Genomic DNA, 57,671 nt, shown 5'->3' with positions numbered 1-57,671 from the left:
CGGGTGAGCAGCAGTTTCCGGATGAGCAGCAGTATCGAGGTGAACAGCAGGGGCCGCAGGCGGGAGCGGCTCAACCGGGGTTTCGGAAGCAACCGGGCCCGGGACAACCGGCGTCCGGGAAGCAACCGGGGATGCCACGTGCTGCACCGGGGGCAGGTCCAGGGGTGCGAAGCTGTACGGGCCTTCGATGCCGCCGGTGGCCACGGGATTGCGGCCGTTCACGACGTCGAACACAAGGGTCTTGGCCGCACGGTCGTGCCATCCGCGGAGCTTGCCGTTCCGGTCCCAGTCGCTGGATACCACAACGGCGGCGGCCCAGGCCGTACCGAGAAGCAGCAGCGGACCGAGGATCAGCGGGGCGGCATCGAACCACTTGAAGACGGCCACCAGTACCGAGGCAAGGACGGCCAGCAGGATGCCGGCGCCGGTCACGATGCCCCGCAGGAACACAGCCCCGAGTCCCGGCGCGTAGCCGTCCTTGTCGGCGCTGCGGATGCCCATCAGCCGGTTGCCGATGGTGTTGCCTGAGCGGCCCTCGACAGTTGCGACGGCGAACGCGTAGACAAGCGCCAGTCCGGCTCCGATGCTTCCAAGGAGCGCCAGCAGGCTTGTGTCGTAGATGATGAGTCCGGCGCTCCGCGTGCTGGTGATGCCTGCGAACCCGAACGACAGCAGAACCGTCAGGATAGCCACGGGCGCAAGCCAGTCGAGGACGGCTGCGCCGAGGCGTTTGCCCGGCGCCGCTGGAACCAGCGCAAGAGTGCCTGACATGTCCGATCCTTCCCCCAGCCCTACCGGGATGCTACCGGGAATCGGAGCGGCTTGCCTCCCGCCCCGGCTGGGCATGGCTCCCCTGTTGGGCAGCGGGGAGCCGCACGCACCGCAAAAGCTCGCCCCGGCCAGGACAGGCTGCCCACAGCGCAGGCACCGGTCTGTTCCCCCGGCAGCTCCGGGCCCCTCGCCGTTCACCGCCGGAACCCCCGCGCGGCCAGGGCCGCCCGGGCCTCAGCCAGCAGCGACCGTGGCGAGAACCGCGCCTGCTGGCGCCGCCAGAAGCCAACGGTTCCGGTCATCTCCCTGAGCGAGCCGTCCACGACGTCCCAGTACTCCCGCACCTCGTCCTCGCTCGGCTGGCCCGCCCCGAAGATGGAGGCGTCAGCCCGGTGCGCGAGCAGGGTTGTGGTGGTGCCGGTGGCGGGGAACGCCTCAGCGACTGCCGCCGCCGTTTCCCGCCTGGTTGCACGCTTGTCCACATTGGCACCCATGTCCGTTGCCAGGCTGAGGACCTCGTTCCAGCCGCCTCCGACCCGCTGGGCAGGATCGCCGCCGGTGAAGCGGGCCTTCCGGCGCCGGGACTTGAGCAGGGCGATGAGCAGCAGCGGCAGTGCGAGGATGCCTGCGGGAATCATGGCGATGCCGATGGCGGTGAGGATGGGACCCCAGATAAGCCAGGGGTTGTTTTTCTTCTCGTCGGCGTCGAGGGCGTCGGGAGAGGAGTCCGGCGGCAGGTCGGCCGGTTCCTGCGGCGGTGGCGGCGGCTGCAGGACCTGGGGCTTGGGCTTGGACTTGTTTTCCGGATCGGGCGGGATGGGAACGTTGTCCTTGGGCGGGGTGGGGTCGAAGGCCACCCAGCCCACGCGGTCGAAGGCCACCTCCACCCAGGCATGGACGTCCTTGCCCAGGATCCTGATTTCGCCGGCACCGTTCTCCGGGCTCTTCGGGTCGGGATAGAAGCCCATCACCACACGCGAGGGGATGCCCAAATGGCGAAGCATCAGGGACATCGCCACGGCATACTGCTCATCGTCGCCCAGCATCTGCTTGGCGGTCAGCAGGTCGCGGATGCGCGCCGCGCCGTGCCCCGAGACACTCGGGAGCTGCCCGTCGGCGATGAGCCCGTTGCTGAAGGCGCCCTTCATCTGGAAGTGGGCCTCGATCTGCCGGACCTGGTCCGCGGCGGTCGGGGCGTCCGCAGCGAGGTCGTTTGCCTGGGCGCCCACCACCGGCGGCACGTGGGTGGTGTCGGGCAGGCTGACCCTGGCGAAGTCGTATTGCGTCAGTTGCCCATGCTCGAGCTTCACCGGGTCCGAGACCTGGACGGTGTAGGAATCGCCCCGGGACAGGCCCTGGGTGGTCACCGCGGTGTCGGTTCCGGAGTTGAAGTACAGCCCCGAGGCGGCGCCGGATGAGCCCGGGCCAAAGCTCAGCCCGGTGGTCTTCCGGCCGCCCGGGACGAAGTAGCCCTGGTAGTCATCAATGGTGATGTCCAGGCTGTAGTCGTTCGTCGGCACCGCGTCCGTGGAACCGGCGAGCGTGTTGATCGACTTCGCATCGCCCACCTTGCTAAAGCTGCCGGAGCCGTTCGGATCCATGCTGTAGTTGGTGCCGTTGAAGGAATCGAGTGCCCCGAGCCGGACCCGCGCGTCTTTCGGCAGCCCCTTGACGGTGAACAGGGCGTCGTCCTTCTTGTCCTTGACGAAGTTGCGGAAGCTCGCCAGCGGCGTGACGTAGGCCTTGGGGTCAAAGGGCGGTACGACGACGTTGCGGAGGACTCGCCGCTCGCCACCGGCGGCGATCAGCGGCGATACTGCCGCGGTGATGCCCACCGTCGCCGCCAGGACGGCGGCTCCGGCCGCCAAGCGGCGCATGCGCGCCTTCCCGGCAGTGCCGGCGTCGTGCTGGGGACGGTTCACCGAGACCTTGTGGGTGTCGTGCCGGCGAAGGGCGTCGCGCCGGAAGGTGGCCCAGGCGATGCCCACCACCGTCAGCGCGATGCCCCGTTCCACGGTCAGGAACCCGGCGTTGGTGCTGAAGGCGATGCCCGTGACGAACAGGACCAGGACCGGCAGCAGCGGCCAGTAGGGGCTCCGGATCCGCCACGTGAGGACGCCGGCGGCGGCTGCCGTGATGAGTGAGCTCAGGAAGGGGACGATCAGCACGCCGCCCGCGGTGCCCACGGGCACTCCGACGGTGAGCATGTCCTTCCAAGCGAACACCACGCCGAGCAGCAGCGTCCGCAGGGATTCCAGGCTGGGCAGGAATCCGGCCACCGCGGCGTCGGGCACGGCGAGGGCCGTCCCCAGTACCAGGTAACCGCCGAAGGCCAGGGCCGTGGTGATCAGCAGGCCCAGCCGGAAATGGGCGTTGCCGGCAGCGATGGCCAGGCCCAGGATGATCCCGCCAAAACCGGCAACCAGGTAATGGGGGTCGCCGCCGAAGCTGAGGCTGAACCCGAGGATACCCAGCCCGAGCAGCATGGTGAGGGCACCGCCGTCGAGCACAAAATGCCACCGCGGCCGGCCGTCCGCGAACGCGGACGCGGCAGCGGGCCGGGCCGAACGGCGGGCGCTGTCTGAACGGCGGGGGCTGTCTGAGCGGCCTGGACGCTCCGGACGGCGGGGGCGGAGACCGGGGGCCTCACTCATGCTGCAGCCTTTCGCAGGACGGAGGGAAGGTCGGAGAGGTCACCGACCGTGAGGACGGTCAGGTCGCCAATGTTGGCGCGGGCCGGCGCAGCGCCAAGGTCAACGAGCACGGCGAGGCTGCGGACGCCGGGCGGCACCGAGGCGGTGGCCGAGCGCAGCTGGGTGGGCGTCACCTGGCTGCCCGCGACGAAGAAGACCACCGAGGCGTTGGGCACCGTGTCGGCCAGTGTGCGGGCGAGGTCTACGGCGGTCTTCCGGAGCGGAGTGCCGACGATCCGGGTCATGTCGTCCAGCATGTTGCGGCCGGTCTCGCAGCGCAGCGGACCGGCCTGCGTCAGGACGTCCAGCTCGCGCTGTTCGCGGATGGCCTGGCGGCCGATCGACGCGGCTGCCGATATGGCCAGCTCGAATTCCTCGTCCGACGCGTATTCATCCGTGTTGATGGACAGCGAGATGGCCAGATGCGCGCGGCGGGTTTCTTCAAACTGGCGGACCATGAGCTTGTTGGTCCGGGCTGTGGTTTTCCAGTGGATGTGCCGCCGGTCGTCCCCCGGGACGTAGTCGCGCAGCGCGTGGAAGGAAACGTCCGCGCTGGACAGCTCCGTGGTGGGCATGCCCTCCAGGTCGCGGATGAACCCGGCGGCGGAACCGGCCAGCGCAACAGTCCGGGGGTGCACGTAGAGGTCCTCCGGTTCCGTCCAGAGCACCTGCCGGCGGAGCAGGTGCAGCGGATCGGCCCGGACGGAGCGCACCGGACCCACCACGATGACGGCCCTGCGCGCCGTGGGGATGGTGAAGAGGTCCTCATGCACCTGCTGCGGCTTCATCCGCGGGAGGTGGAAGACGGCGGTGGCTGCCCCTACGGGCAGTTCGAGGTCGGCGGGCAGGAGCGGCCGGGCAGAGGTGTTGGACACTGCGATGCTTCCGACGGCGCTGTCCCCCACGGCCACCCTGGTCCGGGCGAGGTCGAGCACCACACCGTAGGAGGACCGTCCCAGGATGAAGCCGACGGCGATGACGAAAAGCACCAGCGCCGCAATGGCCGCCGCCTTGGCTTCCTGCCAGCCGTAGGCGCTTCCGGCCGCCCACAGGAGAACCGCGGCGGCCAGCACCGACCAGCCCAGGACGCTGACCACGGACAGGACGGGCCGGACGTGGCGGCCCCATACACCGCCGGCTATCCGCCAGGCGGGACCCAGCGCCAGGCGCGCGGTGCCGGCGGCATCCGACCACACCCTGGACGGGCGGCCCTGGGGCCGCAGCCCGGGCGGCCGCATCCGGGGCAGCCCTGTCCTGGGCAGCCGAACTTTGGATGCCTGCACCCTAAACCGCTGCACTTTAGACGGCGGCGCGCTGCTGCGGCGCTGCGACATCGGCCAGGACGCGTCCCAGAACGGCTTCGGCCGTTGCCCCGGAGAACTCGGCTTCGGGGTCCATCACGAGACGGTGGGTCCAGACGACGCCGGCGAGGTCCTTGATGTCGTCCGGCAGGACGAAGTTGCGCCCCTGGCCCGCGGCCCAGACCTTGGCCGCCCGGACCATGGCGAGGGCGCCGCGCACCGACACGCCCAGGCGGGTCTCCGGCGCGTTGCGGGTCTCCTCGCAGAGCCGGGAGATGTACTCCAGCACGGCGGTGTCGACGTGCGTGGTGGCGGCGAGGTCCGCCATGTCGGCCACGGCCTGTGTGGTGATGACCGGCTGCAGGTCCCGGGAGCGGTCCTTTAGGTTGGTTCCGCCCAAGAGCTGGACGGTGGAGGCGTGGTCCGGGTATCCGATGGAGGTCTTGATCAGGAAGCGGTCCAGCTGGGCCTCGGGCAGCCGGTAGGTGCCGGCCTGCTCGATCGGGTTCTGCGTGGCCAGCACCATGAACGGCCGGCCGGCTTCATAGGTGGTGCCGTCCACGGTGACGCGGGACTCCTCCATGACTTCCAGCAGCGCCGACTGCGTCTTGGGCGAGGCCCGGTTGATTTCGTCGGCAAGCACGATGTTGCTGAAGATCGGACCCTTGTGGAATTCGAACTTCTGGGTCTTCTGGTCGTAGATGGTCACACCGGTGACGTCAGAGGGCAGCAGGTCCGGCGTGAACTGGATGCGGCTGTTGGACCCCTGGACGGTGGCCGCCAGCGCACGGGCCAACGAGGTCTTTCCAGTGCCAGGGGCATCTTCGAAGAGGACGTGGCCCTCCGCCAGCATCGCGGTGAAGGTCAGACGGATGACGTGCGCCTTGCCCAGGACAGCCTGGCCCACGTTGGCGACGAGCTTCTCGAACGTCCCAGCAAACCAGGCGGCCTGCTCGCTAGTCATTGTCATGGTTTGGTCCTCTTCTGTGTCATTCCAGGCGTATTCGTTCTCAGCAGGCGGTGGTCCGGCACGGTCAGCACTGGCCCACGCCAGGGCCACGGAGGTCCACGGTGATGCCCTTGACGTACCAGCCGGAGTGCGGCCCACCGTTCATCAGGTACCAGCGGCTTCCGTTGTTGTAGATATCGGACCAGCAGGGGGTGGCGATCCAGCCGTCCGAATATGACACCCAGTTGGCGTCGCTGCCGCCGCAGCTGCGGGTGGCGGCGTCGTACCGGTCGGGGACACCGGGCTTGCCGGGGCAGCTGTTGTTGTCCGACCGCTTGACCCTGACCTCGGTGAGCGGGGGCGTCGGATCCGCTCCGCTGGTAGCACTGTCACTGCCGGCCTGTCCGTAGACCACAGTGAACGCCCTGACGCGCAGCGAGTGGGTGCTGTCCCAGCCTCCCGCCGGGCGGTCGTAGCGGTTGCTGAGTCCGACGCTGATCCAGCCGCCGCCATCGAAGCTCACCTCGAACCGCTTGATGGCGCGCCCGTTGCTCGCCGGGTTGTTCCAGGTCCAGTGCACGTCACCATCGCCCTTGGCGGACCTTTGGCCGGTGACGTCCGGCGCGTTCGGCGGCGCGTACGGGTTGCCTGAGCCTATGGCCTTGCCGTCGCCGGACACGTTGTTCTTAGTGGAGGCGGCGATGATGTTAACCGTCACGTCCCGGCCATTCGGCTGGCCGGTGATAGTCCCCCCGCCAGTGCTGATCGGGCCGGATCCGTACGCCGTGGACCAGCGGTAACTGATCTCTGACGCCTGGGAACCGTTCCGCTGCGCTTCCGTGAGCGGCGTGAACGTAACGTCCAGCTGGCCGTCCTTACCGTTCGCCCGCACAGTGCCGCCGTCCACCGTCCCCGGCTTGCCGGCGGCGCGGACCGGTGCCGACTGTGCACTGGTCCCGGACGTACCGGCCTTGTTCGTGGCGGAAACCGTGAACGCGTAGTCAGCTTCGGAGTTGTCCACCGTGACGTTCAGCGACGTTCCGGAAGCCACCTTCTGGCTCTTGACCACGGACCCGCCCCGCAGGGTGGTCAGCGTGTACGCGGAGACGGCGTCGCCATTGTTGTTTGGGGCCGTCCAGCTGACGTTCAGCTGGGACTGTGGACCCACGGAACCGGCCCCCGCCGCGGTGGGGGCCGCCGGCGTCACAGGCACGCCGGCCGGCACCTCGGCCGCGGAGTAGGTGCTCCATTCCGACGGGTCCTTGGCATCATTCCTGGCGAGGACACGCACCTTGTAGGCCACGCCGTTGGTGAGACCCTTCCAGACGTAACTGGTGGATGTCAGGTTCTGGATCTGCGGACTCTGGCCACTGGGTGCCGGCGAGATTTCAAGGTCGTAGGACTTGACCGGCGACCCCTTGCTGGCCGGCGCCTTCCAGGCGATGGAGAGCTGCTTGTCGCCGAACTTCAGCGACGGAGCCAGCGGCATCTCCGGCTTTACGTCGGGCCGGACCTCAGCCGAAGCCGGTGAACGGTCGGACTCGCCGAATTCGTTCGTCGCGGTCACCTGGAAGTGGTATTTCGTGTTGTTCACGAGGTTGTCCAGGGTGCACGAGTTGGCCGGGCAGTCCTGTTTGTAGCCGCCTTCGCCGTACACCGTGTACTTGGTGATCGGCGATCCCCGGTCGGCCGGCGCCGTCCAGTTCAGCAGCGCAGTCCGGTCACCAACGCTCTGCGCCTGGGGCGTGGTGGGGGCGAGCGGCTTGTCCTTGACCGTGAGCCGGATCCGGGCGGTCGCGTACCGGGACGAGTCCTCGGTCTTGTCCCCCACGGTGTAGGACACAATCAGGGTGCCGGAGAACCCGGCGGACGGCGTGACCGTCACCGAGTCGCCGCTGATGGCTGCCGTGCCCTGGCCCGTTTCGGTGGCGACGCCGATGATTTTCAGCGGGGTATCGGGGAAGGGGTTGGCATCGTTCGCCAGCACCTTGACTGTCACCGGCTTGCCCGCCGCGGCGTTTTCCTCGACGTCGTCGTTGGCGACGGGCTTGGCCCGGTTGGTTGCCGTGACGGCGAGCCGGAACGTGGCGGTGGATTCAAGGCCGCGCGGGTCCTTCGCCGTCACCTGCACGGCACCCCCGTCTCCTGTCCTTGTGCCGTCCTTCGCCGAAACTTTGAGGGACGCGCCGTCAATGGCCACGTTGAAGCCCTGGGGAACCGCGCCGGCGATCTCGTACTTCATGTTCACGGCGTCGTCGCCATCGGGGTCGGTGGTCAGTTTGGCCAGGTCAGCGGCGGCGGAGTCACCCAGCGGAACATCCACCGAGCCGCCGAGCAGCACCGGCGGGTTGTTGCGGTTGGGGTCCGGCAGCACCTTGGTGCGGATGCTCAGGGTGGACTTGAGTCCGGCGGGGTCGTCCGGGCCGGAGCCGTCCGTCACTTCGAAGGTGATGGACCCCGGGCCCACGTAGTCCCTGTCCGCGGTGTATTTGACGGCGGTGCCGTTGCCGGCCACCGGGTTGCTCCCGTCCGCACCGATGAGTTTGATCCGGTCGGTCTGGGTCAGGCGGGGCGAACGGCCGTCCCGCACCTTGACCCATTCGGCGAGGTCTGCGGTCACGGACTGGCCCGCGACGACTTCGAGGACCTCGTCCTTGGCAAGGGTGGGAACCTGCTGGCCCAGGCCCGGCACCCAGATGATCGCCGTCGACTTCTGGCCGTCGACGTCCTCAACCGTGTAGGGCACCAGTTGTGGCTGCTCGGTCAGCCCGACGATCATGTTGCCGTCCGGCCCCGGGCGCGCCGTCTCGGCCGCGCTGCTGATCTTGAGGTTCTCACCCACGCCGTCAGGGTCCTCGTCGTTCTTGAGGACGGGGACGTCGACGGCGGTCTTACCGAGCGTCTGCGCGGACGTCACCCGGTCATCCCGGGCGATCGGTGCCTGCAGCGGGACGTTGCTGTCCACCACCATCCTGATGGCTGCCTGCGCGGAGGCTCCGCGTTCGTCGGCCACGGTGTAGCGGACGTTGACGGTACCTTCGGCGGCCGGTGCCTGCAGCAGGATACGGCCGCTTTGCTTGCTGACCGTGGCCTTGAGCGCGGCATCGGCTTCGATGCCGTCGGTGAGGATCCGGATCAGGTCCCCGTCCGGATCGGTGTCGTTGCCGGCAGCGTCGACGGCGATCTGCCGCCCGGGCCGGACCTTGACCTGGTCGTCCACCGGTGTGGGCTTCTGGTTGGTGTCGCTGCGGGGCGCGATGCCCACGGTGACGGTGCCGGTGTTCACGGCTCCCTGCCGGTCCACGACCTTGTAGCGGAACGTATCGGTTCCGGCGCCGTTTCCGGCCGCCACGAAGTCGATGAAGTTGCTGCCGGCCGTTGCGGTGCCCATACCGGGCGTGCTGTCGATGCCGGTCAGCTGGACGGAGTCGCCGTCGGGGTCAATGCCGTCCAGCGGCACCGGAATGCGCACCGTGCCCGCGGCCACCACCCGGGCCGTCAGGTTCTTGGGTTGCGGGCGGGAGTTTTCGGCGCCTTCCAGCGGCAGGATGTGGATGGTGACGGCGGCGGCGCTCTTCTGGCCCTGCGGATCCACCGCGTTGTAGATGGCGCGCACGGTCTTGGGCTGGCTCCCGGCGATGAAGCGGAGGGTGTTCTCCGAGACGAAGCTCTTCCCGTCCTCCGCCGGGACGGCCTGCGGCAGGACCGGGTCAACAGTCAGCTTTTCGCCCTGCGGGTGGGTGTCATTGTCCAGGACCGGGATGGTCACGACGTCGTTGACGCGGACGTTGACCTCATCGGGCTTGGGCTGCGGGGCCTCCACCACAGCAGGGGCGGGAACAGGCACCACCGAGACGCTTCCGGTGGCGGAAGACTTGCCGTTGGACATCGTGTAGCGGAACAGGAACGGGTCCTTGGTGCCGGCGATGTCGGTGATCCGCAGGACGCTGTGGTCGATCACGCTCACCGACGCCGTGGCGTTCTCCGGCACCGCGACCGACTGCAGGACCAGGACGCCCCCGGACGGGTCCGAGTCGTTGGCCAGCGGGTCCAGCAGCACGCTGCCGCCCACCGGCAGGAGTGCCACGTCATGGACCGCGACGGGGTTTCCGGAGTCCTTGCCGGATTCCACATCCACACGGATGAGGCCCTGGCTGCTTCGCGGTCCGTTGCTGGCCAGGTAAGTCAGGTAGATCGGGCCCGGGGTCCGGCTGCGGAAGGTGAAGGTGCCGCCGTCGGTGACCGGGCCCAGTTCCGCAGCTCCGCTGGCTTCCACCTGGGCGAGGCGCAAGGCGCCGCCGTTGGGATCGACGTCGTTCTTCAACGGCGCGATGACCAGGTCCTGGCCTACCACTGCCGTGACGTGGTCGGCGTTGACCACGGGAGCGAGTGCTCCCGGCGGCTGGACGTTGACCACCACCTTTCCCGTGGTGGTGGCACGGCCGTCCCAGACGGTTACGGTGACGCTTTTCTTCCCGGCCGAGGCGCCGGAATCCTGGAAGGTAAGCAGACCGTCGCGGCGGACCTTGACCTGGTCCTGTTCGTTGTCGGCGGTGGCTGACATCAGGACGAGGTCGTCGCCGTCGGGATCGGCCCAGTCGGTGAGGATGTTCTGGCTGACGGTCTTGCCCTGCTCCACCAGGAGTGTGGTGGGGTCGCCGCGCTTGAAGGCCGGGGGCCTGTTCTCGTCCGGCCCGACGACGCTCAGGCTTACTTTGCCGCCGGCGGACAGGCCGCGGCCGTCCGCCGCGGTGTAGTCGAAGGTCTCGGTCCCCGGCGTCGCATCGGCCGGCACCGTGATCTGGAAGGCGGACCCGCCGTAGATGCTCTCGATGCTCCCGGCGTGCGGGCCTTCGGCACCGAGTGATGCGGTCAGTACGTCGCCGTCGGGGTCGGAGTCGTTGTCGAGAACGCTCAGGACAGTGGTCCGTCCCGGCCGGACGCCGACGACGTCGGGTTTCGTTTCGGGGGGACGGTTCGGTTTGGTGCGGTCCGGCAGAACGTTGACGGTGTTGTCGTCGGCCGACTCCTCATCCGGGTCGTCAGCCTGGTTCTTGGGCGGGACAACGTCGTCCCAGTTGTTGACCAGCTGCATGTTCTGGTTGACCAGCCACACGTTTCCCGAGTTCACGTCGTTCAAAACCACGACATCCCGGTTAACGCGGAACACGTAGCTGGGCGACGCGCTGGCTTTGGGCACTGCCACGTTCTTGTTGTCGGACGCATTGGCGCAGTCCCGGACATACTTGTTCGCCCCGGACCATGCGGCGTGGACGCAGCCGCCCAGCTGCACCGGCGCTGCCGGCACGCCCTGGCCGCCGAACGTCACGGTCTTCGCGGCGGAGCCGTTCAGCGGCTGTTTGAGGAGCGCCTTGCCGGTGGCCACGGCCACGGAGTCTGACGCCGGCCCTGACTGCTGGAGCTTTGCCTCCCTCGCGTCGGCCAGCGGCACTTCGCGCCCGCCGGGCAGGAACAGTTTTCCTGCGGCTGCGTCCAGGACCACAGGCTGGTCCCCCACGACGGCGAGCTGGAGGTCCCCGGCGCCCTTCAGCCCGTCCCACGTGCTGTGCTCTGTATCGGCGGCTGCCCCCGCGGCGTCCACAGTGGTCACAGTCACCTGCCCCGTCTTCGGATCCGCCGAATAGACCCGGTCATCCGGGCCGACGGCGGACACCAGGCCCTGGGAACCGGCCACGGCGGGCTCGCTGGACTCCTCGTCGAAAGCGTTGACGGTTGACGGGGACATGGCCCACGTCTTGCCGGAGGAAGGGTCGGTGACCGAGATGACGTCGGCGCCGACGCTCACCTGTGCCGAGCCGGGAAGCTTCTTGTCACCGCCCAGCCTCATGTTGGCGGCGGACACCTGGTTCAGGGTGGAACCCGATTCGTCGTCGACGAACACCTTGCCCGCATTCTGCAGGACATCGAACGTGGTGCTGGCCGGGGTCACGGCACCGTCAAGGACCCGCGAGGGGTAGTTGAGCCGGCCGACGGCGTTGCGGGCCTTGCTGACCACCCAGACGCCGCCGTCGTTAAGGTCAACCTCGGTTGTCTTGAACCCCGGGTGGATCACGGCACCGGCCACCAGCGCTGCGGCGGCAGCGGAAAAGACGGTTCCGGTGACGATCCTGTTGCGGCGTTTCCTCAGCCCCAGCTTGCCGAACAAAGTTGACACAGCGTTACTATTCCCCTGAAATCACGGCCGCCTGAGCGCGGCTTACTGGCCCCTGATGTTCATCACGGGCCGGTGACATTCCGCCACTCCCCCATAGAGACGTCGGAACAATTTTGAGTCTCGACTATTACATGGGCGCTGGCGGCTTGTCCAAGAACAGCCCTGTGGCCGTCCGTTACCCGGCCAGCCTACCTGCGCAGCCCGGCCCGGGCGATGGGGAGGACTACCCTAGTCCAGGACCAGGCCCTTGCCGCGTCCCCGGGCCAGGGTGACCGGCTGGATCTCCCCGAATCCCCGGACGTTTTCCACGTCCTGGGGAATGAGCACGAACCGCTCGTCCTGGTCCAGCGCGGCAGCCGTCATCGAGTCGACCAGCACGGTGCCCGGATCGGCGAGCGTGGTGAGGCGGGCGGCAAGGTTGACGGTGGGCCCGTAAATGTCGCCCAGACGGGAGAGGATGCGGCCCCAGACCATGGCAACCCGTGCCTCGGGCAGGATCTCGTCCCGGGTGAACGCTTCGGCCAGGGCAAGGGAGATCTCGGCGCCCGCTGCCGGCGTCTCGGCGATGTAGAGGACTTCGTCGCCCACGGTTTTCACCAGCCGGCCGCCGCCCACGGAAATGATTTCCGCGCACTTGTTCTCGAACCGCTGCACCAGTTTGGCGAGGGTCTTTTCGTTCATCCGGCGGGACAGGCTCGTGTAGGACACCAGGTCGGCGAAGCCCACGGCACGCGCCAGCGGAAGCGGCGCGTCGTCCTCGTCACCCTCGCGGCCTTCCTCGCTGGCCTGCAGGCCGGCTTCCGCCCGGACGGCCAGCCGCTGCACGCCGGCATTGAGCTGGCGCCGCCAGGAGTAGACGAGCATCTCCTCGAGGGGATCCACCAGGGCCGGCAGTTCATGGACCAGCCGCTTGCGGGCCTGGGCGTCCGTGAGCCCCTGCTCGTGGACCATGTCCTCAACCAGCGCCTCGATCTGCCACACCACCATGCGGTCCGTCATCTGCCCGATGGCACGGGTCACCGAGATGGCGGCTTCCTCGGTGAGCATTCCGGCCCTGACCATGCCCACGGCCGTGGACAGGGCGGCCTGGTCGCGTTCGGTGAAGGCGACGTCGTCGTCACCGAAGTTGGGGAAACCCAGTGCACGCCACAGCTTGCGAGCCGAGAGCAGCGACAGGCCAACACCGCCCGCCACCTCGCGCCGGCGCAGCTTGCGTTCCCCGCCCAGAAGCCTTGCTTCGAGGGCTTTTGCCGCGATTCGCTCCGCGGACAGGGTACCGGTGGGCGGATTTTCGACGACGGCGTCAGCCACCTCCCGGTGACCGGTGCCGTGCGCGCCGGCCCAGTCGGTGCCGGCCTCATGCGTGCCTGCCTCCTGGCCGCCGCGCTGATCCTCATCGTTCATCTCTTCCACCTTCTCTCACATCCCGCGGAAACCGGGCACCGGGCTCATCCGGCGCCTGACCCAATCCAAATGGTTCGTCGTCCGGAAGCTCATCAAGGGCATCCAGCAAGAACCTGTGGAAGGTGGCAACTTCCGGCACGTCCTTCAGCACTGCGCCGAAATGGTGCCCGGCATCCAAGGATATATTCCCCGAACGCAACATCCGCTGGAGCATCGACTGGCTGATTGTGACATTACGCACTGAGGCCAGGAAAACCTGCCGGTCCCGGCGGCGGAGCATGCCGTGGCGTGCCAGGACCCGCTGGCTGGTCAGGTAATACCGTGTGGCCTGCCACCGCAGCAGCCGGGGCAGGCAGTATCCCAGGAGGATCCACAGGCCAATAAGCACGCAGCCGGCCACCGCCCAAAACGTCCATTCCGCGGTGATGGCCGGGGCCAGCGCGGACAGGCCGCCGCGGATAATCCACGCGCTCGCAAATGCCGCAAGGGCGGGCACCACAATGAAAACCGCCGCCGGGAGGAACAGCACCCTGGGCTGCGGGCGGGTCACCACGATGACCTGCTCGCCCGGAAGGAGTTCCTTACGCATAACCGCTTTCGCCGGACCCCTGCTTGTCAGAGCCATGCGTGGAGGTGCGCCCATCGGCGCTGTCCTTGTCGGCGCCGTGCTTGTCGGCGCCGTGCTTGGCAGACCTCTCCGGCGACCACGGCCGCAGGTGGACCACGTCTCCCGCAGTCACCACGTGCTCATGGGCAGAGGCGTCCACCACCAGCAAGGAGCCCGAGTCATCAAGCCGGGAAGCGTGGCCGATGATTTCGTGGTCGCCCGGCAGCTGGGCGCGGACCTGCTGGCCCAGGGTGACCATGGCCGTTTCGACGCGCTTGTGCAGCGACGGGCCGCCGGCCAGGCCGGCCGTGGCGTCGCCGTCGGCATTGCAGAAGCTGCGGTACAGCGTGCAAAAACGGGACAGGTAGCTCTTCAGCAGCGCGGTGCGGTCCACAGTTCCGGCACCTTGAAGCTGGACGGAGGTGGCGGTGGGCACCGGCAACTCGTCCTCGGTGAGGGTGACATTCAGGCCCGTGCCAAGGATGACGGGCGGCACCGAGCCGTCGCCCAGGGGACCGAGCTGGGCGAGGATGCCGGCAATTTTCCCGCCGCGAACCAGGACATCGTTCGGCCACTTCAGGTCAGCCGGAATTCCCGCTGTCTCATTCAGGGCGTCGCGCAGCGCGACGGCGGCCAGGAGGGACAGCCATGAGTAGGTCTGGGTGGGCAGGGGGCGGCCGTCAGCATTAACGGGCCGCAGCACCAGCGAGACCAGCACGGAGCTGCGGGCGGGCGCTTCCCAGGCGCGGTCCAGGCGGCCGCGGGCGGCAGTCTGATGCTCCGCCGTCAGGACTGCCAGGTCGGGCCAGGCCCTGGGATCCACGGTTACGGCCCGCAGCAGGTCGGCATTGGTGGACCCGGTTGTCTCCACGACCGTCAGCTGGGCGATGCCGGTGGCGGCGAGGAAGTTGGCATCAGACAGGGCTTCCCGGTCCAGGGCCGGCCGCTCGGGCAGGCCCTTCGCACCGGTGAGGTTCTCCTGCGGTCCACGGCTATCGTCAGGGCGTGCGGCATCCATAGTTGAATCCTAGCGACTCGCCGGGCCGCGCGGCCGGGAAAGCCCCCGGCGGAGGCCGGCTCACAGGAACGTGCCAGCTAACCGGAAGAAACCGGCCCGCCGAAAGATGCCGGCCCACAGACGGTGCCGCTCACAGGAAGATGTCCTGGACGAGGTCTTCCTCGGCAGCTCCCAGGCTGTAGGGCCGGAAATCCGTCACGCCGGCGGCAGCCAGGACCTGCTCGTCCGTGTAGAAGTGGCCCGTGCTGAAGGGCCCCGTGAGCACCGCATGGGCCGCGTCGGCCATGATCTCTGGACTGCGGGCAGCCCGGACCATGGACTCGCCGCCGGCCATGCTCCGGATGGCGGCCGTGTCGATGAGCGTCCTCGGCCACAGCGAATTGACGCAGATGCCGTCGCTCCTGAGCTCCTCCGCCAGGCCCAGCGTGGTCAGGCTCATGCCGTACTTGGCCATGGTGTACGCCAGGTGCCGGCCCGCCCACTTCGGGTCGAGGTTCAGGGGCGGCGAGAGCGTGAGGATGTGGCCGCCGGATGATTTGCGCAGTGCGGGCAGCGCCAGCTTGGAGAGCAGGAAGCTGCCGCGGACGTTGATGTCCTGCATGAGGTCGTAGCGCTTCATGTCCACCGCGTCCGTCGGTGAGAGGTCGATCGCGGAGGCGTTGTTGATGACGACGTCGATTCCCCCAAAGCGGCGGACGGCGGCGTCCACGGCGCGCGCCACGTCGTCGTCGTTCCTGACATCCCCCACCAGAGGCAGGGCACTGCCGCCGGCGGCCTCCAGCTCCCCGGCGGCGCTGTAGACGGTACCCTCGAGCTTTGCGTGCTGCTCGCCGGTTTTGGCGAGCAGCACCACATTGGCGCCGTCGCGCGCTGCCCGCCGGGCGATCGCCAGGCCGATGCCGCGGCTGCCCCCGGACATCAGGATGGTCCGGCCCCGAAGGCTGCCGGTGGTCTGGTAAGGCGTAGCCGGAACAGGGTAAGCGTCGCTGCTCGAAGTCATAGGGACACTCTAGCCGCAATTTGTTACCCGCGAGTAACATCGGCGGTTCCGTCGGCGCCACGAACGAAAATTGTAGGAACCCTACAGCGGTCCCGGGAATTAGCGTCACTAGACTAGCCATCAGGGCTTTGGATTTGTACGGATGCTACTTAAACCGGCAACCAGGGCCCCGCGCCACGCTGCCGCAGCAGAACAGCCACAGCACAACAGCTACAGAGCCGGAGACACTTCATGAGCCACGATCTGACCACGACGGCGGGAAAGATTGCCGATTTCCGCGACCGCCAGGCCCGTGCTGAGCAGCCGTCCGGCCCTGAAGCCATCGAGAAGCAGCATGCCCGCGGCAAGAACACCGCCCGCGAGCGCATCGACCTGCTCGTGGACGAAGGATCCTTCGTGGAGTTCGACGCCCTGGCGGTCCACCGCTCCACCGCCTTCGGCATGGAGAAGAAGAAGCCGCTCGGTGACGGCGTCGTGTCGGGTTACGGAACCGTGGACGGCCGGCTCGTGGCCCTCTACAGCCAGGACTTCAGCGTCTACGGCGGCTCGCTGAGCCAGGTCAACGGCGAAAAGATCGTCAAGGTCCAGGAATTCGCGCTGCGCAACGGCTGCCCGGTGGTGGGCATCAACGACGGCGGCGGGGCCCGGATCCAGGAGGGTGTTGCCTCGCTGGCGATGTTCGCGGATATCTTCCGCAACAACGTGCACGCGTCCGGCGTCGTCCCGCAGATCTCGCTCATCATGGGCCCGTGCGCCGGCGGCGCAGCCTACTCCCCCGCGCTGACCGACTATGTGGTCATGGTGGACAAGACGTCGCACATGTTCATCACCGGCCCCGACGTCATCAAGACCGTCACCGGCGAGGACGTGGACATGGAGACCCTCGGCGGCGCCCGGCAGCACAACGCGACCACCGGCACGTCCACCTACCTGGCCTCCGACGAAGCCGATGCGATTGAGTTCGTCCGGGAACTGCTGGACTTCCTGCCCTCCAACAACCTTTCCGAGGCGCCGGTGCTGGAGCACCAGCAGGAGCCGGAGCTCGACGACGACGACCTCGCCCTCGACACGCTGGTCCCGGACTCAGCAAACCAGCCCTACGACATGCGCAAGGTCATCGAGCAGATCGTCGATGACGCCCATTTCCTGGAGATGCAGTCGCTGTACGCACCGAACGTGATCATCGGCTATGGCCGCGTCGAAGGCCACACGGTGGGGATCGTGGCCAACCAGCCGCTGCAGTTCGCCGGCACCCTGGACATCTCGGCCTCCGAAAAGGCGGCCCGCTTCGTCCGCCACTGCGACGCCTTCAACATTCCGATCATCACGCTCGTCGACGTTCCCGGCTTCCTGCCGGGCAAGGACCAGGAGTTCCAGGGCATCATCCGCCGCGGAGCCAAGCTCCTCTACGCCTATGCCGAAGCCACCGTGCCCAAGCTGACCGTGATCACCCGGAAGGCCTACGGCGGAGCCTACATCGTGATGGGCTCCAAGAAGCTCGGGGCTGACCTGAACCTCGCGTGGCCCACCGCCCAGATCGGCGTGATGGGCGCACAGGGCGCCGTCAACATCCTGTACCGGCGCGACCTCGCCGCCGTCGCCGAGGCCGGGGGCGACGTGGAGGCCAAGCGCGCCGACGTGATCCGGCAGTACGAGGAAGAGCTGCTCAACCCGTACCAGGCCGCGGAGCTGGGCTACGTTGACGCCGTCATCGCGCCCTCGGACACCCGGCTGCAGATCATCAAGGGGCTGCGGGCGCTGCGCGACAAGCGCGCGAGCCTGCCCACGAAGAAGCACGGGAACATCCCGCTGTGAGCGCGACAGATCCGCTGGTTGAGCCAGTCGAAACCCTGTTCTCCGTTACCAAGGGCGAACCGACGCCCGAGGAGCTGGCGGCGCTTACCGCCGTCGTGCTTTCCCTGGGTCCCGCCGCCGCGGCCGGCCCGGAGAAGCCGAGCACACGGCACTGGGTGCGGCGCCAGCAGCTGCGGCTGGCGCCGACGCCGGGTCCGGGGGCCTGGAAGCGCAGCCGGGGCTGAGGAAAAGTTCAGCAAGTCTTTCATAACCGGAACCCCGCAGTTAGTCTCGTGGGGTGACTACTGAATCTGCCGCCCCAGCGCGCCCCCGGACCGCCATCGACGCCGTCGCCGACGCCCACACCGACACACTCGTTGCCCTGGACCCGAGCCTGGCCACCACGCTCGGCATCCCCGGGCATGACACCGAGTTCCAGGACTTTTCCCCTGCCGGACTCGGCAGGTTCGCCGCCGCAGAACGAAAGACCCTGCAGGCCCTCGAGGGGCTGGAACCCGTTGACGACGTCGACGCCGTCACCCTCGATGCCCTGCGCGAACGCCTCGGCCTCCAGCTGGAGATCCACGACTCGGGCTGGAATCTCGCCGAACTGAACAACATCGACTCCCCGGCGCAGAACATCCGGTCGATCTTCGACCTCATGCCCACGGACACCGAGGAGCACTGGGCGAACATCGCGGGCCGCACGCACAGCGTCCCGGCGGCCATCAGCGGCTACATCGAGTCCCTGCGCACGGCCAAGGACAACGGCAAAGTCTCGGCCCGGCGCCAGGTGTCGATCGTGATCGAACAGACCACCAAATACGCCGCGGAGGACGGCTTCTTCGCCAAGCTCGCGGCCGACGCCAAAACAGCTGACGGACCGCTGCCGGCGGAACTGCAGGAAAAGCTCGACGCCGGTGCAGCCGCCGCCCGGGCGGCGTATGCCGGGCTGGCCGCCTTCCTGCAGGAGGAGCTACTGCCGGTCGCGCCGGAGAAGGACGCCGTGGGCCGGGAGCGCTACGCCCTCGCGTCGCGGGTGTTCCTTGGCGCCGCCGTCGACCTCGAAGAAACCTACGCGTGGGGCGTCGAGGAACTCGAACGCATCATTGCTGCCCAGGAACAGGTAGCCGGGCAAATCAAGCCGGGCGCCTCCATCGCGGAGGCCAAGGAGATCCTCAACAGCGATCCCGCCCGCCGGATCAAGGGAACGGATGCCCTGACGGCCTGGATGCAGGAGCTCTCCGACCGCGCCATATCCGACCTCGCGGGCGTCCACTTCGAGATACCCGACGTCATGAAGACGCTTGAATGCCGGATCGCGCCCACCGACGAGGGCGGCATCTACTACACCGGGCCGACGGACGACTTCAGCCGGCCCGGCCGGATGTGGTGGTCCGTGCCGCCAGGTGAAGACACGTTCACCACCTGGGCCGAAACCACCACCGTATTCCATGAGGGCGTGCCCGGCCACCACCTGCAGGTGGCCACGGCCGTGTACCGGCGCGAGCTGCTCAACAGCTGGCGTCGGAACGTCTGCTGGACGTCGGGACACGGCGAGGGCTGGGCCCTGTACGCCGAGAAGCTCATGGAGGAACTCGGCTACCTCAAGGATCCGGGCGACCACATGGGCATGCTGGACATGCAGCGGATGCGGGCTGCCCGGGTGGTGTTCGACATCGGCGTGCACCTGGAACTTGACGTGCCCGCGCGCTGGGGAACAGGCACCTGGACACCGGAGAAGGGCTTCGATTTCCTCAAGGCCAACCTGGACATCAGCGAGGGCAACCTCCAGTTCGAGTTCGCACGCTATCTTGGCTGGCCCGGCCAGGCACCGTCCTACAAGGTGGGGCAGCGGCTGTGGGAACAGATCCGCGCGGCACTCGAAGCCCGGCCGGATTTCGACCTCAAGGCCTTCCACACCAAGGCACTCAACATCGGCTCCGTGGGCCTCGACACCCTGAAGCGCGCCATGATCGACCAGCCCGCCCGCCGCTGATTGATCCGAGTTTTTGTACAGATATCCCGACTTAGGGGCCGGCCTCCCGACCCGCGATATCTGTACAAAACTCCGGGCCCGGGGCGAGATGTTTGCCACACGCGCCGCGGGAATAACGTCATATAACACCGGCCTGGCGCCGATTTTCCGGGTACAGGGGCCATGTGAGGCCCATCCATCCGCGTAATATTTCTCAATGGTGGCTGGAAGCTGTATTTTGTGCAGCCTAGCTTGTTGTGGTGAGCAATCAATCCACTTCATCCACGGCCGGGCGACCCGGCCTCCAGCTGCCCCGGTGGGCAGGTTCCTTCGGCTTCCAGATCATTGCGGCTTTGATCGTCGGGCTGGGGCTTGGCCTGCTGGCTAAGTACACCGGCAGCACCAAGGCGAACCCCAACGGGCTGGGCGCCACGCTGCAGACCATCGGCTCCAGCTACGTGTCGCTGCTGCAGACCGCCGTCGTGCCGCTCATCTTCACCGCCGTGGTCAGCTCCATCTCCAACCTGCGTGAGGTCTCCAACGCGGCGCGGCTGGCCTGGAACACGCTGTTGTGGTTTGCCATCACGTCGCTGGTCGCCGTGCTGATCGGAACCGGCCTGGGCGTGCTCCTGCAGCCGGGGGCAAACACCGGCATCTCGGGCGACGCGGAGTACGACGGCAAGCAGGGCGACTGGTGGGCGTTCCTCATCGGCCTGTTCCCCAAGAACTTCCTGGGCCTTGGCGCCAGCTCCACCGTCACCGACTCCGGCGCCGTAACCACCTCCGTCAGCTTCAACGTCCTGCAGATCCTGGTGATTGCCATCGCCGTCGGCGTTGCCGCCCTCAAGGTGGGCAAGCAGGCTGAGCCGTTCCTGGCCCTCAACGCCTCTGCGCTGGCTGTTATCCAGAAGGTGCTGTGGTGGATCATCCGCATCGCTCCCCTGGGCACCGTGGGCCTGATCGGCAACGCAGTTGCCGTGTACGGCTGGGACACCATCGGCTCGCTGGGCAAGTTCACGGTTGCCATCTACATCGGACTCGCCCTGGTGCTGTTGGGCGTCTACCCGGCCCTGGTCCGCTCGCACGGCCTGTCGGTCAAGCAGTACTTCTCCGGCGCGTGGCCAGCCATCCAGCTGGCCTTCGTTTCCCGCTCCTCCATCGGCACGCTGCCGCTGACCCAGCGCGTGACCGAGCGCAACCTCGGCGTCCCCCGGGGCTACGCCTCCTTCGCCGTTCCGCTGGGCGCCACCACCAAGATGGACGGCTGCGCGGCAATCTACCCCGCAGTGGCGGCAATCTTCGTAGCCCAGTTCTTCGGGATCCAGCTTGACTTCAGCCAGTACTTGCTCATCGCCCTGGTCTCCGTCCTCGGGTCCGCTGCGACGGCGGGAACCACCGGCGCCGTCGTCATGCTGACGCTGACCCTCTCCACACTGGGACTGCCACTGGCCGGCGTCGGACTCCTGCTGGCCATCGACCCCATCCTGGACATGGGCCGCACGGCGGTCAACGTCGCCGGCCAGGCGCTCGTACCCACGATTGTGGCCAAACGCCAGGGCATCCTCGACGAAACGCTCTACAACGCGCCCCGCACCGGAGAGGCCTTCCGCGAGGAAGAGGCACCCGCCGCCGTCGACCGTGAGCTGGCTGAGTCGAAGGCCTGACCACCGATGAATGTCTGATCACCGTTGTAGGGGTGTGCCCTGGGGACTTCCCCGGGGCACACCCATTTAAGTCCGCCCGCGTTAAGTCCGGACGGCCGAACAGGTCCCGGACGGGAGGCAGCAAGGGTAGGGTACCGGCATGGACATCATTCTGGTTCCCGGCTTCTGGCTCGATGGCTCATCCTGGTCCGGCGTCACTCCCCCGCTTGTGGAGGCCGGTCACCAGATCCACGCGCTGACCCTCCCGGGGCTCGAGGCGAGGGACGCGAAGCGGACGGGCATCGGGCTCCGCGACCACATCAACGCGGTGGTGGAAGCCATTGACGGCATTGAGGGCCCGTTGGTCCTCGTCGGCCATTCCGGCGGCGGAGCGATCATCCACGGCGCTGTGGACGAGCGCCCGGACCGGGTAGTCCGGGCGGTCTACGTGGACAGCGGACCGCTTGGAGAAGGCGGGGTCATCAATGATGAACTGCCGGCTGACGGTGACGGGATCCCCCTGCCCTCCTGGGACGTGTTCGACGACGCCGACCTCACCGATCTCGACGACGGGCTGCGGGAAGCATTCCGGGCACGGGCCATTCCGCAGCCAAAGGCGGTGGCCTGCGACAAGCAGCACCTTCACGATGTGCGCCGCTACGACGTCCCTGCCACGGTGATCGCCTGCGAGTTCCCGTCCTCACTGCTGACAGAGTGGATGGACGCCGGGCACCCCTACGTCGAAGAACTCGCCCGCATCCGCGACGTGGAACTCGTGGATCTTCCCACCGGTCACTGGCCCCAGTTCACCAAGCCCGCGGAACTCGGAGCGGCAATCCTCGCCGCCGTCGACCGGACCGGCTGACAGCGCAGCCCCACGGGCGTCCCCGGGCCACACTAGCCCCCGGGCCCCGCCACCAAGACCCAGTGCAGGCCTAGTGGCCGCCGATCACGCCCTTTTCCACGGCTTTCGTCACAGCGTCGGCTTCGGCCTGGGTGAGAGTGCCGTCCTTCACAGCCTGATCGAGCCTGCCCTTCAGGGCAGCCGCCCGGCCCGCCTGCGCCTGGGTGCGGAGTTCCTCGAGCGCGGCTTTGACCTTGGCTTCATCGATGCCCAGGGATTTGGCCAGCGATGCTGCCAGCGCAGCTTCCTTGGCTGCCCTGTCCGGTTTGGTGCCGTCGGTGCGGGGACCGGCTTGATGGTTGGCCTGGCGGAATGCCCGCAGGGCGTCCTCCACCTTGGCCTGGTCCACACCCAACTTGGCCGCGAGCGCCGCGGCGTCCGTTTTGCCGACCCCGTGGCCGCGCCCATGTCCATGTCCATGTCCGTGTCCATGTCCGTGCCGGCCGCCGTCGAAGCGCAGCCCGTCAGCGGGACCGCTGGATGGACTGCTTGAGGTGGGGGAAGGCGTTGGAGTGGCGGTTGTTGCGGCCGCCATTCCGGTGACAGTGAATCCGGTGCCAAGTGCCAGGGCGGTCGCGCCCAGCCCCAGAGCCACTTTCTTTGATCGCTCCATGGTCCGCTCCTCGATCCGCCGGCCTTGAGGCATCATTGCCGCCGTGCCGGCTATGACTCAGGATGCACCCTCCTCCTCAAGAACGGCTTTAGTCCGGCTGTGAAGAGGCTGTGAATCCTGCCGCGAAAGCTGTGAGGCATTCGCGGCATAGTTTGCGCAGAGTGCAAACTTGCACGTAGTGTAACTGCGTGTCCACTTCCACTTCCTCGTCGTCGTCGTCGTCGGATTCGGTCCCGGCCGACGCCGGTGAACCGATGTCCCGGCGTGAGCTGAACAAGGCTTCCACCCGGCAGTCGATTACCGACTCCACGCTGGCTCTTCTCCGGCAGCACGGCCCCGGCAACTTCACGGTCGAGGACATTGCCGAAGCGGCGGGCATCTCACGCCGGACCTTCTTCAATTACTTCAGCAGCACCGAGGCCGCCATCGCGTCGGTGACCAATGGTTTCCTGGACAGCGCCCTCGAACTGTTCCGCCAGCGTCCCGCGGACGAACCCATCCTCGAGTCTGCCCGCGCCGCCCTCGTTGGCCTGGCCGATCCCATGACCGTGGCTCCGCTGGCTGAGCTGTTCGGCCTGACCCAAGGCAATCCGCTCATGGCGCGCTCCGAACTTGAGGCATGGGACCACTGCACCGAGCAGATCGTTGCCGCGGCCCGCGAGCGTTCTCCGCGGACCAAACAGGGTCCCGGCACTGAGCAGGACACCGGCACTGAACAGAACTCCGGTGCTGAGCAGGAAGAGCTCTACGTCCGGGCCCTCGCAGGTTCGGTCGTCTCCTGCGGCAAGGCTGCCATGGACGTGTGGTTCCGCCGCTGCGGCCCCGATCTCTCCCCCGGTTCTCTGGCGATCCTCCGCCAGCTGCTCATCGATTCGATGGGGCTCCTCGGATCCGGTTTCGCCGGGCCGGCACCGGTTCCGCCGTCGAATGAGTCGTCCGCCAAACCCTCCACCCGCAACGCAGAACGGTCCTGACATGGCACTTCTCCTGTACCGCCTCGGCAAGTTTTCCTACCGTCACCGGTGGCTCGTCGTTTCGCTCTGGCTGGCAATCCTGCTGGCAGCCGGCGGCGCAGCGGCAGCGTTGCACGGCACGCTGTCCAACAACTTCCAGATTCCGGGCACGGAAACCCAGCACATGGCCGACAAGCTCCAGAAGGAACTGCCGGCGTCCTCCGGAGGCTCGGCCGGGGTTGTCTTCCAGGCAAACGACGCCCAGTTCAGCCAGGCCGGCAAGGAGGCGGTATCCGCCGCGCTGGCCAAGCTTGAGACCCTCCCGGATGTCCGCGGCACCGTCGACCCGTTCGCCACGCAGGCCCAGCTGGACCAGGCGGCAAAAGATCTGGCCGCAGGCGAGGCCAAGGCGGCCGCGGGCAAGGCCGAACTGGAAAGGGCCGCCGCCGAGCTGGCCGCCGGCAAGGAACAGCTGGCCGCGGCCGAGGCACAGATGACCGCTGCCGGGCTGCCGGCGTCGGCCATCGAAGCCCAGCTGGGCCAGCAGAAGGCCGCCCTGGCGGCCGGCCAGGAAAAGCTCGACGCCGGCACGAGGGAAGCGGAGGCCGGCAACGCCAGGCTGGCACTCGCCAAGCGTCAGTTCGAAGCTTCACAGGGAATGCGTTTCGTCTCGGAAGACGGCAAGGCGGCCCTTGCGCAGGTCCAGTTCAAGACCTCCATCAACGGGCTGGACCCCGAGGTGCGCCAGGAAGTTCAGGACATCGTGGGGAAAGTCTCCTCAGCCGGGGTTACCGCGCTGCCCAGCAAGGAAATCAGCGAGGACGTCTCTGAAATCTTCGGGGTGGCCGAGATCATCGGTATCGCCGTCGCGGCACTGGTCCTGATCATCATGCTCGGCACACTTGTCGCCGCCGGGCTGCCGCTGCTGATGGCTGTGATCGGCGTGGCGGTGGGCGTTGGCGCCACCATGGCATTGAGCAGCGTTGTTGACATGAGTTCCATTTCCCCGATGCTCGCCCTCATGCTGGGCCTCGCCGTCGGCATTGACTACTCGTTGTTCATCGTCAACCGCCACCGCGGGCAGCTGCTGGCAGGTGTGGACGCGGAAGAGTCCGTGGCTCGTGCCACCGGAACCTCGGGCAATGCCGTGCTCTTTGCCGGCCTGACGGTCATCATCGCCCTCGCCGCGCTGGTCGTACCGGGGCTTCCCTTCCTGGGAGTCATGGGCGTGTCCGCGGCCGGGACTGTCGCGGTTGCCGTCTTGGTGGCCCTGACGCTGACGCCGGCGATCCTCTCCCTCGTGGGCAGGAAGCTGATCTCCAAGCGGGCCTGGGCCAAAGCCGAGCGGCACAATGCCGACCCCAACCGTGAGGCTGAGGACCGTGCCAGGGACGAGCACCGCAGCAGCCATGGCTGGGGCGGACTCGTCACCAGGCACCCGGTTCTGGCCCTGCTCGCCGGGGTTCTGGCACTGGGCATAGTGGCCCTGCCCGCTGCCCAGCTGCGGCTTGCACTGCCCGACGGCGGCTCCGAACCTGCCGATTCCCAGGCCTTCAAGGCCTATGACGCCACCAAGCGCAGCTTCGGCGAAGGCATGACCGGACCGATCATCGTGGTGGGTGATCTCCCTGACGGCCTGGGTGAAGCCGAGGCGCAGGCCAAGCAGCTGGACGTCGCGGACATCCTGCGCAGGACCGAGAACGTCACCGCCGCCATCCCGGTGGCACTGAGCGAGGACCGCGGGACGGCAGTGTTCCAGGTCATCCCGAAGGAAGGACCGGCAAGCGCCAGTACCGTCAACGTGGTCTCCGACATCCGCGCCGAACGCGCCGAAATCGAGGACTCCACCGGAGTCAGCATCGGCCTGACCGGCCAGACGGCAGGCAACATTGACGTTTCGACGAAGCTGGGCGACGCCCTGCCCTCGTACCTGGCCATCGTGGTGGGGCTCTCCCTGGTCCTGCTGCTGCTGGTGTTCCGCTCGATCGTAGTGCCGCTGCTGGCGACCGGCGGCTTCCTGCTTTCGCTTGCGGCCGCCTTCGGCGCCGTGGTGGCGGTCTACCAGTGGGGCTGGCTGGGGTCGGTGTTCGGCGTCGACAACCCCGGCGCCGTGCTGAGCTTCCTGCCGATTATCCTGATCGGCGTGCTGTTCGGGCTGGCCATGGACTACCAGGTGTTCATCGCCTCGGGCATGCGTGAGTCGTTCATGCACGGCGAGTCCGCCAAGCACGCCGTGCGGTCCGGCTTCAGCCACGCCTCCGCGGTGGTGACCGCCGCCGCGATCATCATGGTCAGCGTCTTCGCGGGCTTCATCTTCTCGCACCTGAACATGGTCCGGCCGCTCGGCTTTGCGATGGCGTTCGGCGTGCTGGTTGACGCCTTCGTGGTGCGCATGACGATCGTTCCGGCGGTCATGTACCTCCTCGGCGAGAAGGCGTGGTGGCTGCCGCGCTGGCTGGACCGCATCCTGCCGGATGTGGACGTGGAAGGGGCAAAACTCCGCAGGCACGAGGGCGCCACCGGAGCCGCGTCCGACGGCGAGCCGGACGCCGAGCCAGCGGAGGTCGCCGCGCGCTGAGCAGTGCCGCGAGGATGAATTACGCTGGATCCGTGACCCGCCTCATTCTTGCCTCCCAGTCCCCCGCCCGCACCAAGCTCCTGGCTGAGGCCGGCATCGAACACGAGGTCCTCGTGTCCGACGTCGACGAGGACGCCGTGCAGGAACGCTACGGGGTTACCGATCCGCATGACACCGCCCTGCTCCTGGCCCGCGCCAAGGCCGAGGCCGTCGCATCGCTGCCGGAGGCCGAAGGGGCCCTGGTGCTCGGCTGCGATTCGGTTTTTGAGTTCGACGGCGAGTCGCACGGCAAGCCGTACACAGTGGACGTGGCCCGGCAGCGGATGCTGCGGATGAGCGGCAGCAGCGGGGTGCTGCACACCGGCCACTGGCTGGTGGACTGCCGCGACACGGACGACGACGGTGGTTCCGGCGCCACGCTGGGCAGCGTCGCCTCCGCGGAGGTGCATTTCATGGAGATGCAGCTCGCGGAGATCGACGCGTACATCGCCACCGGCGAGCCGCTCCACTGCGCCGGCTCTTTCACCATCGACGGCCTGGGCGGCGCTTTCATCCGGAAAGTCGACGGCGACCCGCACGCCGTCATCGGGTTGTCGGTATCCACCCTGCGCTCCCTGCTGGCCCAGGCGAATGTGAGCATCACCGAGTTCTGGCAGGACCTGCCCGGCTCGGCAATTCCCGGGGAGTTGTAGCTTCCCTACAAAGGCCGGGCCTCTTACACGCGGATTCCGCCAGTAATATCAGCGGAATCCTCAAAATCAGGCTAGGCTCCCTGAAGGAAAGAAGGAGACGCCTTGTCAGTAAAGCCGGAGCAGTCCGCAGGTCCAGTGCATTCAAAACTCACCAAGGTTCTGATCGCGAACCGCGGTGAGATCGCCGTCCGCATCATCCGTGCAGCCCGGGACGAGGGCATCGCCTCCGTCGCCGTTTACGCGGACCCTGACCGGGACGCCCTCCACGTCCGGCTCGCAGACGAAGCATATGCACTGGGCGGCAACACAGCAGCCGAGTCCTACCTCGTGATGGACAAGCTGATCGAGGTGGCCCGCCAGTCCGGCGCCGACGCCATTCACCCCGGCTATGGCTTCCTGGCGGAGAACGCCCAGTTCGCGGCCAAGGTCATCGACGCCGGCATCACCTGGATCGGCCCGTCGCCGGAAGCCATCTCCGCACTGGGCGACAAGGTCCAGGCCCGCCACATCGCCGAGAAGGTGGGCGCCCCGCAGGTGCCCGGCACCGCCGACCCCGTTGCGTCCGCCGAAGAAATCCTCGAGTTCGTGGACAAGTTCGGCCTGCCCGTGGCCATCAAGGCCGCCTTTGGTGGCGGCGGCCGCGGCATCAAGGTGGCCCGCGCCCGCGAGGAAATCCCCGAGCTCTTCGATTCCGCCGTCCGCGAGGCCACCGCAGCCTTCGGCCGCGGGGAGTGCTTCATCGAGCGGTTCCTCGACTCCCCGCGGCATGTCGAAACCCAGTGCCTCGCCGACGCGCACGGCAACGTGGTGGTCGTCTCCACCCGCGACTGCTCACTCCAGCGCCGCAACCAGAAGCTCGTGGAGGAGGCCCCGGCCCCCTTCCTGACGGAGGAGCAGAACCGGCGCCTCTACGAGTCCTCCAAGGCCATCCTGAAGGAAGCCGGCTACCTCGGCGCCGGAACCTGCGAGTTCCTCGTCGGCCAGGACGGCACCATCTCCTTCCTCGAGGTCAACACCCGCCTGCAGGTGGAGCACTGCGTGTCCGAGGAAGTCACCGGCATCGACCTGGTCCGCGAGCAGTTCCGCCTGGCCTGCGGCGAAGAGCTGGGCTACGAGGACCCCGAAGTCCGCGGCCACTCCTTCGAGTTCCGGATCACCGGCGAGGATCCGGGCCGGAACTTCATGCCAGCCCCCGGCACCGTGAGCACCCTAAAGAACCCCACCGGCCCTGGCATCCGCATTGACTCCGGCATCGAAGAAGGCGACGTCATCAGCGGCAACTTCGACTCGATGCTGTCCAAGCTGATCGTCACCGGAGCGAACCGCCCCCAGGCCCTGCAGCGTGCCCGCCGCGCCCTCGAGGAGATGGTGGTGGAAGGCATTCCCACCGTCATTCCCTTCGACTTGGCCGTGGTGAGCAACCCGGCGTTCGCGCCTGCCGAGGGTCCGTTCAGCGTCCACACACGCTGGATCGAAACCGAGTTCGTCAACGACCTTCCCGCATGGACGCCCAATGGCGCCGCGCCGGAGGGTGAGGACGCCGCTGAGCGCCGCACCGTGGTGGTGGAAGTGGGCGGCAAGCGCCTGGAAGTGGCGCTGCCCGCCAGCCTCGGCTTCGGCGGCGCCGCAGCAGCCGGCACAAAGCCGGCCAAGTCCAAGAAGCGCAGCCGCACCGGCGGCGCCACCGCCGCCGCGGGCGGCAACGCACTGGCCTCCCCCATGCAGGGAACAATTGTGAAGGTGGCCGTGGCCGACGGCGACGTCGTCGCCGAAGGTGATCTCGTCGTCGTGCTTGAGGCGATGAAGATGGAACAGCCGCTCACGGCCCACCGTGCCGGCACCATCACGGGCCTGTCCGCCGCGGCCGGCCAGACGGTGGCTGCTGGCGCAGTCATCGCAACCATCGAAGACTAAGGCGACTCGAGCGAGCCGCGACTGAACACGGCTGAACAACGCATGAAAATGCCCGGTGTCATTCACACCGGGCATTTTCATTTCCGCATCTAAACCTGGAAATCAGGCCACGTTGTTCTCGTAGTCCGTGTCCTTGGTCTCGCGGGTGATCCACAGGGCGATGAACGTCAGCACGGCAGCCGCGGCCATGTACACGCCGACGAGCCAGGTGCTGCCGCCGGCTGTCTGCCACAGGGCAATCGCGATGAACGATGCCGGGGCGGCGCCAATGACGCTGGAGAGGTTGTACGCGACAGCCGAGCCCGTGTAGCGCACGTTGGACGGGAACAGCTCGGGCAGGATCGCGGCCATCGGGCCGAAGGTGAGTCCCATCAGCGTGAAGCCGACAATGAGGCCGACGATTGCCGCGCCGGGGCCGGGGCCGAACATGGTGAACCACAGCGCGCCGAACACGAAGATGCCTACGGTGACGCCCATGAGGAACTTGCGGCGGCCCCACTTCTCGGCCAGCGGGCCGGACACGAGCGTGAAGATGCCGAAGAAGACGACGCCGAGGATCAGCATCCAGAGGAAGTCACCGCGGGGAACGCCCAGGCCGGGAACGAAGTTGGCCACCTCTGCGGCCGACATCGGCTTGCCTGCCTTCTCCGCGGCGGCCTGCGCCGCCGCAACGGAGGCGGGCTTGGTGCCGTAGGTCAGGGTGAAGGAGGTCATGATGTAGAACAGCACGTACGTGGCCAGCATGATGAAGGTTCCGGCCAGAACCGGGCGCCAGTGGCTCTTGATGGTGGCGGCGAAGGGGACCTTGACCACCTTGTCTTCCTTCAGGACCTTCTGGAAGGAGACACTCTCCACCAGCTTGAGCCGGACGTAGAGGCCCACGATCACCAGGACCGCGCTGAGCAGGAACGGAACGCGCCAGCCCCAGGCGATGAATTCTTCGGGGCTAAGGGCGGCGTTGAACCAGATGAAGAGCAGGTTGGCCAGGATGAAGCCGATGGGGGCGCCGAGCTGCGGGAACGTCCCGTAGATGGCGCGCTTGCCCTTGGGGGCGTTCTCGGTGGCCAGCAGTGCCGCACCGGACCACTCACCGCCCAGTGCAAGGCCCTGGGCGAAGCGCAGCAGCACAAGCAGCAGCGGGGCCAGGATGCCCCAGCCGGCAACGGTGGCGGTGGGCAGCAGCCCGATGAGGAAGGTGGCGAGGCCCATGGTGAGCAGGGAGGCCACCAGGGTGCCCTTGCGGCCGAACTTGTCGCCGAAGTGTCCGAACAGGACCGAGCCGATGGGCCGGGCGATGAACGCGACGCCGAAGATCGCGAACGAGCTCAGGAGGGCGTTGATTTCCGTGGCTTGGGGGAAGAACAGCCGGGGGAAGACCAGCACCGACGCGGTGGCGTAGATGTAGAAGTCATAGAACTCGATCGTCGTTCCGATGAGGCTGGCAAAGATCACTTTGCCCTTGGAGTTCACCGGTTTGGCGGTGCCATGTTCCGTTGACGTAGCAGGCGATGACATGTGGGGACGCTTTCGTGAGAACTGGACGGGCCTCGCGCTGAAGCCCCTCAAAACATAGGGATAAAACAGAGTTCAATCTTAGTTCCCGCCATCCACCCAACGGACAGGCGGTCCAGTATCCGGACTTTCCTTGTTGTCTCAGCATGAGGTCGTCCGACAAGCCTAACGCTGCCCAAAGCGGGCTGATAGGCAAATGTCACAGCACGTTAACAAACTGCGACCGTCTGCGAAACGCGCCATCTCTACCTTGGAAGGACAACAATCCCCAAGGAGGTAAACCGTGACTGCTGACCGCACCGCAGACGCCGGAACCCACAATTCCCTTGATCTTGCCGCCGCCACCACCACTGACGCACCTGCCCTTGAAGAGCGTCCCGGGCGCTGGATCGCCAACTGGGACGCCGAGAACAAGCACCAGTGGGAATCCGAGGGCCGCTCCATCGCGCGCCGCAACCTCAACTGGTCCATCTTCGCCGAGTTCCTTGGCTTCGTCGTCTGGCAGCTGTGGTCCATCGTGGTGGTCCAGCTCCCCGCCGCCGGATTCACGTTCAGCACCTCCGAGATCTTCTGGCTGATCTCCATGCCGAGCCTCGTCGGGGCCACGCTCCGAATCCCCTACACATTCATGGTTCCGCGCTTCGGCGGCCGGAACTGGACCATCGTCTCCGCCCTGCTCCTCCTCATTCCCTCCATCGGGCTCGCACTGTGCGTGTCCAACCCGGAGACACCGTTCGGCGTCATGCTCCTCGTGGCTGCCCTCGCCGGCTTCGGCGGCGGCAACTTCGCCAGCTCCATGGCCAACATCACTTTCTTCTACCCGGCCCGCGAAAAGGGCTGGGCGTTGGGCCTGAACGCCGCCGGCGGCAACCTCGGCGCAGCCGTGGCGCAGCTTGCCGTCCCGATCGCCATCACGCTGCTGGCCGCCGGCACCGTCAACCTGCCTGTAGCCGGCCTCATGTGGGTTCCGCTGATCCTCCTGGCAGCCTTCGGCGCCTACAAGTACATGAACAACCTCACGAGCGCCAAGGGCGACGTTGCCGGATCCCTGGCAGCAGTGAAGGAACCCCACCTGTGGGTCATGGCCCTGCTCTACATCGGAACGTTCGGCTCCTTCATCGGCTTCGCCGGCGTCTTCCCCAAGCTGATCAAGGACTACTTCCCGGCCTTCTCCTCCATCTCCGTCGGTGCAGTGGCCCTCTCGCTGGCCTTCCTCGGCCCGCTGGTCGGCTCACTGGCCCGCCCCTACGGCGGACGCATGGCTGACCGCATGGGCGGAGCCCGCATGACCGTCACAGCCTTCGCCTCCATGGCCGTCATCACGCTGACCATGATCTGGACGCTGCCGCTGAAGAACTTCTGGCTCTTCCTGGTCCTGTTCCTGATGCTGTTCACGGCCAGCGGCTTCGGAAACGGCGCCACCTACCGCATGATCCCGGTGATCTTCGCGACCTCCAGCCGGGCGGCCCGTTCCGGAGCCAGCTCGGTGCAGACCCAGCGGCTCGCCTCCTCGGCGCTCGGCCTGATCTCCGCCATCGGCGCCTACGGCGGGTTCGTTATCCCGCAGGTGCTGAACGCCTCCAACACCGCCAGCGGCTCCTACACCCCGGCCTTCTACGGCTTCGTCGGAGCATACGTCCTGATGCTGGCCGTCTGCTGGTTCTTTTACATCCGCAACGCCAACCGAAATGCGATGGGACACGTCTAACATGACCAAAAGCGCCGACACGCACTGCCCTTACTGCGCCCTGCAGTGCGCCATGACGCTCAAGTCCCCAGCGGCCACGGCCGCAACGGGCCTGACCCCGGCTGACCAGCCGGGGTCAAGCCCCGTGCCGGCCGCGCCCGCCCTCGAGGTCAGCGGCCGCGACTTCCCCACCAACCGCGGCGGCCTCTGCCGCAAGGGGTGGACGTCCGCGTCGCTGCTGCAGCACCCCGGACGCGTCACCGAGCCCATGTTCAAGGGGCCCGACGGCGTCTTCCGCCCCATCTCCTGGGACGAGGCCCTGGGCCGCGTCACCACAGCCGTCAAGGACGCCCGCGCCAAGTACGGCGCGGATTCCGTCGGCGTCTTCGGTGGCGGCGGCCTCACCAACGAAAAGGCCTACCAGCTGGGCAAGTTTGCCCGCCTCGCCCTCGGCACCTCCCGGATCGACTACAACGGCCGGTTCTGCATGTCGTCGGCGGCCGCCGCCGGCATGCGCGCCTTCGGCCTGGACCGGGGACTCCCGTTCCCCCTTGAGTCGCTGGACATGGCCAGCACCATCCTGATGCTCGGCTCCAACGTCGCCGAGACCATGCCGCCCTTCGTCCAGCACCTGCAGGGCGTCCGTGACGCCGGCGGCTTCATCGTCGTGGACCCGAGGCGTTCCGCCACCGCCGCGTTTACCTCCGACGGCGGCGGCATCCACCTGCAGCCCCTTCCGGGCACCGACCTCACGCTGCTGCTGGGCATCTCCCATGTGGTGATCCACGAAGGCCTGCTCGACGCCGAATACATCCAGGCACGCACCACCGGTTTTGACGCCGTGGTCCGGTCCGTCAACGCCTACTGGCCGGAACGGGTCCAGTCCATCACCGGCGTTCCCGCCGAGCTCATCCGTGAGACGGCCCGGCGGCTGGCCAGCGGCGCACGCAGGGGCGGCAGCTACATCCTGACCGGACGCGGCGTGGAGCAGCACGTGGACGGCACGGACACCGCCACGGCGGCCATCAACCTCAGCCTTCTGCTGGGCCTGCCCGGCAGCACCCGCAGCGGCTACGGCACACTCACTGGCCAGGGCAACGGCCAGGGCGGCCGCGAGCACGGCCAGAAGGCCGACCAGCTGCCCGGCTACCGCAAGATCACCGATCCCGCCGCCCGGGCACACATGGCGAAGGTCTGGAACGTCCCCGAGTCGCTCATCCCCGGCCCCGGCCTGCCGGCCGTGCAGCTGCTCAAATCACTGGGACAGCCCGACGGCGTCCGCTGCCTTTTCGTGCATGCCTCCAACATCGCCGTCGCCTCACCGGACGCCAACGCTGTCATCCGCGGGCTCCGCAGCCTGGATTTCCTGGTGGTTTGCGACTTCTTCATGTCCGAGACCGCAGCCGAGGCCGACCTCGTCCTGCCAGTGCTGCAGTGGGCCGAGGAGGAAGGCACGCTGACCAACCTCGAAGGCCGTGTCCTCCGCCGCCGGCAGGCGATCCAGCCGCCCGCCGGCGCCCGCAGCGAACTGTGGATCATGGCGCGGCTGGCCGAGGCGCTTGAGGCACCGTCCACCTACAGCGACGATCCGGAGACAGTCTTCGAGGAGCTGCGCCTGGCATCTGCCGGCGGGGCGGCCGACTACTCCGGCATCGACTACGCCATGCTGGACAGCGGCGCGGCCGCGTACTGGCCCTACCCCGCCGGCAGCACCGGAACCCCGCGCATGTTCCTGGAGGCGTTTGCCCACCCCGACGGCAAGGCGGTCATGACCCCGGTGGCGCCCCGCCGCCGTCGTACTCCCGTCGCGAACCCCGATCCGGCCGCCAAGCCCATGACCCTCATTACCGGCCGCCTGCTGGAGCACTACCAGTCGGGTGCGCAGACCCGGCGGGTGGCAGAGCTCCTGGCCTCCCAGCCCGAAGCACGGGTGCAGATCCATCCGGCCGCCGCCGCGGCCATGGGCATCACGGACGGCGCGGGGGTCTCGGTGGCCAACGAACGCGGCGAAGTGGTCTGCCGGGCCGAGCTCAGCACCGCCATCCGTCCCGAGACCGTCTTCCTGCCGTTCCACTTCCCCGAACTGGAAAGCGCGAACCGGCTGACGGAAGCGGCCACGGATCCCATTTCGGGAATGCCCGAATTCAAGTTCAACAAAGTCTGGGTCAGGCTGGCAGCGGCCACCCCGATCACCAGTGTTCTTCAGACATCGGAGGCCTCATGAGCGAGCAGATTGTAATTGTCGGATTCGGTCCGGTGGCGGCCCGGCTGGTCGACGAACTGCTGCCGGCACTGCGTGCCGGGCAGGTGGGGCTGACGGTCATCGGCCAGGAAACCGAGGCCGCCTACAACCGGGTGCTGGTGGCCGACCTTGGGGTCGGCCGCACCACGCCCGAGGCGCTGGCCCTCGCCGACGCCGCAGCACTGGTGGCCGACGGCGTGGACGTCCGGCTGGGCGTGAAGGTCCGGCGCGTGGACCGCGCCCGGCAGTCCGTCATCCTCTCCGACGGCACCTCCGCCCACTACGACCGGCTGGTCTTCGCCACCGGTTCCCGGCCCGTGATCCCCAACCTCACGGGGCTGAATCCTGACCCTGCCGCCCCCGTCCTCCCACCGGGTGTCACCGCACTCCGAGACCTCCGCGACGCCGAGGTCCTGCGCCGGGCCGTGGCAGGCCGCAAGCGCGTGGTGGTCCTGGGCGGCGGCGTGCTGGGCCTTGAGACGGCCCTCGCCGCCGCTGAAGAAGGCGCCACAGTCACGGTCGTGCACAACGGGCCCCACCCGCTGGGCCGGAATATCGACCGCGGCGGCGGCGCCGTGCTGGCGGCCAGCCTGCGCAACTGCGGCGTCCGGGTGGCGGGCAACGCCCGTTCCACGGGCGTTGAGCACAACGGTCCCGACAGCGGGTTCTCGGCACTGCTGCTCGACGACGGATCGGCGATCGACGGCGACCTGCTGGTCCTTTCCTGCGGCGTCCGCCCGCGCATTGAGCTCGCCGAGGGCTGCGGGCTCTCCACCGGAGCAGGCATCCTGGTGGACCACCGGCTGCGGGCCCACCACGAGCCGCATATCTTCGCCATCGGTGACTGCGCCGAGGTCCGCTGCCCGGATCCCGCCTGCACCGAGTGCCGCACCGCGCGGGGCCCGTCCGGCCTGGTGGGCCCGGGCTGGCGGCAGGCCGAATGGCTCGCCGAATACCTCGTGCTGCTGTCCGAGGGTTCGGTGGAGGACGCCGACTCGCTGCCCCCGCTCCCCCAGGAAAAGCCGGGCGTCATCGTGCTGAAGGCGCGCGGCATGAACATGGCCGTGGCAGGGGACAACTCCGCCGAACCCTGGGACGAGGAGGTCCTGACGGCCGGGGCCGTCAACGGCCGGCCGCGCCTGCAGATCGCGCAGTGGGCCGACCCCGAGCACGGACGCTACGTCAAGATGACCACCCGCGGCGGAGTACTGGAGGGCCTGGTCAGCGTGGGCATGCCGCGCACCGCTGGAGAGCTGGTCCAGCTGTTCGAACGCGGAGCCGAGCTGCCCGCTGACAGGTCCCTGCTGCTTCGTCTCGACGGACCGGACCAGCTCGCGTCGGCAGGCGCCTCCAACGACCCCGAAAGCACCGTGTGCCGCTGCGCCGGCGTGAGCGGAGGCAAGATTGCCGACGCCGCCGCCGGGGGCTGCTCCACGGTGGCAGAGGTTTCCGCGGCCACCCGCGCGGGCACGGGCTGCGGTGGCTGCCACGAGGACATCAGGGGGCTGATCGAGAAGCACTTTCAGGGTGCTGCCGCCTGAGGCCGCTCCCGGATGACCCGGCCTGCGTCACAGAAATCGGGCCTGCCGCGGCTGGCCGGTAGCATCGGTGGCATGAATGCCGACGACGACGACGACATCACCGACGAACTGCTGGCCGATTCCGAAAAACTCACCGGGCTGAGCCTTGAGCTCCTGGGTCTGGACCCGCACCCCGACGACATGACCGCCGAACAGCGGCTCCAGTTCGACCCCGACGACCTTGCCGAGATGGCCGCCGCCAGCCCCGGCGAGCGGGAGCGGTCCGTGCGCCAGACGCGCCTGCTCGCGGGCCTGCTGTGGAACTCGTCCAGCATCCTCATCGACCAGCTGTTCCGCGACCTTGGCAGGCTGCACGAACTGGACACCGTCACACCCGAGGCCATCGCCGGAACCTCCGTGCTGTCCTCGCTGCCCCCGCAGTTCGCTGCCAGCTATGACGCGAAGTTCACGCAGCGGTTCATCGTGGTGGCGTCGGACGTCACCGCGTCCTTTGCCCGCGGCTGGACCGCCCCCGGCTGCCTGGCCGGTGAACTCGCGGTCCACTGCCTGCTCGACCAGGCCAGGATCACCGAGGACATTTACGAACTGGACCTCCCTGAGGAGTGGCGGGCCATCGTGGAGGAAGTCCTGCTGGAGGACGCCGACTCCGAGACCCTGTACGCGGACAACGCCGGCGCAGCGGACGGCGCCAGGGAGCAGGACGCGGGAAAGCTGGACATCCGGCACTGGTTCGAGCCCTTCACGCCCGGCGACGCCGTTCCCCCGTACGCCTGCTCCTGAGCCGCCGGAATTCCTACCGTCCGCGTCCGGCTTCCGTGGCGGTGACGTTGAAGGAACCGTCCAGCTTGACTGTCGCCCGCGAGCCGTCAGCCTTCGTGATGTGCGCTTCGTAGACCGCCCCTTCAGCGTCGGTCTCAACCCGGTGGACCGTCGCGCCTGGGTTGGCCGCCAGCACTGCGTTCCTTACCCGTGTGGCGGTGCTCCCCGTCAGCAGCTGCTCGGTGATCCCGTTGGCCTGGTGGCCGCCTTTGGTTGAGTCCGTACCGGACTGGCTTCCCGTGCCGTTTGTGGACGAGGCAATGACGGGATAGCCCATGGCGAGGTACGCGCCGCCGCCCACGAGCGCCGCTATGAGGGCGGTGTTGATAGCGGCTTTTTGAACAGTGATCATGGCATGCTCCTGGCTTCCGCGGTCCGACCGTTCGGAAGAAAATCTCCGCATGGCTGACCGCTGGTGGATCGGTCTGTCGGAGCCCGGCGCCGCCAATCCCGGGGATCGACAGTCTGAATTTTACTCAGCTCTGCCGGTGGCGACTAGGAGAATGCTGCCATTCACAGGTTGCGCGGCAACACCTTAGATGTGCACGTGCAGACGCCGTGCCGCCTCGGAGATGGAGCCGCTCAGGGACGGGTACACCGTGAAGGTGCTGGCGACGTCGTCGACGTGCAGTTTCTGCTTCACCGCGATGGAGATGGCGAAGATCAGCTCCGACGCGTTGGCACCGACCACCACGCCGCCGATCACGGTGCCCGATCCCTTGCGGGCGAAGATCTTGACGAAGCCGTCCTTGACGTTGCGCATCTTGGCGCGGGCGTTGCTCTGCAGGGAGAGCTTGATGATGTCGCCCTGGTACTTGCCGGATTCGATCTCGGCCTCGGAGACGCCCACTGACGCGATCTCGGGCGACGTGAAGATGTTGGACGCCACCTGGTGCAGCTTGATGGGGGTCACCTGGTCGCCCAGGAAGTGCGCAATGGCGATCCGGCCCTGCATGGCCGCGACAGAGGCGAGCGCCAGGACGCCGGTGCAGTCGCCGGCAGCGTAGATGTTCGGGGCAGTGGTGCGGGACACGCCGTCCACCTTGATGTGGCCGCTCTCGGTCAGCGCCACGCCGGCTTCCTCCAGGCCGATGCCGGCGGTGTTGGGAATGGAGCCCACGCACACCAGGCAGTGGCTGCCGGTGACCTTGGAACCGTCACCGAGGGTGACCACCACGCCGTTTTCGGTCCGTTCCACTGTCTCCGCACGCGAACGGGACAGCACCTTCACGCCGCGGCGTTCGAAGACCTCTTCCAGCACCTCGGCGGCGTCCGTGTCGGAGCCCGGAAGCACGCGGTCGCGGCTGGAGATGAGGGTGACCTTGGAGCCCAGGCCGTTGTAGGCGGAGGCGAACTCGGCGCCGGTCACGCCGGAGCCCACCACGATCAGTTCCTCCGGCAGCTCGTCCAGGTTGTAGATCTGTGCCCAGTTCAGGATCCGTTCGCCGTCCGGCCGTGCCGTGGGCAGTTCCCGCGGGTGCGCCCCGACGGTCAGCAGGATGGCGTCAGCCTCGACGGTTTCGGTTCCGTCCGCGGTCAGGACCTCGATGGTGTGGTTGTCCACCAGCTTGCCGGAGCCGTTCAGGATGCGGACGTTCTGGTGCTCCAGGCCGGTCTGGATGTCGGCGGACTGCTGGCGGGCGAGGCCGAGCAGGCGGTCGTTGATGTGCTTGAGATCGGCGCGCATGACCGGAACGAAATCCCCGCCGTCGACGTCGAACTTGACGCCCAGCTCGCCTGCAACGCTCACCCGGGTCATCAGGTCCGCCGTCGCGATCAGCGTCTTGGACGGCACGACGTCGGTCAGCACCGCGGAGCCGCCCAGGCCGGAGCGCTCGATGATGGTGACTTGGGCTCCCAGCGAGGCGGCCACCATGGCGGCTTCATAGCCGCCCGGACCTCCGCCGAGAATTGCGATTCGGGGGGCGCTGAAATCAGGATGCATAGTCACAAACGTCTATTGTCCTGCATCCTGCGCCGGACCACCAACCGTCCGGGGCAGGCCAGCGAGCCCCAGGGGGCGCGTTTCTGCTGCCCGCACCGGCTCCGGCACGGTAGCTTGGATCGGGTGAGCACAACAGATTTCCTGGACACGGACCCCTTCGAAGCAGCGCGGACGGCCGCGGACTACATCGCGTCGGAGACCGGCGTCGAAGCACACGACACCGCCCTGGTCCTGGGCTCAGGCTGGGCCGAGGCCGCCGACCTCATCGGCGAGACCACCGCGACGCTGGCAGCCTCGGAGGTGCCCGGTTTTTCGGCTCCGGCCGTGGAGGGACACGTGGGCACGATTCGCTCCGTGCTGACCCGGGAAGGCAAGCGCGCACTGGTCCTCGGCGCCCGCACCCACTACTACGAGGGCAAGGGCGTCCGCGCCGTTGCCCACGGCGTGCGCACCGCGGCCGCCGCCGGCTGCCGGACCCTGGTGATCACCAACGGCTGCGGCGGACTCAACGAAGACTGGACCCCCGGCACCCCCGTGCTCATCAAAGATCACATCAACCTCACCGCGACGTCCCCGCTCGAAGGCGCAACCTTCGTGGACCTGACCGACCTGTACTCATCGCGGCTCCGGGACCTGGCCCGGGACGTCGACCCCTCCCTCAATGAAGGTGTCTACGCCCAGTTCACGGGCCCGCATTACGAGACGCCGGCCGAGGTGCAGTACGCCAAGCGGATCGGTGCCGACCTCGTGGGCATGTCGACGGCACTGGAGGCCATCGCCGCCCGGCACGCCGGCATGGAGGTCTTCGGCATCTCGCTGGTCACCAATCTCGCGGCCGGCATCAGCCCGACCCCGCTGAGCCATGAGGAAGTGCTCGAAGCCGGACACGCTGCCGGGCCGCGCATCTCCAAACTGCTCGCGGAAATCATTGGCCGCCTCTAGGTGCACGGCCCGGCTCCAGTGCGCTGCCCGGCTCCAGTGCGCTGCCCGGCTCTAGTCCCGCCCGTCGCTGCTGGCGCGGAGTTGGGCGAGCGAGTCGGCCCGCGCCTGCGGGAAGCGCCGCTCGAGGGACTGCGCAATGCCCGCCACGGTCTGCCGCGCCAGTTCGGTGCGCCAGGCCAGCTCCGCCTGGCGCATGGACTGCGAAATGATGCAGCTCCGGAGGTAGTCCTCCTCCGCATCCCCGCCGGGGCAGTTTGCCAGGATGCCGTCGCAGCGGAACGCCAGGTCCCGGCCTTCGATGGCCAGCACCACGTCCAGCACTGAGATGCGGTCGGCACGGCGCGCCAGCTGGAACCCTCCCCTGGGGCCGGACACGGACTGCAGGACGCCCGCCCGCACCAGGCACTGAAGCTGCTTGTTCAGGTATGCCGGCGGCAGCTTGTACAGCTCGGCCAGCCGGCCGCTGCTGATCGGTTCCCCTGCGGATGCCCACGCCAGGTTGACGCAGCAGTGGAGGGCCCACTCCACCCCCTGGTTCAGCTTCACAACCGAGACGTTACGTGTCCAGAATTTTTGCTGTCAAGCGGCGGCCCGGCCGCCACGAACCGGTCGGGTTATGACGGGTCCGCTGCCCTGTCCGGCACCGCTCCGCCGAGTTTTGACGATAGTTTGGTTTCCATGACGTCCTCCGAAGCCGATCTGCAGCTGCTCAACGACGCCCGCGCCTGGGCTGCCCAGGATCCGGATCCGCGCACCGCGGCAACGCTGATTGAACTCGTGAAACTCACCGAGGCCGGCACGGCCGCCGCCCGGCAGGACCTCGAAGACAGCTTCCGGGGAACTCTGCAATTCGGAACGGCGGGCCTGCGTGCCGCCCTGGGACCGGGGCCCAACCGGATGAACCGCGTCGTGGTCCGCCGCGCAGCGGCGGGCTTCGCCAATTTTCTGGTCCGGGCGGTGGCGGAGGCTGCGCCCGGCACACGGCCACGCGCCGTCGTCGGCTATGACGCCCGCTACAACTCGCATATCTTCGCCGCGGAGACGGCGGCGGTGCTTACCGCGGCCGGAATCGAGACGTTCCTGATGCCGGCTGCCCTGCCGACGCCGCTGTTGGCGTATGCGGTCCGGGCGCTGGAATGCGACGGCGGTGTGATGGTCACTGCCAGCCACAACCCTCCGCAGGACAACGGCTACAAGGTGTACCTCGGCCGTCATGCCGTGGAGGAAAACGGCCGGGGCGCGCAGATCGTGGCGCCGTACGATGCCCTGATCGCCACCGAAATCAGCAACGTGGGGGACCTTGCCTCGATCCCCCTGGCCCAGGACGGATGGACGGTCCTGGACGCCGGCATCGTTCAGGACTACGAGGCGGCCACGGCAGGGCTTGCCGACCGCGGACTGTTCCCGGCCCGGGACCTGAAGATCGTCCTGACACCGCTGCACGGCGTGGGCGGCACCACGGCTGTCGCCGTGCTCCGGGCAGCCGGGTTCACCGACGTGACGCTGGTCAGCGAGCAGGCCGAGCCGGACCCGGACTTCCCCACCGTCAGTTTTCCCAACCCCGAGGAACCCGGCGCCCTGGATCTGGCGCTCGGCGCGGCGATGCAGGCGGACGCGGACATTGTCCTGGCCAACGACCCGGACGCGGACCGCGCCGCGGTGGCCGCGAAGGACCCGGACACGGGTGCGTGGCGGATGCTGCGGGGCGATGAGGTGGGCGCCCTCCTGGGGGCGCATGTCGTGGCGCGGCTGGCGGCCGGGGCCGACGGCTCCGAAGCGGACGCGGGCGGCGGAGTGTTCGCCAGTTCGGTTGTTTCGTCCCGGCTGCTTGCACGCATCGCCGCGGCAGCAGGGTACGCCCACGAGGAGACGCTCACGGGGTTCAAGTGGATTTCCCGGGTGCCGGGCCTCGTCTACGGCTACGAAGAGGCGCTGGGCTACTGCGTTGCACCGGATCTGGTCCGCGACAAGGACGGACTGTCCGCCGCGGTGCTGATTGCGGAACTTGCGGCCGCGGCCAAGTCCGAGGGCAAGACGATCTTCGACACCCTGGACGAGCTGTACCTGGTCCACGGGCTCCACGCGAGTGACCAGCTGAACATCCGGGTGGGTGACCTCGGCCTGCTGGACGCCATGATGAACCGGCTGCGCGTGAACCCGCCCGAATCGTTTGGCGGTTCGGCCGTGGCGTCATTCGTTGATCTGGCCGAAGGCAGCGAACAGCTGCCCCCGACCGACGGGCTGCTCTACGTGACCCGCGACCTCAGCCGTGTGATCATCCGGCCCAGCGGCACGGAGCCGAAACTCAAGTGCTACCTCGAGGTCATCCAAAGCGTCGGCTCGGCCGCTGAGCTGCCCGAAGCCCGGCTGGCGGCCAGGGCCGCGCTGGACCAGGTGCTCACAGACGTGCGCGAGGCCCTGGGCCTGTAGATGGCCCTTGGGTTTTAGAGCTCGACCTCGATGAAGCCGTCCACGATGCGGGTGCCGTACGCGGCCAGGCGCAGGTCCTCGTTGCCGAAGCACTCGCCCGTTTCGAGGTCGTAGACCTCCTTGTGCAGCGGCGAGGCGATGGTGGGGCGGGCGCCGCGTGATCCGAGGATGCCGCGTGCCATGACGAAGGCGCCGGTGGCCGGGTCCTCCTGCGCTACGGCGAAAACCTCACCGGGGCCCGTGCGGAACAGGGCCACCTGCCGGCCGGCCACGAGTGCCGCTTCGCCCCAGGACAGTTCCAGGTCCTCCAGCGCGCAGACACGGTGCCAGCCTGCTGCATATCCGGTGGCGAGATCCTCAAGTTCCAGTGTTGCCGTCATGTCCGGCTCCTCTCCCTTTGCGTGCTTTCCGGCGGCGGGCCGGTTCTGCAAGACGTGAAATTGCGTCTGCTGTAGCCGCCGCTGCGGCCGTATACCAAAGCTAGGGTGATGGTGTTTCGACGGGGTGCAGTCAATGTGTCGGGAACGTAAAAGACACCTCACATGGCCCGAAACAATCCCGTGATGCAGAAGTTAAGTTCACGAAACAATTGGGAAACTGAAGCGAAACTGCGCCTCCCTAGTCTGGATGGACAAGCTGCAGAGCACCGTCTGCGGCCCAGCGAAAGGCCCACAGTGACCGAACAGACTTCAACCTCATCGACTCCGCGCCGCATCGTGGTCGCCGGCGGCGGCCCAGCAGCCCACCGTTTTGCGGACGCAATGCATGCCCGCGGCCTCGATGGCTGGCATGTCACGGTCCTCACTGAGGAAGCCCACCTCCCCTACGACCGCGTTGCGCTCTCCAAGGCCCTCACCGACATGGACTACGACCTCACCCTGGGTGAGGCCGCCATGTGGGACCACGCCAACGTGGAGCTTAAGACCGGCGAGCGCGTAGTCAAGATCAATGCCGAAGCCAAGACGGTGGAAACCGCTGCCGGCAACACCTATGAATACGACGAACTGGTGGTTGCAACCGGTTCTAATGCAGCCCGCCTGCCCATCCCCGGCGCCGAGCTCACGCACGTGTACCGCACGCTTGAAGACGTCTGGGCCATTAACAAGGCCATCGCCGAGCTCACGGAAAAGCTCGGCCGCAAGGTCAACGCCGTCACCATCGGTGGCGGCCTCCTCGGCCTCGAGTCCGCCGCCGGCACCGAGCAGCTCGGCGCCAACCCGATCGTCATCGACGGTTCGCAGTGGCTGATGGCCACGCAGCTCGACGAAGGAGCGGGCCAGGCAATGGGCCGTCTCATCAAAGCCAAGGGCTTTGAAGTCCACGGCGGCGTCTTCCCCTCAGAAGTCCTGTCCGACGGCGAGGGCCAGGTCACGGGCGTCCTCATGGCCGACGGCCGCATTATCGAAGCCGACATGGTGATCGTCGCCATCGGCGTCCGGCCCCGCGACGAACTCTTCCGCGCCCCCGAGGGCCAAGAGCAAGTCTTCTCGCTGGGCCAGCGCGGCGGCGTGGTCATCAACGACTACTGCGCCACCGAAGTACCGGGCATCTGGGCCATTGGTGAAGTAGCCAACTTCGGCGGCATGTGCCTGGGCCTGGTTGCGCCCGCCAACACCATGGCAGAGATCGTGGCCGACCGTCTGCACGGCGGGGACGCCACCTTCCCCGGTTTCGACACCGCCACCAAGCTCAAGCTGTCCGGTGTGGATGTAGCCAGCTTCGGCGACGCCTTCGCCAAGACCGAGCACGCCCTCGAAATCGTCTACGCAGACCCCGCCCGCGGCGTCTACCAGAAGATCGTCACCACGGACGACGCCAAGACCCTCCTGGGCGGCATCTTCGTGGGCGACGCCTCACCGTACATGAGCCTTCGCCCGCTGCTGGGCCGCGAACTTCCTGCCGAACCCGGTGCGTTCCTCAGCGCCGCCGGCGGCGGCGACGCCCCCGAGACCGAGCTGCCGGACGACGCCACCCTGTGCTCCTGCAACAACGTCACGGCAGGAACCATCCGCGACGCCATCAACGGCTGCGGCGCCTGCGACGGCAACGCCCCCGTCCAGGAACTTGGCGAACTCAAGGGCTGCACCCGCGCCGGAACCCAGTGCGGTTCCTGCGTGCCGATGCTCAAGAAGCTGCTGGAAACCGAACTGACCAAGTCCGGCGTCGAGGTTTCGAAGGCCCTGTGCGAGCACATCGAGCTGTCCCGCCAGGAACTGTTCGACGCCATCCGCGTCCTGGAACTGACCTCCTTCGAAGAGATCATGGCCAAGTACGGCACCGGCGCAGGCTGCGACATCTGCAAGCCGACCATCGCCAACATCCTGGCCAGCCAGAACAGCGCCTACGTCCTGGATGCCGGCCGCGGCACCCTGCAGGACACCAACGACCGTGCGCTGGCCAACATGCAGAAGGACGGCACGTATTCGGTGGTCCCCCGCATCGCCGGCGGCGAGATCACCCCGAAGAAGCTCGGCGTCATCGCCGCCGTCGCCGAAAAGTACAACCTGTACACCAAGATCACCGGCGGCCAGCGCATCGACATGTTCGGTGCCCGGCTGGAGCAGCTCCCTGAAATCTGGAAGGAACTGGTGGACGCCGGCTTCGAATCCGGCCAGGCGTACGGCAAGAGCCTGCGAACCGTGAAGTCCTGCGTCGGATCCACCTGGTGCCGCTTCGGCGTCCAGGACTCGGTGGCCATGGCCATCCAGCTCGAGCTCCGCTACCGCGGCCTCCGCAGCCCGCACAAGCTCAAGATGGGCGTCTCCGGCTGCGCCCGCGAGTGTGCCGAGGCCCGCGGCAAGGATGTGGGCGTGATCGCCACCGCGGACGGCTGGAACCTGTATGTCGGCGGCAACGGCGGCGCCACCCCGGCCCACGCCCAGCTGCTGGCCAAGGACCTGGACGACGAGACGCTGATCAAGTACATCGACCGCTACTTCATGTACTACATCCGCACCGCCGACCGCCTGCAGCGCACTGCCCGCTGGCAGGAGGAGCTCGACGGCGGCATCAAGCACGTCGAGGACGTCGTGGTACACGACACCCTGGGCATCGCCGAGGACCTCGAGGCAGCCATGGCCAAGCACGTCGACACCTACATCGACGAGTGGGCCGACACCCTGAAGGACCCCGAGCGCCTCCGCCGGTTCCGCTCCTTCGTGAACGCCCCCGACCAGAAGGACGATTCCATCACCTTCGTCCCGGACGAGCGCGGCCAGATGCGCCCGGCAACGGCAGAGGAAAAAGGCAAGGTGCTGATCGGGGCCGCCATCCCCCTGCGGCCCCGCGATGAGAACGAGGTATAGGCATGCAGCTCAGCATTGATCTCACCGGCCGCGAGGTCCTGGTCACCGGTTCGGATTTCGCCGCCCGCCAGGCCGTCCGCCGCTACGAGGCAGCCGGCGCCGTCGTCTCGCGCCTCAGCGCCCCGCAGGGTGCCGGGCACGACGGCCCCCTGCCCGAGCGTCCGTTCCTGGTCGCGGCGGTCGACGACGGCCAGGCCGGCTGGGAGCCGCTGCTGGACCGCTGCCGCGCCGCCGGCATTCCGGTGGCGGCCGAGCCGGCCGCCGGCCGGGCCGGCCACGTCACCCTGGTTGGCGGCGGTCCGGGCACCGGCGAACTGCTGACCGTGGCGGCCGTCAATGCCCTGCGCGATGCCGACGTCGTGTTCTACGACCGGCTGGCCCCCTACCAGGAGCTGGCATTCCTCACCTCCGCCGAACTGGTCGACGTCGGAAAGCGCCCGGGACATCACAAGGTGAGCCAGGGCGACATCGAGAAGCTCATGGTCGCTTCCGCCCTGGAAGGCAACAACGTGGTGCGCCTCAAGGGCGGCGACCCGTACGTCTTCGGACGCGGCGGTGAGGAAGTTGCTTCCTGCGTCGCCGCCGGCGTCCCCGTCCGCGTCATCTCCGGCGTGACCAGCGCGATCTCCGTGCCGGCCGCCGCCGGCATCCCTGTGACCCACCGTGAAGTCAGCCACATGTTCACCGTTGTGTCCGGCCACGCGCCGCTCACCGAGAAGGAACTGACGCACCTGGCCGGCCTCGGCGGGACGATCGTGGTGCTGATGGGCATCGGCACGCTGCACCACCTCGCCGCCGGCCTGCGCCGCGCCGGGATGCGCGCGGACATGCCCATGGCAGTGGTGGAGCGCGGCTACCGGCCGGGCCAGAAGACCACCATCGCGGAACTGGGCACCATCGCTACTGCCGCCGCCGGCTGCAGCAACCCCGCCGTCCTGGTGATCGGCGAGGTGGTGCGGGTGGCTGAGGCCAACCGCGGGCATGCCGAGGCCGCGGCGGAACTCGACCGCCTGGCGGCCTCGCTGCTGGGTTCGTGATAGGCATGAACGCAATGAATGCACTGGCCCCCACTGAAACAGCACCCACCGAGGCAGCACCCACCGAAACCGCGCCGGAGGCGGCTGCCGAAGCCCCGTTGGAGGGTTTCCGGATTGGCGTGACATCCCACCGCCGTTCGCGGGACCTCATCGAGGCCCTGGAACGCCGCGGTGCCGAGGTGCTGCATGCCCCGGCCCTGAAGATCGCCCCGGTGAACGAGGACATCAGCCTCATCGAGGACACCAAGGCGATCATCGCGGCCAAGCCCGACCTCTGCATCGCCACCACCGCCTACGGCATGCGCCGCTGGTGCGAGGCGGCGGACGCGTCGGGGATCGGTGAGCAGCTGCTGGAAACCCTGGGCGCCTGCCGGATGTTCGTCCGCGGACCCAAGGCCCGCGGCGCCGTGCGCGCGGCCGGCCTGGCCGACGTCGGCATCAGCAGCGACGAGACCACGGCGACGCTGGTGGACATGCTGCTGGCGGAGGGCGTGCGCGGCAAGACCGTTGCCGTGCAGCTGCACGGCTACACGGATGTCCGCCAGCTCGAACGGCTGCGCATGTCAGGCGCCACGGTCCTGACCGTGACCCCCTACCGCTGGGTCAAGCCCGACGGCGCCGACCGGCTCCCCCGCCTGATCGAGGCGGCGTGCAGCGGCAACCTGGACGTCCTGACGTTCACCAGTGCCCCCGCCGTGGACGCCATGTGGAGCACTGCCCATGAGATGGGGCTGTACAAGCAGCTTGTGGAGAGCCTCAAGACCACCGTCACGACCGCCGTCGTTGGTCCGGTGACGGCGCAGCCGCTGCTGGACGCCGGCATCACCCCCCTGGTGCCGGAGCGGTTCCGGATGGGCGCCCTGATCCGGCTGGTGTGCGAGCACCTCGCGCTCAACCATGTGCGCCGCCTCGACACGCGCTCCGGAAACGTGGAACTGCGCGGCCGGTCGCTGCGCATCGACGGCGAAGCGGTGGAAATCGCCCCGGCGCCGCTGCTGCTGCTCCGTGCGCTCCTGGGCGCCGGCGGTGCGGTCCTGTCCCGGGAGTCGCTCTCCGAGCTCCTGGAACTGCGCGGCTCGGTGCACGCGCTGGACATGACGGTCAGCCGGCTCCGCTCCTCCCTGCCGGACGGCAAGCTCGTGGAAACCGTGGTGAAGCGCGGCTACCGCATCCGTGTCTAGCGGCCGCGCCAGCCCCGGTGTGATGCGAATAACAGAGGGAGTTTTTGTACAGATAATGGCCCCAAAACGTGGTTTAGGGCGCGATATCTGTACCAAAACTCCCTTTTGTTACCGGGTGGTAAAAAGCAGCGAACAGCCGGGGACAATTCCGCAATGGCAGGGAAACACCCGCGAAAAATGCTCCCCCTAGGCTGGGTCCCATCAGCACAACAGGGCCCGAGACCGGCCCGCCTGGTGCAGCATTCGAAAGGGCCAGCACATGTCCGCTCCGGCACAGTTTCCGTCCATCGCCACCGTTACCTCCACCGATCCCTCATCCGGACCGGCCGCTGACGCCGCTACGAAAATCCTCATCGCCGGTGCCGGCCCGGCCGCCCAGGCGCTGGTGGCCCAGTTGGCCGCAGCACAATTCGCCGGGACCGTGACGGTGCTGAGCAGCCGGGACGACGCCCCTGACGACCTGCTGGAACTGGCCGCCCTGCCGTTTGTCTCCGTGCGCTTCGGCCAGCCCGCCAGCCACATCGACGCCACCGCCAAGGTGGTCACCACGGCCGACGGCATGGAATTCCCGTACGACGAGCTGGTCATCGCCACCGGATCGGCCCCGGTGCACTCGCCGGTGGACGGCTCCGGCCGCTGCCTCAACTACTCCACCATCGACGACGCCGCCAAGATCGGCCACGCCGTCAAGGAAGTCACCCGCGTCCTCGGCCGCAGGCCGCTGGGCATTCTCGTGGGCACCGGTCCCGCCGCCGGCCAGGCCGAAGCGGTGCTCCGCGCCCGCGGCGTCCGGCCGGTCCGCACCACTGCCCGGCCCGCCGCCGTCGTGCCAACCCTTGCCGGCTCCGTGCTGCCGGCCGCCGGCATCGTGTTCGAGGACGGCAGCCGCATGAACGGCGACCTCGTGGTCCTCGCCGAGGACCGCACACCCCGGGACAGCCTGGCGGCCGCCGCCGGCGTGGAAACGGCAGCGTCCGGCGGGGTCGTCGTCGGCCGCGACTTCCGCTCCTCCGTGCCGGGCATCTGGGCCATCGGCGACGCCGCAGCGTTCGACGGCGTGCGGCTGGGCCTGCTGGTGGCGTCCGGGTCCGCTGCCGGCGTCTGCGCGGCCGAGCTCATGGCGGCGCTTTCGGCGGGGCAGCTGGCTACCGCTGCCTAGCGTTCCTGCTGTGGCAGGATGGTTCGCAAGGACGCTGCGACACCCGGGGCGTCCTTCGGCCAACAGCCCATGGAAAGGACCAGCATGAGCAACGAAGCCAGCCCCGGAACGGGCACCGCCACCAGCCCCGCAGGATCTCCGGCGGAGGGTAGCGGGGCGCCGGGCATCGCTTCCTTCATCGACCACACGCTGCTGAAGCCGGACGCCGGCGAGGCGGAAGTCCTCAGGGTGTGTGCCGAGGCCGCCGAGTACAAGTTCAAGTCGGTGTGCGTGAACCCGGTGTGGGTCAAGACGGTCAAGAGGGCGCTCAAGGGCACCGGCGTGCTCACCTGTTCCGTGGTGGGTTTCCCGCTGGGCGCCACGCCCAGCGATGTCAAGGCGTTCGAGGCCCGCGGTGCCGTGCTGGACGGTGCCGACGAAGTGGACATGGTCATCGACATCGCCGCGGCCAGGGCCTCGGACAGGGGCGCCCTGGTGGACGACATCAAGGCCGTTGCCGAGGCCGTCCACGCCGGAGAGGCGATCCTCAAGGTCATCATCGAGACCGCCCTGCTCACCGATGACCAGAAGGTCCTGGCCTGCGAAGCGGCCGTGGAGGCCGGCGCCGATTTCGTCAAGACCTCCACGGGCTTCAACGGCGGCGGCGCCACCACCGCGGACATCGCCCTCATGCGGCGCACCGTAGGCCCGGACCTGGGCGTCAAGGCCTCCGGCGGCGTGCGGTCCCTTGAGGACGCACAGGCTATGATTGCTGCAGGTGCAACACGTATTGGCGCCAGCTCCGGTATTGCAATCGTCAAAGGCGAACAGGGTTCGTCTGCGTACTGACCGGCGGCAGCCACAGTTTGAGCCCCGCGGGGCCGAGGAGGAATGAATGTCCAGCAAGATCGACCAGCAAGTGAAGACGCCCCAGAACGAGAACCCCCTGGCCGGCAGCATCGTTCTCTTCGTGGTGATCATGGCCCTGTTCCTGGGCGCCATCTACTCGCTGTCCTTCCTGTCCTTGGAGAACCCGTGGCCGATGGCCGTGTGCCTTGGCCTTTTCGCCCTCGCATTCTGGATCCCGCAGACCATCACGGGCCGCTCCGATTCAGCCGGCGAATACTAAAGACCAACTGAACTAAAAAGCCGAAGCCCCGGACTGTGTTTGAACTGTCCGGGGCTTCGGCTTTTAAGCTATTGAATCAGGGCAGCCCCAGCAGGCTGCTGGCCAGCCGGCCGGCCAGGGCCAGCGCGGCAGGAAAATGCGTGCCCGCCAGCGACCACGCGGCCAGGCACATTCCCACCATGGCGTAGCCGCTCACCGGTATCAGCACCAGCCACTCCCGCCGGGACCCCGCCCGGCCCAGCAGCGGGATGGAGAACGCGCCGTTGGGCCGCCAGAAATTCCGTAACACCCACAGCCGGCGGAGGAACCTTGGCGGTTTGATCACCAGCGGCCAGAGGAGCGGAACACCGCCGGTGGTCACTATGTCGCCAACGATGTGGACCACGACGCCGATCAGCATGGACATGGGCAGCCAGGTCCACTGGTGGGGCGCAAACCAGGTCACCAGGCCGGCCATGACCAAGGCAAAGACCCAGTTGGTGATCCACCCGGACTTCGGAAACAGTTTCAGCGCCTTGGCGGCGATGTTGATCATGAACATGCACAGCAGCCCGGCACCAACGGACAGCACACCCCACGGAGTGTCCATCTGGATCTGCGCCGCAACGGCGGCGAGCAGCACGAACATGGCCGCCCCCAGCACCGAATGCGTGCCTTGCCGGTGGCCGCCGCTGGCATTCTCGATGCCTACGGCGATCATGTTGGACAGCGGCGGCAGCGAGTGTGCCACGGTGCTGGAGCGGTGGTCCCAGTCGCACACCAGGGCGGTGCCCGCCGTCGCCATGCCGCCGATCAGCACCCCGGTGGCGTCCAGCGGGTACCAGCCCAGGGTGTACGGGCCCGTCGCGGCAACAGCCACCCACGCCGCGGCTCCTGACGCGGCGTGGTGTCCTCCCATCACGGCTAGCCCTTGGTGGCTTCGAGCGGGACCGGGGCGTCGGCGAAGATGTTGCGGATGACGCCGTCGGCCCATTCCAGGATTTCGGCGTCCTGCAGGTCGCGGCCGCCGATCCTTGCCGTTTTCGGCTTGGGGATGAGCACGGCGTCGAGGGCGGGCTTGGACTGCGCGCCCGGGTACATGCGGTTGAGCCGCATGGTCTTCGATTCGGGCAGCTGGGCCGGGGAGAACCGGATGAAGTTTCCCTGCAGGGCGACGTCGGAGAGCCCGGCTTCGCGGGCACCCACCCGGAAGCGCGCGACGGCGACCAGGTTCTGGGCGGGCAGCGGCGGCTCACCGTAGCGGTCCACGAGCTCGGCGAGGACCTCGTCGATCGCCTCGTTCGTGACGGCGGACGCCAGCTTCCGGTAGGCCTCCAGCCGCAGCCGTTCGCCCGGGACGTAGTCGTGCGGCAGGTGCGCGTTGACCGGCAGCTCGATCTTCATCTCGGCGGCCTTCTCCTCGGCTTCACCGCGGTATTCGGCCACGGCTTCGCCCACCAGCCGGATGTAGAGGTCGAAGCCGACGCCCTGGATGTGGCCCGACTGTTCACCGCCCAGCAGGTTGCCGGCGCCGCGGATTTCCAGGTCCTTCATGGCCAGCTGCATGCCCGCGCCGAGCTCGTTGTGGGTGGCCACGGCCTTGAGCCGTTCCAGCGCCACCTCGCCGAGCGGCTTCTCGGAGGGGTAGAGGAAGTAGGCGTAGGCCCGTTCGCGTCCTCGGCCCACGCGCCCGCGCAGCTGGTGGAGCTGCGACAGGCCGTACTTGTCCGCGCCGTCCACGATCAGGGTGTTGGCGTTGGAGATGTCCAGGCCGGTTTCGATGATCGTGGTGCACACCAGGACGTCGAAGCGTTTCTCCCAGAAGTCCACGATGATCTGCTCCAGCCGGCTCTCGGACATCTTGCCGTGAGCCACCTCGACCCTGGCTTCGGGGACGAGTTCACGGATTTTGGCCGCGGTCTTTTCGATCGTGGACACGCGGTTGTGGACGAAGAACACCTGGCCCTCGCGCATCAGCTCACGGCGGATGGCGGCGGAGGTCTGCTTGTCCGTGTACGGCCCCACATAGGTGAGCACGGGATGGCGCTCCTCCGGCGGGGTGGCCAGGGTGGACGTTTCGCGGATGCCGGTCAGCGACATTTCGAGCGTACGCGGGATCGGGGTGGCGCTCATGGCCAGGACGTCCACGTTGGTGCGCATCTTCTTCAGCGCTTCCTTGTGTTCGACGCCGAAGCGCTGCTCCTCGTCCACGATCACCAGGCCCAGGTCCTTGAACTCAAAGTCCTTGGACAGCAGCCGGTGCGTGCCGATCACCACGTCCACGGAGCCGTTCTTCACGCCCTCGGCGGTTTCCTTGGCCTCCTTGGACGCCTGGAACCTGGACAGCGGCTTCACGCGCAGCGGGAACCCGGAGAACCGCTCAGTGAACGTCTCGTAGTGCTGCTGCGCGAGGAGGGTGGTGGGCACCAGCACCGCCACCTGCTTGCCGTCCTGCACGGCCTTGAAGGCGGCGCGGACGGCGATCTCGGTCTTGCCGTAGCCGACGTCGCCGGAGACCAGCCGGTCCATGGGGATCTCCCGCTCCATGTCGGCCTTGACCTCGTTGATGGTGGTGAGCTGGTCCGGGGTCTCCACGTACGGGAAGGCCTCCTCCAGCTCGCGCTGCCACGGCGTGTCCGGGGCGAACGCATGGCCGCGCGACGCCATCCGGGCCGAGTAAAGCCGGATGAGCTCGCCGGCGATTTCCTTGACCGCCCGGCGCGCCTTGGACTTGGTGCTGGCCCAGTCCGCCCCGCCCATCTTGCTGAGCACGGGGGTGTCGCCGCCGACGTAGCGGGTCACCTGGTCCAGCTGGTCGGTGGGCACAAACAGCCGGTCCCCCGGAGCCCCGCGCTTCGACGGCGCGTATTCCAGCACCAGGTACTCGCGCACGCCGTCCCCGCCGCCGGCCACCTTGCGCTGGATGAGCTCCACGAACCGGCCGATGCCGTGCTGCTCGTGCACCACATGGTCCCCGGCCACCAGCTGCAGCGGATCCACGGCGTTCCGCCGCTTGGAGGGCATGCGGCGCATGTCCTTCGTGGAGCCTGCGGAGGTGCGGCCGAGCAGGTCGGCCTCGGTCAGGAGACCGAGTTTCAGTCCGTCCAGGACAAAACCGCGTCCGACGACGGCGGTCGTCACCTCGATGATCCCCGCCTGGGGTTCGTGGTCCAGTGTGTCCACCCGGGCGCAGGGGATGTCGGCGTCGTGGAACAGTTCGGCCAGGCGCTGCGCCGGGCCCGGGCCTTCGGTGGCCACCACGATCCGCCACTGGTCCCGCACGTGCGAGCCGATGAAGTCCATCATCTCCGCGACGTCGCCCTGGTAACCGCGCGGTTCACGGGCGTGGAGGTTGAGCACGTCGATGTCCGGTGTCAGTTCCTCGTCCGTGGCCAGCGACGTGATGGACCACCAGGACACCTCGTTCCCGAGGGCCGCGGAGCGGGTCTCGGCGAGCGAGCGGAAACTGGCGGAGTGCAGGGCCGCCGACGCCTGCGAGCTCAGATCCAGTGGCGCGGTTCCGCCGTCGGAGGCCGTGGACCACGCGGCTTCCAGGAACTCCTCGTTGGTGGCCGCGAGGTCGTGCGCACGGGTGCGGACCTTCTCCGGTTCGATGACCACCGAGATGGAACCCGCGGGCAGCTGTTCCATGAACGGGACCATGGCGTCCACGAGGACAGGCGCCAACGATTCCATGCCTTCCACGGCAATGCCGCCAGCGATCTTCTCCAGCATGTCGGCAGCCGCGGGAAGCTGGGACTTCAGCGTCGCTGCCCGGGACATCACCGAGGGCGTGATAAGAATTTCGCGGCAGGGCGGGGCATGGAGTTCGGTGGGGTGATGCAGGCCGGGCGAGGACAGCGAGCGCTGGTCGGCGACGGCGAACCAGCGCATCTGGTCCACCTCATCGCCGAAGAACTCCACCCGGATGGGATGGTCCTCGGTGGGCGGGAAAACGTCCAGCATGCCGCCGCGGACAGCGAACTCGCCACGGCGGGTTACCATGTCCACGCGGGCGTAGGCGGCGTCTGCAAGGTTCTTGACGACACTGCTGAAGGGCGCCTCCTGGCCGACCTTCAGCGTCACCGGAACCAGGTCCCCCAGGCCGGCCACGATCGGCTGGAGCACGGCACGTACGGGGGCCACCACCACCCGGAGGGGTCCCGCTGCGTTTTCCGGGTGCGCTGCGTTTTCCCCATGGGCAGCGTCACCCTGATGGGCTGAGTCTTCGGGGTGAGCAAGGCGCCGCAGGACCGACAGCCGGCGGCCCACCGTGTCCGAGCGCGGGGAAAGCCGCTCGTGCGGGAGGGTTTCCCAGCTGGGGAACTCAGCCACGGCGTTGGCGGGCAAGTAGGCGCGGAGCGCGGCGGCAAGATCCTCGGCCTCGCGTCCCGTAGCGGTGACGGCCAGGACAACACCCGGTGCGGCGTGGTCAGCGGCGGAGCCCCCGTTTCCCGCAGCGTTCAGCAGGCCGTCCGCCATCTCCGCCAGGAGAACGGGCCGCAGGCCTGCCGGGGCGCTGATCTGGTAGTCCTCGCTGCGGACGCTGAAGCTCCTCCCCGCCTCGGACTGCACGCGGGCGAACGTCCTGTCCGCATGAAGGACACGGCGCAGGCCGTTGAGGGGCAAGCCATTGGCGGGCTGGCCTTTGGGGCTCAGGCCTTTGGAGCTCATGGGCAGGATCTCCTGGAATCTCAATCGAACGCAGGCAACACGAAAAGCCGAGATTCTTGCGAATGCCGGGGCCTCCAGCCTACCCCTGAGGGCACACCGGCAGCATCCGGGTCCCTGTGCCGCATTGCTAAGCTTGCTGAGCAGGTGAAGTTCGGCACAGCCCGAAGATCAGCCAAGCCAGCGGATCAGCACAGCCATACCGCCGCCCCCAAGGAGACTCCCGTGAGCGACCAGACCGGAAATGACAGCAGCGGAAATGACAGCAGCAACGGCGGCACGACAGGAGGCGGCAGCACCCCCGACGCCCGGACGGTGCTCGTTACGGGCGCCACAGGGTACATCGGCGGGCGGCTGGTCCCCCGGCTGCTGGACGCCGGCCACCGCGTCAAGGTGCTCGTAAGGTCCCCGGAGAAAATCACCGGCGTGCCGTGGTTCGACGACGTGGAGGTGGTCCGCAGCAGCCTCGACGACTCCTCGGCACTGCAGGAAGCCCTGCAGGGGGTCGACGTCCTCTATTACCTGGTCCATTCCATGGCAGCAGGCTCCGGTTTCGAAGCCAAGGAAAAGGCCATGGCCGAGCTTGTGGCCGGTGCCGCCGCGGCTGCCTCGGTCCGGCGGATCGTCTATTTGGGCGGCCTGCACCCGCGCAACACGGCACTGTCAACGCATATGCGCTCCCGCGAGGCGGTGGGCGAGGTATTTCTTTCCGGCCCGGTCGACGCCATCGTGTTCCAGGCCGGGGTGGTGATCGGTTCCGGCTCGGCGTCGTTCGAAATGATCCGCCACCTCGCCGAAACCCTGCCCCTCATGCCGGCACCCAGCTGGGTCCGAAACCGGATCGAAGCCATCGCCGTCCGGGACGTGCTCTACTACCTCGTCGGAGCCGCCGCACTGACGGAACCCCTCAACCGCACCTTCGACATCGGCTCCCGGGACGTCCTGACGTACGCCGGCATGATGAAGGAGTACGCAGCCGAGGCGGGCCTGCCCACGCGGCCGGTCCTGGCACTGCCGGTGCCGGCACCCAGGCTGGCCGGATTGTGGGTTGCCCTGGTGACCCCGATTCCGCTGTCCATGTCCGTGCCGTTGGTCCAGTCCCTGCAGCACGACGCGGTCTCGGCCGAACACGACATCGACACCTACATCAAACAGCCCGACGGCGGCCTGACCGGCTACCGCAGGGCCGTGGCCCTGGCGCTCGGCAAGGAACGCGACGGCCAGGTGGAAACCATCTGGGCAAACGCCGGCGCCGATGCCGACCCACTGCCGAGCGACCCCGGCTGGGCCGGGCACAGGGTGTACGTCGACGAGCGGACCTTCGCCAGCGACGTGGACCCGTCGCACGTGTGGACAATCATCGAGGGGATCGGCGGCCGCAACGGCTGGTACTCGCTCCCCCTGGCCTGGAGCGTCCGCGGCTGGCTGGACAAGCTCTCAGGCGGGGCCGGCCTGCTCCGCGGACGGCGGCATCCGCACCATCTGGTGGCCGGTGAAGTGGTGGACTGGTGGCGCGTGGAACGGATCGAGCGCGGCCGCCTGCTGCGGCTACGGGCCGAAATGCGGGCCCCCGGACGCGCCTGGCTGGAGCTCTGCGTGGAGCCTGACGGCACCGGAAGCCGTTACAGCCAGCGGGCGATTTTCTTCCCCAAGGGACTCAGCGGGCGGCTCTACTGGCTGGCCGTCCTTCCGTTCCACAGCATCATCTTCCCGGCCATGTCCCGCAACATTACCGCGGCGGCCCGGAGGCTGGCGGCCGAGGAGAAATCCGGCGTCGCAGAGCCGGTGCCGGAGGTCCCGGTGCCGGGGAAGCACGGCCAACCCCGTAGGATGTGGTGAGCAAAAAGCGTTCTGACCCCACAACGACGGAGGATCAATGGCACTGAGTGCATCCACCACCCTTCCCCACGGCGTCGACAGCGTCACCGCAGTCTTCGCGAACGAGGACTTCCAGCGCCACACCAGCGAATACGTCGGCGGCACCCTCGAGTCCTTCACCGTGGCGGGCGACATCGCCGGAGAGTTCAGCACCACGTCTGTGCGCACCCTCCCCACGACGCGTCTGCCGGAAATCGCCCGCAAGTTCGTCGGCGAGAGCCTCAAGGTGACCCAGGTGGAAAACTGGGACGCGCCGGCAGCCGACGGTTCGCGCCAGAGCACCATCTCGCTCAAGATCGCCGGCGCGCCGATCGACGTATCCGCGGTCCAGCGTCTCGTGGCGGACGCGGGCAGCACGCGGGTTGAACTCGAAGGCAACGTCACGTCCTCCGTGCCGTTCCTGGGCGGCAAGATCGCCGACGCCGCCGAGCCCATGGTGGGCAAGGCGCTGAACATCCAGTCGCAGCAGGCCCAGGCCTGGCTCGAAAGCCACTAGTCCTGTGGACGTCCCTGCCTTCCTTGCCCTGGTCCTGGTTGTTTCGGGCGTGTGGTCCCTGGTGGTGTGGCCGCAATTCCTGCGCCGCGTCATGAAGGACCCGCGGGCACGGGACGCCGCTGGCAAGGCCACGAAGTTCCTCACCGTCCACGTGGTCCTGGTGACGGTATCCATGGTTTTGGGTGCCGCCACAGCTGCCATTGGAATCGCGGCGCTCGTCAGCTGAACGGCGCCGGCTAACCGGTTCCGAAGAAGGTCCGCTGGTTGATCTGGTCGAAACCCAGGGTTTCGACAACCACCAGCGGGCCTTCGCCAGCCGGATAGGCTGGGGGCGCGTGGTGCGCCGGGAGGTCTGGCCGGCGCAAAAGGCAGTACCGCCGCGTCCGGGCAGGACGGTTAAACGTCCGGGCAGGACGGATAGTGAGGTGCGGTCAGGCTGCCTGGTTCAGCGCGTCCTCGGCCGCAACCCAGGAAATCATGGCGCACTTTACCCTCGCCGCGTAGCGGGCCACGCCCTCGAAGGCGGCGGCATCGCCCAGGATTTCCGGGTCGGCAGGGATTTTCCCGCGGGAGCGCAGGACCTCGCGGAAGTTCCCGATCACCGAGCGGAGTTCGTCCACTGTCATGCCCTCGGCCAGCTCGCTCAGCACGGAGGCCGAGGCCATGGAGATCGAGCAGCCGGCCCCGTCCCACGCCAGCTGCGTGACCGTGCCGTGGTCAACGGCCACGCGCAGGGTGACCTCGTCGCCGCA

42 protein-coding genes (2 of these 42 cut by a window edge) are annotated in these 57,671 nt (G+C 67.9%); 24 read left to right on the top strand and 18 right to left on the bottom strand.

Features of this window, described 5'->3' with window-relative positions; genetic code table 11:
• The 9 genes from ABRP34_RS21245 to ABRP34_RS21205 all read right to left on the bottom strand — a co-directional run.
• Positions 1-924 carry the 5' portion of an RDD family protein gene (locus tag ABRP34_RS21245; RefSeq protein WP_353713435.1) on the bottom strand. It extends 387 nt beyond the left edge of the window, so the window shows 924 of its 1,311 coding nt (coding positions 1-924); its start codon is at positions 922-924; the stop codon falls past the left edge of the window.
• A 41-nt stretch (positions 925-965) separates the two neighbouring features.
• Entirely contained in the window at positions 966-3,425 is a 2,460-nt protein-coding gene (locus ABRP34_RS21240; protein WP_353711684.1) for a transglutaminase domain-containing protein, read from the bottom strand.
• Positions 3,422-4,702, bottom strand: coding sequence for a DUF58 domain-containing protein (locus ABRP34_RS21235; RefSeq protein ID WP_353713434.1), 1,281 nt, complete (start codon positions 4,700-4,702; stop codon positions 3,422-3,424). The genes ABRP34_RS21240 and ABRP34_RS21235 overlap by 4 nt, the downstream gene beginning before the upstream one ends.
• Before the next feature lie 61 nt (positions 4,703-4,763).
• The gene (locus ABRP34_RS21230) at positions 4,764-5,735 is read right to left on the bottom strand and encodes a MoxR family ATPase (RefSeq protein WP_003801986.1); all 972 of its coding nucleotides are present in this window, start codon (positions 5,733-5,735) and stop codon (positions 4,764-4,766) included.
• A gap of 64 nt (positions 5,736-5,799) precedes the next feature.
• Positions 5,800-11,889, bottom strand: coding sequence for an Ig-like domain-containing protein (locus ABRP34_RS21225; protein WP_353711683.1), 6,090 nt, complete (start codon positions 11,887-11,889; stop codon positions 5,800-5,802).
• Positions 11,890-12,117: 228 nt separating this feature from the next.
• On the bottom strand, positions 12,118-13,293 hold the full coding sequence (locus tag ABRP34_RS21220; RefSeq protein WP_353711682.1) for an adenylate/guanylate cyclase domain-containing protein: 1,176 nt from the start codon (positions 13,291-13,293) through the stop codon (positions 12,118-12,120).
• Positions 13,283-13,882, bottom strand: coding sequence for a PH domain-containing protein (locus tag ABRP34_RS21215; protein ID WP_353711681.1), 600 nt, complete (start codon positions 13,880-13,882; stop codon positions 13,283-13,285). Before ABRP34_RS21215 ends, ABRP34_RS21220 begins: the two co-directional genes overlap by 11 nt.
• Positions 13,875-14,918, bottom strand: a complete 1,044-nt coding sequence (locus ABRP34_RS21210; RefSeq protein WP_353711680.1) for a biotin--[acetyl-CoA-carboxylase] ligase — start codon at positions 14,916-14,918, stop codon at positions 13,875-13,877. The genes ABRP34_RS21215 and ABRP34_RS21210 overlap by 8 nt, the downstream gene beginning before the upstream one ends.
• A 130-nt stretch (positions 14,919-15,048) precedes the next feature.
• Complete coding sequence (locus ABRP34_RS21205) at positions 15,049-15,918, bottom strand: NAD(P)-dependent oxidoreductase (RefSeq protein ID WP_353711679.1); 870 nt, start codon at positions 15,916-15,918, stop codon at positions 15,049-15,051.
• Positions 15,919-16,149: 231 nt separating this feature from the next.
• On the opposite strand from ABRP34_RS21205, the gene ABRP34_RS21200 reads away from it, so the two are divergent.
• The 5 genes from ABRP34_RS21200 to ABRP34_RS21180 all read left to right on the top strand — a co-directional run bounded on the left by ABRP34_RS21200 (position 16,150) and on the right by ABRP34_RS21180 (position 22,198).
• On the top strand, positions 16,150-17,733 hold the full coding sequence (locus ABRP34_RS21200) for an acyl-CoA carboxylase subunit beta (RefSeq protein ID WP_353711678.1): 1,584 nt from the start codon (positions 16,150-16,152) through the stop codon (positions 17,731-17,733).
• The gene (locus ABRP34_RS21195) at positions 17,730-17,957 is read left to right on the top strand and encodes an acyl-CoA carboxylase subunit epsilon (RefSeq protein WP_003801970.1); all 228 of its coding nucleotides are present in this window, start codon (positions 17,730-17,732) and stop codon (positions 17,955-17,957) included. Before ABRP34_RS21200 ends, ABRP34_RS21195 begins: the two co-directional genes overlap by 4 nt.
• 53 nt (positions 17,958-18,010) lie before the next feature.
• Positions 18,011-19,711, top strand: a complete 1,701-nt coding sequence (locus tag ABRP34_RS21190) for a DUF885 domain-containing protein (RefSeq protein ID WP_353711677.1) — start codon at positions 18,011-18,013, stop codon at positions 19,709-19,711.
• A 236-nt stretch (positions 19,712-19,947) separates the two neighbouring features.
• Positions 19,948-21,354 carry a dicarboxylate/amino acid:cation symporter gene (locus ABRP34_RS21185; protein WP_353711676.1) on the top strand — a complete coding sequence of 469 codons (1,407 nt, stop codon included), beginning with the start codon at positions 19,948-19,950 and terminating at the stop codon, positions 21,352-21,354.
• 139 nt (positions 21,355-21,493) lie between these two features.
• Positions 21,494-22,198 (top strand): alpha/beta hydrolase, encoded by a 705-nt coding sequence (locus tag ABRP34_RS21180; RefSeq protein ID WP_353711675.1) that lies wholly within the window; start codon positions 21,494-21,496, stop codon positions 22,196-22,198.
• Between the two features lie 70 nt (positions 22,199-22,268).
• Here the strand turns inward: ABRP34_RS21180 and ABRP34_RS21175 are convergent, their stop codons facing one another.
• A complete protein-coding gene (locus ABRP34_RS21175) occupies positions 22,269-22,850 on the bottom strand; it encodes a hypothetical protein (protein WP_353711674.1) in 582 nt (193 codons plus the stop codon).
• Positions 22,851-23,104: 254 nt separating this feature from the next.
• Between ABRP34_RS21175 and ABRP34_RS21170 the strand changes: the two genes are divergently transcribed.
• From ABRP34_RS21170 to ABRP34_RS21155, 4 genes are all read left to right on the top strand, one after another.
• A complete protein-coding gene (locus tag ABRP34_RS21170) occupies positions 23,105-23,824 on the top strand; it encodes a TetR/AcrR family transcriptional regulator (protein ID WP_353713433.1) in 720 nt (239 codons plus the stop codon).
• A 1-nt stretch (position 23,825) separates the two neighbouring features.
• Positions 23,826-26,381: an MMPL family transporter gene (locus tag ABRP34_RS21165; RefSeq protein WP_353711673.1), complete on the top strand. Its 2,556-nt coding sequence runs from the start codon at positions 23,826-23,828 to the stop codon at positions 26,379-26,381.
• A 32-nt stretch (positions 26,382-26,413) separates the two neighbouring features.
• Positions 26,414-27,073: a Maf family protein gene (locus ABRP34_RS21160; protein ID WP_043418731.1), complete on the top strand. Its 660-nt coding sequence runs from the start codon at positions 26,414-26,416 to the stop codon at positions 27,071-27,073.
• 102 nt (positions 27,074-27,175) lie between these two features.
• The gene (locus tag ABRP34_RS21155) at positions 27,176-28,987 is read left to right on the top strand and encodes a biotin carboxylase N-terminal domain-containing protein (protein ID WP_353711672.1); all 1,812 of its coding nucleotides are present in this window, start codon (positions 27,176-27,178) and stop codon (positions 28,985-28,987) included.
• A gap of 102 nt (positions 28,988-29,089) precedes the next feature.
• On the opposite strand, the gene ABRP34_RS21150 is transcribed toward ABRP34_RS21155, so the two are convergent.
• On the bottom strand, positions 29,090-30,502 hold the full coding sequence (locus ABRP34_RS21150) for an MFS transporter (protein ID WP_353711671.1): 1,413 nt from the start codon (positions 30,500-30,502) through the stop codon (positions 29,090-29,092).
• A gap of 280 nt (positions 30,503-30,782) precedes the next feature.
• Here ABRP34_RS21150 and ABRP34_RS21145 point away from each other — a divergent pair, with 280 nt between their 5' ends.
• The 4 genes from ABRP34_RS21145 (at position 30,783) to ABRP34_RS21130 (ending at position 36,749) form a co-directional block, all read left to right on the top strand.
• On the top strand, positions 30,783-32,207 hold the full coding sequence (locus ABRP34_RS21145) for an MFS transporter (protein WP_314192760.1): 1,425 nt from the start codon (positions 30,783-30,785) through the stop codon (positions 32,205-32,207).
• Position 32,208: 1 nt separating this feature from the next.
• Positions 32,209-34,410, top strand: coding sequence for a molybdopterin oxidoreductase family protein (locus ABRP34_RS21140; RefSeq protein ID WP_353711670.1), 2,202 nt, complete (start codon positions 32,209-32,211; stop codon positions 34,408-34,410).
• Entirely contained in the window at positions 34,407-35,969 is a 1,563-nt protein-coding gene (locus ABRP34_RS21135) for an FAD-dependent oxidoreductase (protein ID WP_353711669.1), read from the top strand. Before ABRP34_RS21140 ends, ABRP34_RS21135 begins: the two co-directional genes overlap by 4 nt.
• Positions 35,970-36,041: 72 nt before the next feature.
• Complete coding sequence (locus ABRP34_RS21130) at positions 36,042-36,749, top strand: hypothetical protein (RefSeq protein ID WP_353711668.1); 708 nt, start codon at positions 36,042-36,044, stop codon at positions 36,747-36,749.
• Positions 36,750-36,762: 13 nt separating this feature from the next.
• Here ABRP34_RS21130 and ABRP34_RS21125 read toward each other — a convergent pair whose 3' ends face one another.
• Entirely contained in the window at positions 36,763-37,140 is a 378-nt protein-coding gene (locus ABRP34_RS21125; protein WP_003801943.1) for a hypothetical protein, read from the bottom strand.
• Positions 37,141-37,323: 183 nt separating this feature from the next.
• Positions 37,324-38,739 carry an NAD(P)H-quinone dehydrogenase gene (locus ABRP34_RS21120; RefSeq protein ID WP_353711667.1) on the bottom strand — a complete coding sequence of 472 codons (1,416 nt, stop codon included), beginning with the start codon at positions 38,737-38,739 and terminating at the stop codon, positions 37,324-37,326.
• A gap of 117 nt (positions 38,740-38,856) precedes the next feature.
• Between ABRP34_RS21120 and ABRP34_RS21115 the strand changes: the two genes are divergently transcribed.
• Positions 38,857-39,675 carry a purine-nucleoside phosphorylase gene (locus ABRP34_RS21115; protein ID WP_353711666.1) on the top strand — a complete coding sequence of 273 codons (819 nt, stop codon included), beginning with the start codon at positions 38,857-38,859 and terminating at the stop codon, positions 39,673-39,675.
• A gap of 51 nt (positions 39,676-39,726) precedes the next feature.
• Here the strand turns inward: ABRP34_RS21115 and ABRP34_RS21110 are convergent, their stop codons facing one another.
• On the bottom strand, positions 39,727-40,221 hold the full coding sequence (locus ABRP34_RS21110; protein ID WP_353711665.1) for an Rrf2 family transcriptional regulator: 495 nt from the start codon (positions 40,219-40,221) through the stop codon (positions 39,727-39,729).
• A 132-nt stretch (positions 40,222-40,353) separates the two neighbouring features.
• Between ABRP34_RS21110 and ABRP34_RS21105 the strand changes: the two genes are divergently transcribed.
• Positions 40,354-42,105, top strand: coding sequence for a phospho-sugar mutase (locus ABRP34_RS21105; protein ID WP_353711664.1), 1,752 nt, complete (start codon positions 40,354-40,356; stop codon positions 42,103-42,105).
• Between the two features lie 14 nt (positions 42,106-42,119).
• Here ABRP34_RS21105 and nirD read toward each other — a convergent pair whose 3' ends face one another.
• The gene (gene nirD, locus ABRP34_RS21100; RefSeq protein WP_353711663.1) at positions 42,120-42,485 is read right to left on the bottom strand and encodes a nitrite reductase small subunit NirD; all 366 of its coding nucleotides are present in this window, start codon (positions 42,483-42,485) and stop codon (positions 42,120-42,122) included.
• A gap of 294 nt (positions 42,486-42,779) precedes the next feature.
• Here nirD and nirB point away from each other — a divergent pair, with 294 nt between their 5' ends.
• The 6 genes from nirB to ABRP34_RS21070 all read left to right on the top strand — a co-directional run bounded on the left by nirB (position 42,780) and on the right by ABRP34_RS21070 (position 49,895).
• Positions 42,780-45,410 (top strand): nitrite reductase large subunit NirB, encoded by a 2,631-nt coding sequence (gene nirB, locus ABRP34_RS21095; RefSeq protein WP_353711662.1) that lies wholly within the window; start codon positions 42,780-42,782, stop codon positions 45,408-45,410.
• A 2-nt stretch (positions 45,411-45,412) separates the two neighbouring features.
• Positions 45,413-46,447, top strand: coding sequence for a uroporphyrinogen-III C-methyltransferase (gene cobA / locus ABRP34_RS21090; RefSeq protein ID WP_353711661.1), 1,035 nt, complete (start codon positions 45,413-45,415; stop codon positions 46,445-46,447).
• A gap of 14 nt (positions 46,448-46,461) precedes the next feature.
• Positions 46,462-47,628 (top strand): uroporphyrinogen-III synthase, encoded by a 1,167-nt coding sequence (locus tag ABRP34_RS21085; protein WP_003801928.1) that lies wholly within the window; start codon positions 46,462-46,464, stop codon positions 47,626-47,628.
• A gap of 259 nt (positions 47,629-47,887) precedes the next feature.
• Complete coding sequence (locus ABRP34_RS21080; protein WP_003801925.1) at positions 47,888-48,787, top strand: FAD-dependent oxidoreductase; 900 nt, start codon at positions 47,888-47,890, stop codon at positions 48,785-48,787.
• A gap of 84 nt (positions 48,788-48,871) precedes the next feature.
• Positions 48,872-49,615, top strand: a complete 744-nt coding sequence (gene deoC / locus ABRP34_RS21075) for a deoxyribose-phosphate aldolase (protein WP_353711660.1) — start codon at positions 48,872-48,874, stop codon at positions 49,613-49,615.
• Positions 49,616-49,661: 46 nt separating this feature from the next.
• Positions 49,662-49,895: a hypothetical protein gene (locus ABRP34_RS21070; protein WP_003801920.1), complete on the top strand. Its 234-nt coding sequence runs from the start codon at positions 49,662-49,664 to the stop codon at positions 49,893-49,895.
• Between the two features lie 76 nt (positions 49,896-49,971).
• Here ABRP34_RS21070 and ABRP34_RS21065 read toward each other — a convergent pair whose 3' ends face one another.
• On the bottom strand, positions 49,972-50,793 hold the full coding sequence (locus tag ABRP34_RS21065; protein WP_353711659.1) for a metal-dependent hydrolase: 822 nt from the start codon (positions 50,791-50,793) through the stop codon (positions 49,972-49,974).
• A 5-nt stretch (positions 50,794-50,798) separates the two neighbouring features.
• Positions 50,799-54,548 (bottom strand): transcription-repair coupling factor, encoded by a 3,750-nt coding sequence (gene mfd / locus ABRP34_RS21060; protein ID WP_353711658.1) that lies wholly within the window; start codon positions 54,546-54,548, stop codon positions 50,799-50,801.
• A gap of 312 nt (positions 54,549-54,860) precedes the next feature.
• On the opposite strand from mfd, the gene ABRP34_RS21055 reads away from it, so the two are divergent.
• Genes ABRP34_RS21055 through ABRP34_RS21045 form a run of 3 tightly spaced genes read left to right on the top strand, consistent with a single transcriptional unit; the run spans position 54,861 to position 57,145 of the window.
• Complete coding sequence (locus ABRP34_RS21055; protein ID WP_353713432.1) at positions 54,861-56,384, top strand: SDR family oxidoreductase; 1,524 nt, start codon at positions 54,861-54,863, stop codon at positions 56,382-56,384.
• A 37-nt stretch (positions 56,385-56,421) separates the two neighbouring features.
• Positions 56,422-56,919: a DUF2505 domain-containing protein gene (locus ABRP34_RS21050; protein ID WP_003801913.1), complete on the top strand. Its 498-nt coding sequence runs from the start codon at positions 56,422-56,424 to the stop codon at positions 56,917-56,919.
• A gap of 4 nt (positions 56,920-56,923) precedes the next feature.
• Positions 56,924-57,145 (top strand): hypothetical protein, encoded by a 222-nt coding sequence (locus ABRP34_RS21045; RefSeq protein ID WP_003801911.1) that lies wholly within the window; start codon positions 56,924-56,926, stop codon positions 57,143-57,145.
• Between the two features lie 205 nt (positions 57,146-57,350).
• On the opposite strand, the gene sufU is transcribed toward ABRP34_RS21045, so the two are convergent.
• A protein-coding gene (sufU, locus tag ABRP34_RS21040) for a Fe-S cluster assembly sulfur transfer protein SufU (protein WP_003801910.1) crosses the window boundary here: on the bottom strand, positions 57,351-57,671 show its 3' portion. 129 nt of this gene lie beyond the right edge of the window; the window shows 321 of its 450 coding nt (coding positions 130-450); its start codon lies off the right edge, out of view; the stop codon is at positions 57,351-57,353.

It is taken from the genome of Arthrobacter sp. K5, assembly GCF_040448525.1.
Taxonomy (GTDB): domain Bacteria; phylum Actinomycetota; class Actinomycetes; order Actinomycetales; family Micrococcaceae; genus Arthrobacter; species Arthrobacter globiformis.
This window is presented reverse-complemented; position numbering and strand designations above follow the sequence as displayed.

What these genes read in the sequence shown, in the direction of transcription:
- ABRP34_RS21240 (WP_353711684.1), bottom strand. Translation starts at nt 3,425, where the DNA reads ATGAGTGAGGCCCCCGGTCTCCGCCCCCGCCGTCCGGAGCGTCCAGGC.
- ABRP34_RS21235 (WP_353713434.1), bottom strand. Translation starts at nt 4,702, where the DNA reads ATGCGGCCGCCCGGGCTGCGGCCCCAGGGCCGCCCGTCCAGGGTGTGG.
- ABRP34_RS21230 (WP_003801986.1), bottom strand. Translation starts at nt 5,735, where the DNA reads ATGACAATGACTAGCGAGCAGGCCGCCTGGTTTGCTGGGACGTTCGAG.
- ABRP34_RS21220 (WP_353711682.1), bottom strand. Translation starts at nt 13,293, where the DNA reads ATGAACGATGAGGATCAGCGCGGCGGCCAGGAGGCAGGCACGCATGAG.
- ABRP34_RS21215 (WP_353711681.1), bottom strand. Translation starts at nt 13,882, where the DNA reads ATGCGTAAGGAACTCCTTCCGGGCGAGCAGGTCATCGTGGTGACCCGC.
- ABRP34_RS21210 (WP_353711680.1), bottom strand. Translation starts at nt 14,918, where the DNA reads ATGGATGCCGCACGCCCTGACGATAGCCGTGGACCGCAGGAGAACCTC.
- ABRP34_RS21205 (WP_353711679.1), bottom strand. Translation starts at nt 15,918, where the DNA reads ATGACTTCGAGCAGCGACGCTTACCCTGTTCCGGCTACGCCTTACCAG.
- ABRP34_RS21200 (WP_353711678.1), top strand. Translation starts at nt 16,150, where the DNA reads ATGAGCCACGATCTGACCACGACGGCGGGAAAGATTGCCGATTTCCGC.
- ABRP34_RS21180 (WP_353711675.1), top strand. Translation starts at nt 21,494, where the DNA reads ATGGACATCATTCTGGTTCCCGGCTTCTGGCTCGATGGCTCATCCTGG.
- ABRP34_RS21175 (WP_353711674.1), bottom strand. Translation starts at nt 22,850, where the DNA reads ATGGAGCGATCAAAGAAAGTGGCTCTGGGGCTGGGCGCGACCGCCCTG.
- ABRP34_RS21170 (WP_353713433.1), top strand. Translation starts at nt 23,105, where the DNA reads ATGTCCCGGCGTGAGCTGAACAAGGCTTCCACCCGGCAGTCGATTACC.
- ABRP34_RS21165 (WP_353711673.1), top strand. Translation starts at nt 23,826, where the DNA reads ATGGCACTTCTCCTGTACCGCCTCGGCAAGTTTTCCTACCGTCACCGG.
- ABRP34_RS21150 (WP_353711671.1), bottom strand. Translation starts at nt 30,502, where the DNA reads ATGTCATCGCCTGCTACGTCAACGGAACATGGCACCGCCAAACCGGTG.
- ABRP34_RS21140 (WP_353711670.1), top strand. Translation starts at nt 32,209, where the DNA reads ATGACCAAAAGCGCCGACACGCACTGCCCTTACTGCGCCCTGCAGTGC.
- ABRP34_RS21135 (WP_353711669.1), top strand. Translation starts at nt 34,407, where the DNA reads ATGAGCGAGCAGATTGTAATTGTCGGATTCGGTCCGGTGGCGGCCCGG.
- ABRP34_RS21130 (WP_353711668.1), top strand. Translation starts at nt 36,042, where the DNA reads ATGAATGCCGACGACGACGACGACATCACCGACGAACTGCTGGCCGAT.
- ABRP34_RS21125 (WP_003801943.1), bottom strand. Translation starts at nt 37,140, where the DNA reads ATGATCACTGTTCAAAAAGCCGCTATCAACACCGCCCTCATAGCGGCG.
- ABRP34_RS21105 (WP_353711664.1), top strand. Translation starts at nt 40,354, where the DNA reads ATGACGTCCTCCGAAGCCGATCTGCAGCTGCTCAACGACGCCCGCGCC.
- nirD (WP_353711663.1), bottom strand. Translation starts at nt 42,485, where the DNA reads ATGACGGCAACACTGGAACTTGAGGATCTCGCCACCGGATATGCAGCA.
- cobA (WP_353711661.1), top strand. Translation starts at nt 45,413, where the DNA reads ATGCAGCTCAGCATTGATCTCACCGGCCGCGAGGTCCTGGTCACCGGT.
- ABRP34_RS21085 (WP_003801928.1), top strand. Translation starts at nt 46,462, where the DNA reads ATGAATGCACTGGCCCCCACTGAAACAGCACCCACCGAGGCAGCACCC.
- ABRP34_RS21080 (WP_003801925.1), top strand. Translation starts at nt 47,888, where the DNA reads ATGTCCGCTCCGGCACAGTTTCCGTCCATCGCCACCGTTACCTCCACC.
- deoC (WP_353711660.1), top strand. Translation starts at nt 48,872, where the DNA reads ATGAGCAACGAAGCCAGCCCCGGAACGGGCACCGCCACCAGCCCCGCA.
- ABRP34_RS21070 (WP_003801920.1), top strand. Translation starts at nt 49,662, where the DNA reads ATGTCCAGCAAGATCGACCAGCAAGTGAAGACGCCCCAGAACGAGAAC.
- ABRP34_RS21065 (WP_353711659.1), bottom strand. Translation starts at nt 50,793, where the DNA reads ATGGGAGGACACCACGCCGCGTCAGGAGCCGCGGCGTGGGTGGCTGTT.
- mfd (WP_353711658.1), bottom strand. Translation starts at nt 54,548, where the DNA reads ATGAGCTCCAAAGGCCTGAGCCCCAAAGGCCAGCCCGCCAATGGCTTG.
- ABRP34_RS21050 (WP_003801913.1), top strand. Translation starts at nt 56,422, where the DNA reads ATGGCACTGAGTGCATCCACCACCCTTCCCCACGGCGTCGACAGCGTC.